Origin of the sequence: Acinetobacter sp. GSS19, from assembly GCF_028621895.1 — a bacterium.
GTDB lineage: Bacteria > Pseudomonadota > Gammaproteobacteria > Pseudomonadales > Moraxellaceae > Acinetobacter.
In genome coordinates, this window is sequence record NZ_CP117520.1 from 2,305,919 (window position 1) to 2,363,589 (window position 57,671).

General features: G+C 45.0%; 53 protein-coding genes (2 of these 53 running past the window's edge). 17 read left to right on the forward strand and 36 right to left on the reverse strand.

What is annotated here, in order from left to right; genetic code table 11:
- Positions 1–877: the 3' portion of an MATE family efflux transporter gene (locus PGW99_RS11020; RefSeq protein WP_273777732.1), read on the forward strand. 488 nt of this gene lie to the left of the window's left edge; the window shows 877 of its 1,365 coding nt (coding positions 489–1,365); its start codon lies off the left edge, out of view; its stop codon occupies positions 875–877.
- Between the two features lie 30 nt (positions 878–907).
- Here PGW99_RS11020 and PGW99_RS11025 read toward each other — a convergent pair whose 3' ends face one another.
- Positions 908–1,744 (reverse strand): SDR family NAD(P)-dependent oxidoreductase, encoded by an 837-nt coding sequence (locus tag PGW99_RS11025; protein ID WP_273777733.1) that lies wholly within the window; start codon positions 1,742–1,744, stop codon positions 908–910.
- 401 nt (positions 1,745–2,145) lie between these two features.
- On the opposite strand from PGW99_RS11025, the gene phoB reads away from it, so the two are divergent.
- Entirely contained in the window at positions 2,146–2,856 is a 711-nt protein-coding gene (gene phoB, locus PGW99_RS11030) for a phosphate regulon transcriptional regulator PhoB (protein ID WP_273777734.1), read from the forward strand.
- 9 nt (positions 2,857–2,865) lie between these two features.
- Entirely contained in the window at positions 2,866–4,230 is a 1,365-nt protein-coding gene (phoR, locus tag PGW99_RS11035; RefSeq protein WP_273777736.1) for a phosphate regulon sensor histidine kinase PhoR, read from the forward strand.
- Between the two features lie 52 nt (positions 4,231–4,282).
- On the opposite strand, the gene asd is transcribed toward phoR, so the two are convergent.
- From asd to pncB, 3 genes are all read right to left on the reverse strand, one after another.
- Entirely contained in the window at positions 4,283–5,131 is an 849-nt protein-coding gene (asd, locus tag PGW99_RS11040; RefSeq protein WP_273777738.1) for an archaetidylserine decarboxylase, read from the reverse strand.
- Entirely contained in the window at positions 5,128–5,982 is an 855-nt protein-coding gene (locus PGW99_RS11045; RefSeq protein WP_273777740.1) for a sulfurtransferase, read from the reverse strand. Before PGW99_RS11045 ends, asd begins: the two co-directional genes overlap by 4 nt.
- 116 nt (positions 5,983–6,098) lie before the next feature.
- Positions 6,099–7,304 carry a nicotinate phosphoribosyltransferase gene (pncB, locus tag PGW99_RS11050; protein ID WP_273777742.1) on the reverse strand — a complete coding sequence of 402 codons (1,206 nt, stop codon included), beginning with the start codon at positions 7,302–7,304 and terminating at the stop codon, positions 6,099–6,101.
- A 205-nt stretch (positions 7,305–7,509) separates the two neighbouring features.
- Between pncB and dtd the strand changes: the two genes are divergently transcribed.
- Complete coding sequence (gene dtd, locus PGW99_RS11055) at positions 7,510–7,950, forward strand: D-aminoacyl-tRNA deacylase (RefSeq protein WP_273777744.1); 441 nt, start codon at positions 7,510–7,512, stop codon at positions 7,948–7,950.
- A 71-nt stretch (positions 7,951–8,021) separates the two neighbouring features.
- On the opposite strand, the gene PGW99_RS11060 is transcribed toward dtd, so the two are convergent.
- The 3 genes from PGW99_RS11060 to serB all read right to left on the reverse strand — a co-directional run bounded on the left by PGW99_RS11060 (position 8,022) and on the right by serB (position 10,620).
- Positions 8,022–8,501 (reverse strand): SCP-2 sterol transfer family protein, encoded by a 480-nt coding sequence (locus tag PGW99_RS11060; protein WP_273777746.1) that lies wholly within the window; start codon positions 8,499–8,501, stop codon positions 8,022–8,024.
- Positions 8,502–8,651: 150 nt separating this feature from the next.
- Positions 8,652–8,987, reverse strand: coding sequence for an AciT family ciprofloxacin tolerance protein (gene aciT, locus PGW99_RS11065; protein WP_273777748.1), 336 nt, complete (start codon positions 8,985–8,987; stop codon positions 8,652–8,654).
- Positions 8,988–9,399: 412 nt separating this feature from the next.
- Positions 9,400–10,620, reverse strand: a complete 1,221-nt coding sequence (gene serB, locus PGW99_RS11070; RefSeq protein ID WP_273777750.1) for a phosphoserine phosphatase SerB — start codon at positions 10,618–10,620, stop codon at positions 9,400–9,402.
- 77 nt (positions 10,621–10,697) lie between these two features.
- On the opposite strand from serB, the gene PGW99_RS11075 reads away from it, so the two are divergent.
- From PGW99_RS11075 to PGW99_RS11115, 9 genes are all read left to right on the forward strand, one after another.
- Positions 10,698–11,981 carry a hypothetical protein gene (locus PGW99_RS11075; RefSeq protein ID WP_273777751.1) on the forward strand — a complete coding sequence of 428 codons (1,284 nt, stop codon included), beginning with the start codon at positions 10,698–10,700 and terminating at the stop codon, positions 11,979–11,981.
- 311 nt (positions 11,982–12,292) lie between these two features.
- Positions 12,293–13,408, forward strand: a complete 1,116-nt coding sequence (gene ribBA, locus PGW99_RS11080) for a bifunctional 3,4-dihydroxy-2-butanone-4-phosphate synthase/GTP cyclohydrolase II (protein ID WP_273777752.1) — start codon at positions 12,293–12,295, stop codon at positions 13,406–13,408.
- Between the two features lie 27 nt (positions 13,409–13,435).
- Positions 13,436–13,906 carry a 6,7-dimethyl-8-ribityllumazine synthase gene (gene ribH / locus PGW99_RS11085; protein WP_273777753.1) on the forward strand — a complete coding sequence of 157 codons (471 nt, stop codon included), beginning with the start codon at positions 13,436–13,438 and terminating at the stop codon, positions 13,904–13,906.
- Between the two features lie 3 nt (positions 13,907–13,909).
- Positions 13,910–14,362, forward strand: a complete 453-nt coding sequence (nusB, locus tag PGW99_RS11090; RefSeq protein ID WP_273777754.1) for a transcription antitermination factor NusB — start codon at positions 13,910–13,912, stop codon at positions 14,360–14,362.
- A 9-nt stretch (positions 14,363–14,371) separates the two neighbouring features.
- Positions 14,372–15,289 carry a thiamine-phosphate kinase gene (thiL, locus tag PGW99_RS11095; RefSeq protein ID WP_273777755.1) on the forward strand — a complete coding sequence of 306 codons (918 nt, stop codon included), beginning with the start codon at positions 14,372–14,374 and terminating at the stop codon, positions 15,287–15,289.
- A complete protein-coding gene (locus PGW99_RS11100; RefSeq protein WP_273777756.1) occupies positions 15,240–15,794 on the forward strand; it encodes a phosphatidylglycerophosphatase A family protein in 555 nt (184 codons plus the stop codon). The genes thiL and PGW99_RS11100 overlap by 50 nt, the downstream gene beginning before the upstream one ends.
- 21 nt (positions 15,795–15,815) lie before the next feature.
- Positions 15,816–17,180, forward strand: a complete 1,365-nt coding sequence (glmU, locus tag PGW99_RS11105) for a bifunctional UDP-N-acetylglucosamine diphosphorylase/glucosamine-1-phosphate N-acetyltransferase GlmU (RefSeq protein WP_273777758.1) — start codon at positions 15,816–15,818, stop codon at positions 17,178–17,180.
- A gap of 12 nt (positions 17,181–17,192) precedes the next feature.
- Positions 17,193–19,031 carry a glutamine--fructose-6-phosphate transaminase (isomerizing) gene (gene glmS, locus PGW99_RS11110; protein ID WP_273777759.1) on the forward strand — a complete coding sequence of 613 codons (1,839 nt, stop codon included), beginning with the start codon at positions 17,193–17,195 and terminating at the stop codon, positions 19,029–19,031.
- Positions 19,032–19,107: 76 nt separating this feature from the next.
- Positions 19,108–20,478, forward strand: coding sequence for a phosphomannomutase CpsG (locus PGW99_RS11115; protein WP_273777761.1), 1,371 nt, complete (start codon positions 19,108–19,110; stop codon positions 20,476–20,478).
- A 64-nt stretch (positions 20,479–20,542) separates the two neighbouring features.
- Here PGW99_RS11115 and galE read toward each other — a convergent pair whose 3' ends face one another.
- Genes galE through PGW99_RS11140 form a run of 5 tightly spaced genes read right to left on the reverse strand, consistent with a single transcriptional unit; the run spans position 20,543 to position 26,021 of the window.
- Positions 20,543–21,559, reverse strand: coding sequence for a UDP-glucose 4-epimerase GalE (gene galE / locus PGW99_RS11120; RefSeq protein ID WP_273777763.1), 1,017 nt, complete (start codon positions 21,557–21,559; stop codon positions 20,543–20,545).
- Entirely contained in the window at positions 21,552–23,225 is a 1,674-nt protein-coding gene (gene pgi / locus PGW99_RS11125) for a glucose-6-phosphate isomerase (RefSeq protein ID WP_273777765.1), read from the reverse strand. Before pgi ends, galE begins: the two co-directional genes overlap by 8 nt.
- Entirely contained in the window at positions 23,222–24,478 is a 1,257-nt protein-coding gene (locus PGW99_RS11130) for a UDP binding domain-containing protein (protein ID WP_273777767.1), read from the reverse strand. Before PGW99_RS11130 ends, pgi begins: the two co-directional genes overlap by 4 nt.
- Positions 24,475–25,368 (reverse strand): UTP--glucose-1-phosphate uridylyltransferase GalU, encoded by an 894-nt coding sequence (galU, locus tag PGW99_RS11135; RefSeq protein ID WP_273777769.1) that lies wholly within the window; start codon positions 25,366–25,368, stop codon positions 24,475–24,477. Before galU ends, PGW99_RS11130 begins: the two co-directional genes overlap by 4 nt.
- A 32-nt stretch (positions 25,369–25,400) precedes the next feature.
- Positions 25,401–26,021 (reverse strand): sugar transferase, encoded by a 621-nt coding sequence (locus PGW99_RS11140; RefSeq protein ID WP_273777770.1) that lies wholly within the window; start codon positions 26,019–26,021, stop codon positions 25,401–25,403.
- A 441-nt stretch (positions 26,022–26,462) separates the two neighbouring features.
- Between PGW99_RS11140 and PGW99_RS11145 the strand changes: the two genes are divergently transcribed.
- Complete coding sequence (locus PGW99_RS11145; protein ID WP_273777771.1) at positions 26,463–27,491, forward strand: acyltransferase family protein; 1,029 nt, start codon at positions 26,463–26,465, stop codon at positions 27,489–27,491.
- A 12-nt stretch (positions 27,492–27,503) separates the two neighbouring features.
- Here PGW99_RS11145 and PGW99_RS11150 read toward each other — a convergent pair whose 3' ends face one another.
- The 24 genes from PGW99_RS11150 to tviB all read right to left on the reverse strand — a co-directional run bounded on the left by PGW99_RS11150 (position 27,504) and on the right by tviB (position 55,168).
- Complete coding sequence (locus PGW99_RS11150) at positions 27,504–29,435, reverse strand: acyltransferase family protein (RefSeq protein ID WP_273777772.1); 1,932 nt, start codon at positions 29,433–29,435, stop codon at positions 27,504–27,506.
- Between the two features lies 1 nt (position 29,436).
- Entirely contained in the window at positions 29,437–30,555 is a 1,119-nt protein-coding gene (locus PGW99_RS11155) for a glycosyltransferase family 4 protein (RefSeq protein WP_443098192.1), read from the reverse strand.
- A gap of 22 nt (positions 30,556–30,577) precedes the next feature.
- Entirely contained in the window at positions 30,578–31,645 is a 1,068-nt protein-coding gene (locus PGW99_RS11160; protein WP_273777775.1) for a glycosyltransferase, read from the reverse strand.
- Positions 31,645–32,706 (reverse strand): EpsG family protein, encoded by a 1,062-nt coding sequence (locus tag PGW99_RS11165; RefSeq protein WP_273777777.1) that lies wholly within the window; start codon positions 32,704–32,706, stop codon positions 31,645–31,647. Before PGW99_RS11165 ends, PGW99_RS11160 begins: the two co-directional genes overlap by 1 nt.
- Before the next feature lie 3 nt (positions 32,707–32,709).
- Positions 32,710–33,789, reverse strand: coding sequence for a glycosyltransferase family 4 protein (locus tag PGW99_RS11170; RefSeq protein ID WP_273777778.1), 1,080 nt, complete (start codon positions 33,787–33,789; stop codon positions 32,710–32,712).
- Entirely contained in the window at positions 33,786–34,763 is a 978-nt protein-coding gene (locus PGW99_RS11175; protein ID WP_273777780.1) for a glycosyltransferase family 52, read from the reverse strand. Before PGW99_RS11175 ends, PGW99_RS11170 begins: the two co-directional genes overlap by 4 nt.
- Positions 34,730–35,935 (reverse strand): oligosaccharide flippase family protein, encoded by a 1,206-nt coding sequence (locus PGW99_RS11180; protein ID WP_273777781.1) that lies wholly within the window; start codon positions 35,933–35,935, stop codon positions 34,730–34,732. Before PGW99_RS11180 ends, PGW99_RS11175 begins: the two co-directional genes overlap by 34 nt.
- Entirely contained in the window at positions 35,932–36,639 is a 708-nt protein-coding gene (locus PGW99_RS11185) for an acylneuraminate cytidylyltransferase family protein (RefSeq protein WP_273777782.1), read from the reverse strand. Before PGW99_RS11185 ends, PGW99_RS11180 begins: the two co-directional genes overlap by 4 nt.
- The gene (locus PGW99_RS11190; RefSeq protein WP_273777783.1) at positions 36,639–37,700 is read right to left on the reverse strand and encodes a nucleotidyltransferase family protein; all 1,062 of its coding nucleotides are present in this window, start codon (positions 37,698–37,700) and stop codon (positions 36,639–36,641) included. Before PGW99_RS11190 ends, PGW99_RS11185 begins: the two co-directional genes overlap by 1 nt.
- Positions 37,684–38,343 carry a PglD-related sugar-binding protein gene (locus tag PGW99_RS11195; RefSeq protein ID WP_273777784.1) on the reverse strand — a complete coding sequence of 220 codons (660 nt, stop codon included), beginning with the start codon at positions 38,341–38,343 and terminating at the stop codon, positions 37,684–37,686. Before PGW99_RS11195 ends, PGW99_RS11190 begins: the two co-directional genes overlap by 17 nt.
- Positions 38,344–39,438 (reverse strand): N-acetylneuraminate synthase family protein, encoded by a 1,095-nt coding sequence (locus PGW99_RS11200; protein ID WP_273777785.1) that lies wholly within the window; start codon positions 39,436–39,438, stop codon positions 38,344–38,346.
- Positions 39,428–40,564, reverse strand: coding sequence for a UDP-N-acetylglucosamine 2-epimerase (gene neuC, locus PGW99_RS11205; RefSeq protein WP_273777786.1), 1,137 nt, complete (start codon positions 40,562–40,564; stop codon positions 39,428–39,430). Before neuC ends, PGW99_RS11200 begins: the two co-directional genes overlap by 11 nt.
- Positions 40,565–40,567: 3 nt before the next feature.
- A complete protein-coding gene (locus PGW99_RS11210; protein ID WP_273777787.1) occupies positions 40,568–41,722 on the reverse strand; it encodes a LegC family aminotransferase in 1,155 nt (384 codons plus the stop codon).
- Positions 41,722–42,918, reverse strand: a complete 1,197-nt coding sequence (locus PGW99_RS11215; RefSeq protein ID WP_273777788.1) for a UDP-N-acetylglucosamine 4,6-dehydratase — start codon at positions 42,916–42,918, stop codon at positions 41,722–41,724. The genes PGW99_RS11210 and PGW99_RS11215 overlap by 1 nt, the downstream gene beginning before the upstream one ends.
- Positions 42,919–43,497: 579 nt before the next feature.
- Positions 43,498–45,369 carry a polysaccharide biosynthesis protein gene (locus PGW99_RS11220; RefSeq protein ID WP_273777789.1) on the reverse strand — a complete coding sequence of 624 codons (1,872 nt, stop codon included), beginning with the start codon at positions 45,367–45,369 and terminating at the stop codon, positions 43,498–43,500.
- Positions 45,370–45,429: 60 nt separating this feature from the next.
- Positions 45,430–46,608 carry a DegT/DnrJ/EryC1/StrS family aminotransferase gene (locus PGW99_RS11225; RefSeq protein ID WP_273777790.1) on the reverse strand — a complete coding sequence of 393 codons (1,179 nt, stop codon included), beginning with the start codon at positions 46,606–46,608 and terminating at the stop codon, positions 45,430–45,432.
- Between the two features lie 26 nt (positions 46,609–46,634).
- Complete coding sequence (locus tag PGW99_RS11230; RefSeq protein WP_273777791.1) at positions 46,635–47,288, reverse strand: acetyltransferase; 654 nt, start codon at positions 47,286–47,288, stop codon at positions 46,635–46,637.
- On the reverse strand, positions 47,281–47,892 hold the full coding sequence (locus tag PGW99_RS11235; protein WP_273777792.1) for a sugar transferase: 612 nt from the start codon (positions 47,890–47,892) through the stop codon (positions 47,281–47,283). The genes PGW99_RS11230 and PGW99_RS11235 overlap by 8 nt, the downstream gene beginning before the upstream one ends.
- Before the next feature lie 4 nt (positions 47,893–47,896).
- The gene (locus PGW99_RS11240; RefSeq protein WP_273777793.1) at positions 47,897–49,036 is read right to left on the reverse strand and encodes a glycosyltransferase family 4 protein; all 1,140 of its coding nucleotides are present in this window, start codon (positions 49,034–49,036) and stop codon (positions 47,897–47,899) included.
- On the reverse strand, positions 49,037–50,122 hold the full coding sequence (locus tag PGW99_RS11245; RefSeq protein WP_273777794.1) for a glycosyltransferase: 1,086 nt from the start codon (positions 50,120–50,122) through the stop codon (positions 49,037–49,039). It lies immediately after the preceding gene.
- Between the two features lie 77 nt (positions 50,123–50,199).
- Complete coding sequence (locus tag PGW99_RS11250) at positions 50,200–51,297, reverse strand: glycosyltransferase (protein WP_273777795.1); 1,098 nt, start codon at positions 51,295–51,297, stop codon at positions 50,200–50,202.
- Positions 51,298–52,812, reverse strand: coding sequence for a lipopolysaccharide biosynthesis protein (locus PGW99_RS11255; protein ID WP_273777796.1), 1,515 nt, complete (start codon positions 52,810–52,812; stop codon positions 51,298–51,300).
- A 7-nt stretch (positions 52,813–52,819) separates the two neighbouring features.
- Positions 52,820–53,851, reverse strand: coding sequence for an NAD-dependent epimerase/dehydratase family protein (locus PGW99_RS11260; RefSeq protein WP_273777797.1), 1,032 nt, complete (start codon positions 53,849–53,851; stop codon positions 52,820–52,822).
- Positions 53,852–53,890: 39 nt separating this feature from the next.
- Positions 53,891–55,168 (reverse strand): Vi polysaccharide biosynthesis UDP-N-acetylglucosamine C-6 dehydrogenase TviB, encoded by a 1,278-nt coding sequence (gene tviB / locus PGW99_RS11265; RefSeq protein WP_273777798.1) that lies wholly within the window; start codon positions 55,166–55,168, stop codon positions 53,891–53,893.
- A gap of 651 nt (positions 55,169–55,819) precedes the next feature.
- On the opposite strand from tviB, the gene PGW99_RS11270 reads away from it, so the two are divergent.
- The 3 genes in view from PGW99_RS11270 to PGW99_RS11280 are tightly spaced (at most 18 nt apart) and all read left to right on the forward strand, a layout consistent with a single transcriptional unit that may run on beyond the window.
- Positions 55,820–56,902, forward strand: coding sequence for a polysaccharide biosynthesis/export family protein (locus PGW99_RS11270; RefSeq protein WP_273777799.1), 1,083 nt, complete (start codon positions 55,820–55,822; stop codon positions 56,900–56,902).
- Positions 56,903–56,906: 4 nt separating this feature from the next.
- Positions 56,907–57,335: a low molecular weight protein-tyrosine-phosphatase gene (locus PGW99_RS11275; protein ID WP_273777800.1), complete on the forward strand. Its 429-nt coding sequence runs from the start codon at positions 56,907–56,909 to the stop codon at positions 57,333–57,335.
- 18 nt (positions 57,336–57,353) lie between these two features.
- Positions 57,354–57,671, forward strand: the beginning of a protein-coding gene (locus tag PGW99_RS11280) for a polysaccharide biosynthesis tyrosine autokinase (protein WP_273777801.1). It continues 1,869 nt past the right edge of the window; the window shows 318 of its 2,187 coding nt (coding positions 1–318); its start codon is at positions 57,354–57,356; the stop codon falls past the right edge of the window.

A 57,671-nucleotide genomic window follows, 5' to 3' on the forward strand; every position in this document is an offset into this window, starting at 1 on the left:
CCTGACCCCACTCATCGCACTGGGCATGAGCAGCCTGATCGGTCTGGCAATTACACCCGTCCTTATCGACGGACATTTCGGTTTACCGGTGCTGGGCATCCTTGCACCTGCGATCGCCACGATTGTAGGCTATCTGTCGGTGCTGACCTTCCTGGCGATTTATCTGAACCGGAAACAGCATCCTCTTGCACCGAATCGGGCACTGCTAGCGCAGGTTCGCTACCATGCCCAAATGACTAAAGCTATTTTAAAGCTCGGTCTTCCCACCAGTCTTCAAATGGTTACCACCTCAGTGGCCGGATTGGTCATTGTCGGGCTAGTCAACCGTTTTGGTTCTGATGCAACCGCTGCCTATGGCGCCGTCAATCAAGTGTTGAACTATATCCAGTTTCCCGCTATCTCGATTTCGATTGCGGCCTCAATTTTTGCCGCACAGGCGATTGGCGCCAATCGTATTGATCTGCTGGGTCAGGTCACGCGTACGGCAATCCAAATGAACCTGCTGATTACTGGTAGCCTGATCACACTGGCCTACCTGTTTTCACGTTATCTGATGGCACTGTTTATTACCGATCCCGCGGTGGTCAAATTGGGTCAGCAGCTGTTGTTTATTGTGCTATGGAGTATCTTGTTTTTTGGTGCCAGTGCCATTTTTGCGTCCATCATGCGTGCGAGCGGGAGTGTTCTGATCCCGATGCTGCTCAATATCAGCGCAATTGTGCTGATTGAGATTCCCTGTGCCTACGTGTTTAGCCATTACTGGGGACTGCCCGGAATCTGGATTGGCTATGCCTGCGGTTTTGTTAGCCTGTGCCTGCTACAGTGGAGCTATTATCAGTGGGTCTGGAAGAAAAAAGTGATTCAGCATCTGGTTTAAGGCTATGTCACGTCATACTGCTGGATGGGTTTAGCGCTTCGAACGCTCACGCCAGCGAATGGCCCAGACCATCAGCTGCTGATAACCTGCAGGAAACAGACGCTGGATCAGATCCAGCAGTTTGGCATCGCGGCCAATCAGCACGCGGCGTTTGTTTTTCAGCACCGCCTGTAAAATTTCATCGGCTGCCTGTTGCGCAGGCATCCGTAAAAATTCGTTAAAATCACCCGTTGCATCTTCAGGATTTTGCACGGCCAGACTGGCATTAACCCGGGCGGCATTGGCAATGTTAGTTCGAATCCCGCCAGGATGCACACATAAGGCGCTCACACCACAGTTTTCCAGTTGCAGTTCCTGAGCCAGGGATTCGGTAAAGCCTCGCACCGCAAATTTAGTCGCATTATAAGCAGACTGGGTCGGCTGGGCGGTCAGGCCAAACAGGCTGGACAGGTTAATAATATGTCCATCTCCACTCTGTTTTAGATACGGTAAAAAGGCCTTACTGCCATACACCACACCCCAGAAATTAATCCCGACGATCCATTCCAGCTCTTCATAACTGGCCCCTTCTACTGTAGAAGCCAAAGCAACGCCTGCATTATTGAAAATCATATGCACCTGACCATGCTGCTGTACCACCTGTTCAGCCCAGGCATACATCGCTGTACGATCTGCCACATCAAAAATCTGGGTGGTAACGCGCACGTTGAGGTCTTTGATCAAATCCAGGGTGGCTGTCAGCCCCTGCTGATTAATATCACTCAATGCCAAATGGCAACCCTGCTCAGCCAGCCGTAGTGCCAATTGCTGACCAATGCCCGAACCGGCACCGGTAATCGCAGCGACTTTATTCTGAAATGTATTCACTAGACATCCTTGGATCTGACCCTGACAGCAGCCGCGCCACTATAATTTTGCCTGCAACGACTGTCAATCAAGCCCATCCACCTCACTTCCAGCAGGATTCAAGAATAGCTGACTGAAGCAACTCTACTACATCCACCCTCCTGATCTGATCGAATCCACGGTTTATGCAGGAATAAGCTCTTGTTTAATTTTAGTTAAATTTAAGCTAATGAATTTATAATATTTATTTACATATTCAGTTTTCTTTTAGGATCAAGCAACACGACATTGTTTTGTCACAAAAACTAAGGAAAATTTCTGTATGATCACCATCTGCAATGATATTGTCATAATTAATCTTTGTAATAAGCCTGTCATAAATAAAAAACGGTCCACCGTTATCATCTATAGGATATTGCGCTGTGAAAGATGACTATATTTTAATCGTCGATGATGAGCTTCCCATCCGCGAAATGATCCATACCTCTCTGGATATGGCAGGCTTTCAATGCTTGCAGGCTGAAGATGCGAAACAAGCCCATCAAATGATTGTCGATCAACGTCCGGCGCTCATCCTGCTTGACTGGATGCTGCCGGGTGGTGTCAGCGGTGTCGACTTATGCCGCCGTCTCAAACGTGATGAGAATCTGGCTGAAATTCCAGTCATCATGCTGACTGCACGTGGTGAAGAAGACCACAAAGTTCAAGGACTCGATGCGGGTGCCGATGACTACATGACCAAACCGTTCTCGACCCGTGAACTGGTTTCCCGTATTAAAGCGGTATTACGTCGTGCCAATGCCCTAAGTGGCGAAAAAACCATTGATGCCAATGGTCTGATCCTTGATCCGGTTAGCCAGCGTGTCAGCTTCGGCAACCATATTCTGGATATGGGCCCAACAGAATATCGCTTACTGGCGTTCTTTATGACGCATCCGGAACGTGCTTACACCCGTGCCCAATTACTTGACCAGGTCTGGGGTGGCAACGTATATATTGAAGACCGTACCATCGATGTGCATATCCGTCGCTTACGCAAAGTGCTGGAGCCTTATGGTGTGGACCGTTTTGTGCAAACCGTACGCGGCACCGGCTATCGTTTCTCGACCCGTGCAGATTTAGCAGCAGGTTAAAATCGCTTTATGTATGAACCTTATCCTGTCCCCGAACTGGCGCGTGATCATCAAAACTCACGCTATAGCAGTTTGTGGACCTTTGCCAAACAAGACTTACGTTTACTGGCCTTTTTCCTGGTGATTGCAAGCTTGATTGGCTTCGGGATTGGTTATCTCTGGATCTGCATTCTGCTCAGTTTTGGTCTGTTTTTTGTCCTGCAAATGCGGTCTCTTTATCTGGTCAATGACTGGATTTCACATCACCCTTATGATGCACCGCCCAACCTGAGCGGCATCTGGGGAGCCTTACTGTTTAATGTCTACCGTGCACAACGCCAGGAACGTATTGTCCAGGCCGAAATGGTCGGCTTAATTGACCGTGCCCAGTCTTCACTGGTCGCACTGGCCGAAGCAGTGGCGCTGATTGATGACCAGCATCAGCTGGAATGGTGGAACCCGGCTGCGGAAAAACTCCTGGGTATTCAGCCGCTGGATCGTGGCCGTAATATCCTGACCATTTTGCGTCAGCCTAACTTTATCGAATATTTTAACAATATCGACCAGTCACCTGATGGCCTGAAAATGCAGTCTTCCATGCTTGAAGACCGCTATGTACAGATCAAACTGACACGTTTTGGTGGCGAAAGCCGGCTATTGGTCGCTTATGATGTCACCCGGATGCATAATCTGGAGCAAATGCGTAAAGACTTCGTCGACAATATCTCGCATGAACTGCGCACCCCATTGACCGTACTCAGCGGTTATATCGAAACCTTTACCGATCAGGAAGATATCAGTCCGCGCTGGAAACGTGCCTTCGACCAAATGCAGGCTCAAACCAAACGGATGAATGCACTGGTTAATGACCTGTTGTTGCTATCACGCCTAGAAAATAACAAAAGCCAGACCAATCGCAACCAGATTATTGATATGCGCGAGCTGATGAATCAGGTATTTGATGATGCACAAGCCTACAATGTCGATTTTGGTCATACCCTGAACCTGGATATTGACAGCCATTGTGACTTGATTGGCTCTGATATTGAACTGGCCAGTGCCTTTAGCAACCTGATTACCAATGCCATCAAATACACGCCGAAAGGGGGCACGATCACCATCAGCTGGCGCGATGAAAATGATCAGGGCTGCTTTAGCGTACAGGATAACGGCATCGGGATTGACCCCAAACACATTCCACGTTTGACTGAACGTTTCTACCGTGTGGATAGTGGGCGCAGCCGTGAAACAGGCGGTACCGGTTTGGGCCTGGCGATTGTCAAGCACGTGCTCATGCAACACGGTGCTCATCTAGAAATTGAGTCAAAAGAAAATCAGGGCTCAATTTTTAAAGCCATCTTCCCGAAAAAGTGCCTGTACTGTTCAGCGGATTGATGATAGTTATAAAAAATGCGCCTAAGGGCGCATTTTTTATGGATAATTCTCGTTATAGAGTATGCCCCAAAGCCTCACCCATATTCACCACCGAATTGGCACGGAATTTTTCATCCCAACGCATTTTATCTTTTTCAAACAAAACGATCGCGGTTGATCCCAGATAGAAACGACCGAGTTCCGCGCCTTTTTCCAGTAGAACCTGATGATGGTTCAACTCTAAACGCCCCGTCGGTTTAACTTTGCCGGTCACTACGGTTTCAATGCCCGCCACAATCATGGCACCTACCAGCACCACCGCCATACGGCCCAACTCTGTATCGAACAGACACACCATCCGCTCATTGCGGGCAAACAGGCCTGGAATGGTTTCTGCTGTGGTCTGGTTCACCGAAAATAATTCACCTGGAATATATAAAGTTTCGGTTAAGGTTCCAGTCAATGGCATATGCACACGGTGATAATCGCGAGGTGAAAGATACACGGTTGCGAACTGGCCATTCTTGAAAGGTTGCGCCAATTGCGGATCACCAATCAGTTTTTCAACTGAAAAACTTTGTCCTTTGGCCTGAAAAATATCACCCTCATCAATACTGCCAATTTGCGAAATCGCACCATCGGCCGGAGAAACGATACTGCTCGGATCCGTATCAACCACACGGATGCCATCTTTCAAGGCACGAGTAAAGAATTCATTGAACGATTTATATTTCAGGCTATTGGTCTGTTCTGCAACCGACAAATCGATGCCGTATTTGGCCTTAAATGCCTGAATCACAGCAGTTTTTACCACCGGGTGTTCACTCTCGGCCAGTTTACCCACCACACGGCTAAGCTGATGTTGCGGTACGATACGCTGCGCCTGGATAAACAGGTGCTTTTTCAGTGAGTTAAAGCTCAAAATGGTGATTCTCCGGTAATAATAGGACTATCGAGGCGATTGCCCCATTCACTCCACGCACCATCATAAGCTCGAATCTGCCAACCGAGTAAACGGCCCAAGATGTAGGCCAAACCCGAGCGATGATGCGACTGACAGTACACCACGACCGGCTGATCCAGTTGAAACCCCAAGTCTTCCAAGCGTTGTTGTGTGCGTTCCAAAGCGTGTAATTTTAGATGATTTTGCCGGTTAAGGGCAGTACTCCATTCAAAATGTCGTGCTCCCGGAATATGTCCGCCACGTCGTGCAGCCAAACGAATACCGGTGTATTCATCCTCGGTACGACAATCCCACAACTGCACGTTACCCTGCTGAACCTGTTGCAATAATTCCGGATAACCAATCCGGTACTGCTCCTGCTGCGCCAGATTCACTGCCACCAGGTGCCCAACAGGCAGCGATTGTTCTTCATCAGCCGTGGTCGGCAAACCTGCTGCTAGCCAGGCATGAATCCCACCGTTCAATAAACTGGTTTGATAAAAACCCAGACAATGCAGATTCCAGATCAGACGGCCTGCCCACGCGCCACCTTCATCGTCATACACCACCACATGATGCTGAGGAGAAATATTCAGATGTGTAATCAAGGCTTCTAGCCCAGCCTGGTCTGGTAGCAGACCTGTTGCATTTTCCTCCTGCCGCAACAATTGTGCCGGTTTCAGATGGACCGCGTGAGGAATATGCAGCTGTTCATACACCGACTGCCGGCTTAAATCAACAATACGCAGCAGAGGATGATCGAGATGCGGCAACAGGTCTTCGGCTTCAATCAGCAGTGGAAAATCAGGGAGAGTTACAGATGTGGTCATGACGGTTTATTCGAGTTGTTTCATCCGGTTCAGGCATTGATCTTAGCATAGCCCTTGCCACTGCAATGCTGATTTTTGCACGCGCTTTGCAAAAAATCAGCATAGTCTTTCAATGATTAATCCGCTTCCTGAATCTGGAAAACCTGACGCAAGTAAGCCAGGAAGGTATTGTTATCACTCATGGTTTTCCCTGGGCTATCGGAAATTTTAGCCACCGACTGACCGTTACATTCCACCAGCTTCAGGACAATATTTAACGGGATTTGCCCCATATCATTCGTAAGGTTGGTACCGATGCCGAAACTGACTTGAAAACGCTCCTTAAAGTATTGATATAACTCCCAGGCACGGGGCAGATCCAATCCATCACTGAAAGTCAGCATTTTGGTTTTACTGTCAATTTTCAGTTGATGGTAATGAGCATAGGCCTTATCTCCCCAGACATACGGATCGCCACTGTCATGGCGCAGGCCATCAAACAGTTTGGCAAAGTACAGGTCAAAATCACGCAGGAATGCATCCATCCCGACTACATCGGTTAAGGCAATGCCCAAATCCCCCCGGTATTCTTGTACCCAGGTCTCCAGTGCGGCTTTCTGGAAATTGCGCAAACGGACATCCAGCGCCTGAAATGCCTGTAAAAATTCATGGGCCATGGTACCGATCGGCGTAATACCCAATTCTTTGGCCAATAAGACATTGCTGGTTCCGCGAAACACATTTGGACTGGCAGCGTGCATGGCTTGCACCACATGTTTTTGCCATTCAAAACTATAACGGCGACGTGTGCCAAAATCCGATACCAAAAACGGGGGATCTTCCGCGCGTTGCTGCTGTTCATAACCTTGCATCAGTTTGAGTTTATGCTGTAAACGGCGCTCCCCCTCTTCAAGCACCTCAGAGCTACGGATCCGACGGAAATACAGTTCATTGACGATCGCCAGCACATAAATCTCAAACATCATCGCTTGCAGCATCGGTCCCTCGACACGGATGTCCAGACGCCCCTGCTCATCGATACTCGCCTGAATAAAGCGACGTTTGAGCTGAAACAGCTCCAGGTAATCGACAAAATCACTCTTGATAAAGCGCAACTGACGCAGATATTCCAGTTCATCCGGCTTAAATGTGATCTGGCAAAGCAGATCCAACTGCTCATTTAGCTCATCCAGAATATCCGCCAGCGGATAAACTGTATCCTGCAAATTACGACAACGAAAATGATAAACACTGTGGGTTTGTGGAAATTTATGTAACACCACCTGTAACATCGTGAATTTATACAGGTCAGTATCGAGTAATGATCGAATAATGGCAGCCATATGCAGCACCGGATTTGCTCAACTTTCTGCATTAAAGCACATTTTTTCAGCTGTCATTGGCCACTTGAGCGGATTCATGCTGTTTTGACGAGCATCTCCATGAGATTCTGATACTCGCTACAGTGGCCATAAAACTCAGCCATACTCAATTCCGCCGCTGGAATCTGCTAGACTCAGCCCAGTTTGATAGCATGAATAAAGTGATATGCGAGCCTTATTACAACGCGTCCTCGAAGCCAAAGTGGTAGTGGACGATGAAATCACTGGAGAAATCGGCCCGGGTCTGCTGGTCTTTTTAGGTTTGGGGAAAGAGGATACCCTCGAGAAGGGCCAAAAACTGCTGGATAAAATCCTGAAGTACCGCTGCTTTGACGATGAACAGGGCAAAATGGGCTGGAATGTGGCTCAGGCGGGGGGTGGTCTGCTGCTGGTTTCCCAGTTCACCTTGATGGCACAAACGCAAAAAGGCTTGCGTCCAGATTTTGGCCCAGCTATGGCACCGGTACAGGCTCAAGCCCTCTATGATGCGCTCGTGGCCTATGCGCAATCACAGTTTTCCAATGTACAGACCGGCATTTTTGCAGCGGACATGAAAGTACATTTGATCAATGATGGACCGGTCACGTTTAATCTGGAAGTGGAATAATCCGTACTAATCACGACCAGCTTATCGCCATAAAAAAACCTCCAACGCTGGAGGCTTTTTTATTGTGTCATTTAATGTCCAGTTTTGGCCTTAATCAGACGGCGGACTTTGGTTACTTTTTCTTTTACTGGCGCAGGTAATTTCGGTGGAATCAGTTTAGCGACCTTGTTAAACCAAACCAGCAAACTGAAGTCACCTTCCATTTTAATACTGCCGTTCTGCATACCGGTCATGAAGGCACTTGGATCACCTTTTAACAACGTTTTCACACCCTGCTCACTGTCAGCAAACTGCAGCGTAAAATCAGCAGGCTCAGCGGCACCTGCGACTGTTTCAATATGTCCATGGTTGACCAGAATTTGACGTGCCATACCCTGTTCAGTCCCGATTTGGATACGGAACTGGCGGTCGTGGGTCAATTCCATAAATTTGGCACTGGTGCGTGACAGCTGTTTCATGCGCAATACCAAGCCCATCAAGACTAAATCAAGCGGATCAGTACTGACATCAACCAGTGGCAATTTCACGACAGGAATCGAAGAAAGTTTCATGACATTCAAGCCTATTGTAATTCTAAAAACATGGACGTCATCATCCTAACATAAGTTGTTATTTGTAAAGTATGGCTTTGTAAGGATATTCAACTATTGTAAAAAAAGCGCTCTGTACAGAACGCTTTTTATCAAAACTGTTGATCGCGATTAACGACTAGAGCATTGAGGCTGATCATCCTCATAAACCGGCGTATGTTCAATATACTGCCGATTGGCCTGCGCCTGACGTGCACGGCGGTCTTCACGTAACAGAACCAGAGTGACCGCAACCATCGCCAACATGAATGCGCTTAAATAACTGTAAGTCAACGGTAAATCGAACACGTTCTGCACCCCGAACCGTACCATTTCCAGACTTCCCCAAAACAGCATACCTGCCAGCATAAAGCCTAACCAGTGACGATACGGCGAAAAGAAAACAGCCGTGAATGCTGTCAGGATGAAAACCAGCCCGATCATGGTCGCAAAATTCGCTGTTACCATAAAAAACCTCCGTCTCGGATGAATGCTGGGTGTGTCACCGCACTTTCATCGTCGCTCAAATTTCAGTTTAAATCCGTCTATTTGCATCTATTCAACTACTTCTGCAGTGCATTATGGAGTGTTTTTTTGAGAAAAAAAGTCCTGTTTTTTTGTTAAGCGACATCTCTTGTCGCCACATTCTTTTGTCATTACATTTCTAGCGTTAACTCTTTTCCCTACAACTTAGGCAGCATCAAATGTGCCGCGTCATTACAAAAAAATCAGCATTTTTTTGTGCCTAGCCCATATTTTTTTCGTTGAATTTAATTGCTGATTTTATGCGCACTTCATTCCATAGAGGGATCACAATGAATTGAAATAGAAATAAAAACGCGGCCGATCCGACCGCGTAAATTTAATAAATTAACAAGGCTTAGGCACGATTCAGATCTTTATCATGCATGCCTAGCAAGTATAGGATCCCATCCAGACCTACGCTAGAGATGGCCTGGTTCGCATTCTGACGAACCAAAGGTTTGGCACGGTAAGCAACGCCCAAACCGGCAATAGAGAGCATCGGCAAATCATTGGCGCCGTCCCCCACAGCCATCGCCTGTTCCAGTGAAATCCCCATTTTATCGGCCAGTTCACGCAGCAACAGCGCCTTGCGTGCGCCATCCACAATGGCGCCTTTGACTTCACCAGTCACACGACCATCCTGTACATCCAGAATATTCGCGTGTACTTCATCAATACCCAGTTTCTCTTGCAAATATTCTGCAAAATACTGGAATCCTCCGGAAAGAATTGCCGTTTTATAGCCCAAAGCCTTCAGGGTCGAAATCAGGCGCTCAGCTCCTTCAGTCACGGTCAAACGCTCGGCAATTTTTGGCAAAACCGAAGCATCCAATCCTTTCAACAAGGCAACACGGGCACGGAAACTTTGCTGGAAGTCCAGCTCACCCTGCATGGCACGTTCAGTAATTTCGGCCACCTGTGCACCGACACCGGCTTCAAGTGCCAACTCATCAATCACTTCCTGTTCGATCAGGGTCGAGTCCATATCAAAGCAGACTAAACGGCGATTACGGCGATAAGCGTTATCTTCCTGAACCGCAACATCTATATTCAGTTCATTGGTAAGACTCAGGCAGGCTTCACGCATCGCTTGGGCATCAAACATCTGACCACTCAGGCCAAACTGCACACAGGCACGACGCGGTGCCGTCGAATCCTGATCACGTGCCAAACGGCCGGATAATCGGGTTACGGTTTCAATATTGAAGCCCTGGTTAGACACGATTTTGGTTACGGCTTGTAAATGTTCGGCAGTCAGTTCTGGCGCAAGTGCTGTCACGATATAGCGCGTACGTCCGCCTTCACTGACCCATTGATCGTATTCTGTGCTTGAGATCGGTTTAAAGCGCACTGTTAAGCCAATATCATGTGCTAAAATCAAAATTTCTTTCATTGCTAGCGCTGTAGCGGTCTGATCGTCCGAAGCCACCACGATGCCCAAGGTGAGCTGGTTATGGATCACCGCTTGGCCAACGTCTAGAATTTGTAAGGAATGGGCGGACAACACCTGCATTAATCGAGTAAACTGATTAGGTTGGTCGGGTCCTAAAAAAGATATAAGAATGATTTCTCGCATGAATTGACTCGGGTCTGAGCTACAACTATTGTAAGAATCATAATCCAAATTGAATATAATTGCCTTGGAAGTTTACGTTGAATGCGCCTAGACAAGGGCTATTTGCTAGCCTACTGATTGTAAGTTTTGCATTGCATACCTTTTTATTGGTGATTGCTAACACGCATCAGTCCAATGAAAACCGTGCGAGTCAGGGTCAGCTCATGACCACACAACTGGTTACGGACAGTCTGTCAGAACTCGAACCTGCCAATACGGTTTCACTGGCGCTGTTGGCCAATCGTTATGCGACCAACCCTTCAGTCGCTTCGATTCGCATTTTAAATGCACAAGGTCAGGTCTTGGCGACTTCGGGTATGGCTAAAACCCGTAATGGCGAAACTTTTGTACGTGAAGCCCTGCAAAATGAAAAGAAAGTAGGCCGTATTGAAATCACACTCATCCAGCCAAGTATTGGAGAAATCCTGCGTACTCAATGGATTGCGATTCTCGTTTCTTTCCTGATTCACGGTCTGTTATGGCTGGCCTATCGTCTGATTGCCCGCCCAAGCCGTAGCGAATATCTAGCACGCATCAACAATGAAGCCCGCCTTAAGCATGAAATCCAGCAACTGACCCAAGCCCTGGAACAAGAAAAATACCACGCCACTGTGCAAATCAGCCAAGTACAGGCTGTCTCCAAGAAACCGCTAGAATCTCAGCCTTCGGCCAAACCCGCAGCAGAACTGAGCAACGAGCATTTGGCACTGAATATCCAGTTCTATGATCCTAAGCAGTTACTCGAATCGGTGAGTCAATCAATTTCTGAACCGTATTTTAATCTGTGCCAGATTTTCCTAAACAAAAGTATTGAACTTTCGGCACAACATTATCATCTGAATTCTCAGGATTTTCAGATCGTCAACGCCTTTAGTTCAAACGGTGCGAATGTCACTGTAAATGCAACACAGCCACAGGCAACTGAATGTCTGGTCATGATCGGGGCCTTGTTCCAGCTTCTGGCTGAGGTACTGTATAAACGCTACCGTGAAGAAAAACGTTTTGTGTTACAAACCCGCTGTGCGATCGCAACCGCTGTAGAGTCCATGCAACTGGATGCAGTACAAGCGGCAGAGCGTTTAACGGGACATTTGGTTGCTAAAGAAAGTGCACTCTACCTGACTAATGCACAATTAAAAGAAATCAGTGAATGTTACCAGCTGGTGGCAATGCCAAATCCAACCAATGTACTCACACGTCATGCCTTCATGATCAATGGGATGAATAACGAGTGTGCCGAGCATGTACAGCACTTACGTACCGAAATTTTAAAAGGTAAGAAACAGGCACTGGAACAAAACAGTTTACTTTCAGCCAGCTAATCCCCTGTTTTTTTTTAAAAAATTACCCGTACATGCAATGACTGATCACGGGTAATTTTTTAGCTCTCCGCTACTCAAGGGATACCTTTCAGGCATAAATTTCGCAGAAATTCTGCTAAACAGTTGCGCAATTCCTCAACAAAAACAGTTCATTTCTAACGCCCTCCCCCTTTGCAAAGCACCGCACAGCTAGGTATAACATGCATAGGCTAAGGATGTGATAAGCATAGGCAAATATCGTGAAAACGCGGTAGACTATGCCACAGTAAATGCAATAGAGATTGCTTAGACAGCAAAGAAGGTGAAGCTTGATGTCGCTCAATACAGTTGAAGAGCTGGTCGCAGATATCCGCGCAGGCAAAATGGTCATCCTGATGGATGATGAAGACCGCGAAAATGAAGGGGATCTGGTCATCGCCGCAACCCACGTGCGCCCGGAAGACATCAATTTCATGATCACGCATGCCCGTGGTCTGGTCTGCCTAACCTTAAGCAAAGAGCGTTGCCAGCAACTTAACCTGCCACTGATGGTTGACCAGAATGGCGCGCAGCATGGCACCAACTTTACCCTGTCCATTGAAGCTGCCGATGGCATTACTACTGGTATTTCAGCTGCTGAACGTGCGCATACCATCCGCACTGCAGTGGCTGCACATGCCAAACCGGCCGATATTGTGCAGCCGGGACATATTTTCCCATTGATGGCGCAACCGGGTGGTGTATTACACCGTGCCGGTCATACCGAAGCCGGCTGTGATTTATCGCGTTTGGCGGGTCTGGAACCTGCATCCGTGATCTGTGAAATCATCAAGGAAGACGGCAGCATGGCGCGCCGTCCGGATCTGGAAATTTTTGCAGAAAAACATGGGCTGAAAATCGGGACAATTGCTGATCTCATCCATTACCGCATGACCAATGAACAAACGGTCGAACATCTAGACAGCCAAAGCATCGACACTGAGTACGGTACGTTCCAGTTACACCGTTACCGTGAACTGGGCAATCCGGATATTCATATCGCTCTGGTTAAAGGTGACCCAAGCCAAGGCACCACCACTGTACGCGTACATGGTTTTAACCCGACACGCGACTTGCTGAAACTGAACAAAGCAGATGGCCAACCGGCGTGGAATCTAGATCGTGCCTTGAGCACCATCGCGCAAAGTGAACGTGGTGTTCTGGTCTGGATTGGCCAAAACCAGTTACCAGATCTGGGGCCGGCACTAGAAGCCTTAACCAAACCAAAACATGTCAAATCCAATGCAGCCTTGTCCCAGCAATACCAGACCATTGGTGTCGGGGCACAAATCCTGCGTGATCTGGGCGTAGAAAAAATGCGTCTGCTCAGTTCACCACTGCGCTTTAATGCACTGTCTGGTTTTAATCTGGAAGTGGTGGAATATGTCACTCCAGAGCAAACTATCTAACTCACATTGAATCAATAGAGGTTACTTATGGCAATTCGCCGTATTGAAGGTTTATTACATCTCGCGAGCGAAGGCCGTTACGCGATCTTGGTGGGCCGTTTTAACAGTTTCGTGGTGGAACACCTGCTTGACGGTGCAATTGATACGTTAAAACGTCATGGTGTGGCTGAAGAAAACATTACCGTGATCCATGCACCGGGTGCATGGGAACTACCGGTTGTGGCGAAGAAACTTGCTGCATCAAATGGTTTTGATGCAATTATTGCCCTTGGTGCCGTGATTCGTGGCAGCACACCGCACTTTGACTTTGTAGCAGGTGAATGTGCCAAAGGCCTAGGTGTCGTAGGCTTAGACACTGGTCTGCCAGTGATCAATGGCGTATTGACCACTGATAGCATTGAACAGGCGATTGAACGTTCAGGCACAAAAGCGGGCAACAAAGGCAGTGAAGCTGCATTGACTGCAATCGAAATGGTTAACTTGTTAAAGGCGATTTAAAGCATGTCGCAAACACTCCAAGCAACTTATGCAGCGAAACGCAAAGCACGCCGTTTTGCTGTACAAGGGATTTACGAATGGCAAATGAGCCACAACCCGGTGCATGAAATTGAAGCACGTACCCGTGTCGAAAATGCCATGCATAAAGTGGACCTCGGCTATTACCATGAATTGCTGACTCAGGTCGTGGCTGATCATGCAGCATTAGATGCCCTGCTGATTCCGGTCCTGGATCGTGAACTTAGTGCACTTGATGGTGTCGAACTCGCGACCCTGCGTTTAGGTGCTTACGAATTACGTAATCACCTGGAAATTCCTTACCGCGTAGTACTCGATGAAGCCATTGAGCTGGCAAAACACTTCGGTGGCGCAGACAGCCATAAATACATCAATGGTGTATTAGACCGTTTAGCCAACAGCTTGCGTGCTGCTGAAAAACAGCAAACTGCTAAATAATGAGCAGCCATGGCTGAGTTTTCCGTTATTGATCAATACTTTCATCGGCCGGCGTCTACGTCGGTCGATTTAGGTGTGGGTGATGATTCAGCCGTACTAACCCCACCTGTGGGCCAGCAGCTGGTCATCTGTACTGATACGCTGGTGGCGGGACGCCATTTTCCGCTCGACACCGCAGCCCATGCCATTGGCTGGAAAAGTGTGGCGGTCAATCTCTCTGATCTTGCTGCGATGGGTGCAACTCCACATAGTATTCTGCTGGCTTTGAGCCTCCCGACTGTGAACCATGACTGGTTAGCTGGATTTAGTCAGGGACTATTTGATTGCTGCAATCAATTTGGCGTGAGTTTAATTGGTGGTGATACCACACAAAGCCCGCAGCTCACGATCAGTGTCACGGCACTGGGTTGGGTAGAACACGGTAAAGCAGTGACTCGCAGCGGTGCACAGGTGGGTGATTATGTCGTGGTGAGTGGTCAAATCGGTGATGCCGCTTTTGGCTTGCAGCATTTAGCGCATCCGTTACGTAACCGTCTGGATTATCCAACGCCACGTTGCCAGCTCGGGCAGCAACTGAAAGGTTTGGCTTCCAGTATGATTGATATCTCGGACGGCTTGGCCCAAGATTTGGGACATATTTTAACAGCGTCCGGTGTCGGGGCTCGGCTGGAACTCAGCCAACTGCCGAGAAATCCCGCATTCAGTGAGTTAGCACTCGAACAACAATATCAATACATATTGGCGGGTGGTGATGACTATGAGTTATGTTTTACAATCAGCGCGCAAAATTATCAAAAACTTGTGCAACAAGAACTCAATGTCATGACAACAATTATCGGCACCATTACACAAGAGTCCGGCCTTACATTTACGCAAGATGGCAAAGATCATCAGTTGCATTATCAAGGGTATCAACACTTTGCCTAAGTCCCCCATCGCCTTTCAACATATGTCTTGGCTCAACCGCTGTATCGTCTTTTGTGGCGTGGGTTTCGGTTCGGGACTGGTACCGAAAGCACCCGGCACCTTCGGTTCTGCCTTTGCGCTGCTGTTTATTCCGGGTTGGCTGGCAGTCGGCTTTATCCCAAGCTTGATCATCATGCTTCTGATGTCCGTAATTGGCATTTATATTTGTGGTCAAACCGCCAAAGTCATGGGTGTTCATGATGATGGTCGTATTGTCTGGGATGAGTTTGCCGGGCAATCTATCAGCTTTCTCCCGCTAATTTATCTGGGACAAATCAACTTTTGGTGGCTAATTGCAGGTTTCGCCTTGTTCCGCCTGTTTGACATCTGGAAACCTTGGCCAATCTGGATGATTGACCGCCAGGTTGCCGGTGGTTTGGGCATTATGCTGGATGATATTATTGCCGGCATTTGGGCAGCGCTGTGTATTGGCGTTTTATTGTATCTATATTTCTCGATGGCTTAGCCAGTTTCATTAGGGTCACACATGTCTACTACCGTCATTATTCTTGCTGCAGGTAAAGGAACACGGATGCGTTCCCATTTACCGAAAGTCTTACAGCCTTTGGCAGGACGTCCTTTACTCGGTCATGTCATTGCTACGGCAAAACAATTGCAAGCTGACAACATTATTACCATTTATGGTCATGGTGGTGAGCAGGTACAACAGGCCTTTGCTGGCGAACAGATCCTTTGGGTAGAACAGGCTGAACAGCTGGGTACCGGGCACGCGGTACAAATGACGCTCCCGGTCCTACCGCAAGACGGCATTTCTCTAATTTTGTACGGTGACGTGCCATTGGTACGTGAGCAAACCCTGCAACAGTTGATTGAAGCCTCACAGCAAACTGGCATTGGCATGATCACCCTCGATGTCGCCAACCCAACCGGTTATGGTCGCATTGTGCGCAAGCATGGCAAAATCCAGGCGATCGTTGAGCATAAAGATGCAACAACAGAACAGCGCCAGATTAAAGAAATCAATACCGGGATTTATTGTGTGAGCAATGCCCATTTACATCAATGGTTGCCGCAACTCTCCAACAACAATGCACAAGGTGAATACTATCTGACCGATATCGTGGCCATGGCCGTTGCTGATGGGCTCGAAATTGCATCGATTCAACCGGAACTCGCCTTTGAGGTGGAAGGGGTCAATGACCGAGTACAACTCGCAGCGCTTGAACGTGAATTCCAGCAGCAGCAAGCGCTTGATTTGATGCGTCAGGGTGTTCATCTCATGGATCCGGCACGTTTTGACTTACGTGGCACACTCCGTGTGGGTAAAGATGTGCGGATTGATATCAATGTCATCATCGAAGGCGACTGCGAACTCGGTGATTTTGTTGAGATTGGCCCGGGGTGCATCCTGAAAAATACTAAAATTGCGGCGCATAGCAAAGTTCAGGCCTATAGTGTCTTTGAAAATGCGGTTGTGGGCAGCGAAGCACAGATCGGGCCGTTTGCACGTCTGCGTCCAGGTGCACAACTGGCCGATGAAGTACATATTGGCAACTTTGTTGAAGTGAAAAATACCAAGATCGGTCACGGCTCCAAAGCCAATCACTTTACCTATCTCGGTGATGCCGAAGTCGGCTCAGGTTCCAATATCGGTGCCGGTACCATTACCTGTAATTATGATGGTGCCAACAAACACAAAACTATTATTGGCGATGCTGCGTTTATTGGCTCTAACAGCTCACTCGTAGCCCCGGTCAAAATTGGTCATGGTGCTACCGTCGGTGCCGGTTCAGTCATTACCCGAGATGTTGAAGATCATAGTCTGGCCTTTGAACGTTCAGCGCAACAAAGCAAAGCAAACTATCAACGTCCGCAAAAAACCAAAAAATAAGAGGATCTCTGTATGTGTGGTATTGTCGGTGGCATCGCTGAACGTAATATTAGCAATATCTTGATTGAAGGCCTAAAACGTCTGGAATACCGTGGTTACGATTCTGCCGGTATGGCCGTGATCAATCAGGGTCAGGTGTTGCGTGAACGCCGCGTTGGTAAAGTCGCCAATCTGGAACAGGCGGTTCAGCAGGCACAACTTACAGGCTCCTTGGGGATTGCCCATACTCGCTGGGCCACTCATGGTAAGCCAACAGAAAATAATGCCCATCCGCACATCTCAGGCCATGTGGCGGTGGTGCATAATGGGATTATTGAAAACTACCAGGAACTCAAAGACGATCTTGAGGCTCTCGGCTATGTGTTTAGCTCACAAACCGATACCGAAGTCGTTGCACATCTGGTCAATGATGCCTTAAAAAACAGTGCAAACCTGCTAGAAGCGGTACAGCGTGTTGTGCCTCAGCTTAAAGGGGCTTATGCACTCGGCATTATCCATACCGATTACCCAAATGAACTGATTACGGTTCGTGAAGGCTCTCCTCTGGTGATTGGTGTCGGCATTGGCGAGAACTTTATCAGTTCGGATCAGTTGGCCTTGTTGCCAATTACCAACCGTTTTGTCTACCTCGAAGAAGGTGATATTGCCCGTTTAACCCGTGACAGCATTGAAGTGTTCGTCAATGGTGAGCCTATCGAGCGCCCAGTAAAAGAACTTGATGCGACCGTCAGCAATGCTTCCAAGGGTGAATACAAGCACTATATGCTCAAAGAAATCTATGAGCAGCCAGAAGCCATCCAGCAAACCATTTCACAAGCCTTGAATGACAATGCATTGCGCACAGATTTCTTGCAGGATGCTGAAGCGGATTTCGCAAAAATCCAGCAGGTACAGATCATTGCCTGTGGTACCAGTTACCACGCCGGCATGATTGCAAAATACTGGTTTGAACAACTGATTAACTTACCTTGTCAGGTCGAGATTGCCAGCGAATTCCGTTACCGCTCGCCAGTGATTAGCAACCATACGCTGTATGTTTGTATCTCACAATCTGGGGAAACAGCGGATACCTTGGCCGCTTTGCGTGATACGCAAAAACGTGCTGCAGCCAAAGGCTTTGACATCAGCACCTTAACCATCTGTAACGTCGCGACGTCATCCATGGTTCGTGAAACAGACCACCATTTGCTGACTTTGGCTGGACCAGAAATTGGCGTCGCGTCAACCAAAGCCTTTACGACTCAATTAGCTGCGTTAATGCTGTTGATCCTGAAGGTCGGTCAAGTTAAACAAAGTATTGATGCCCAGCAACTGAACGAAATTACAGCTGCACTCTGGCATACACCAAAGGTGATTCTGGAAACACTACAGAATAACCCGGCGATCCTGCGTCTTTCCGAACTGTTTGTCGAAAAGCAGCACTGCTTGTTCCTCGGCCGCGGTACACACTTCCCGATTGCACTTGAAGGTGCCTTGAAGCTAAAAGAAATTTCTTATATTCACGCGGAAGGTTACGCTGCCGGTGAACTGAAACACGGCCCATTGGCGCTGGTTGATAATGACATGCCGGTCGTGATCCTGGCCCCTCAAGATGACATGCTGGACAAGCTAAAATCTAACATGGAAGAAGTACAGGCACGTGGCGGTGAACTATTCGTTTTCGCGGATGAACACAGCGGCATCAACAGTAAAGATCGACAGCATGTGGTTGCAATTCCAAGTATCAATGCCTGGTTAGCACCAATCGTTTACAGTATCCCAGTACAACTACTCTCTTATCACGTTGCCGTTTTACGTGGTACGGATGTGGATCAGCCGCGTAACCTGGCCAAATCGGTTACGGTGGAATAACAAAATACTGCCGAAAGCTAGCTCCGGCTAGCTTTTTTATTCTCATCATTGTCCAATAATTAGATCAGGATCTCTTATGACCACACTGACTTGCTTTAAAGCCTATGATATTCGCGGCAAACTCGGCACAGAACTGAATGAAGAAATTGCCTATAAAATTGGCCGTGCGTATGGACAGATCTACCAGCCCAAAACAGTGGTCATCGGCTGTGATATCCGACTCAGCAGTGAAGCGTTGAAACAGGCTACCATCAAAGGTCTGAATGATGCGGGTGTTGATGTGCTCGACCTTGGCATGACCGGTACAGAAGAAGTTTATTTCGGGGCGTTCCATCTGGATGTACAAGGGGGCATTGAAGTCACTGCCAGTCATAATCCAATGGACTACAACGGCATGAAACTGGTGCGTGAAAATGCCCGTCCGATCAGTGCTGATACCGGTTTAAAAGAAATCCAAGCCTTGGCTGAGTCAGGTGAATTCGTTGAAGTGCGACAAAAAGGCAGCTGTAAACCCTACAATATTCTGCCGGAATTCATCGATCATCTCATGACCTACATTGATCCAAAGCAAATCCGCCCGCTCAAACTGGTGGTGAATGCGGGTAATGGTGCAGCAGGTCATGTCATTGATGCGATTGAGCAACGATTCCAGACCCTGAATGTACCTGTGCAATTTATCAAAATCCATCATGAAGCAGATGGCACCTTCCCTAATGGCATTCCTAATCCGTTGCTGATCGAAAACCGTGACAGTACCCGTAATGCCGTTCTGGAGCACAAAGCCGATATGGGAATTGCCTGGGATGGTGATTTTGACCGCTGCTTCCTGTTTGATGAAAAAGGCCAGTTTATTGAAGGCTACTATATTGTCGGCTTACTGGCACAGGCCTTCCTGATTAAGCAGCCGGGCGAGAAAATCGTGCATGACCCGCGTTTAGTCTGGAATACACTGGATATCGTCGAGCAATACAAAGGCAAAACCGTGCAATCCAAATCCGGTCATGCTTTTATCAAGCAGGTCATGCGTGAACACAATGCGATCTATGGGGGTGAAATGAGTGCCCACCATTATTTCCGTGATTTTGCTTATTGTGACAGCGGTATGATTCCTTGGTTACTGACCATTGCCCTGCTCTCGGAAACCCAGCAGTCCTTGTCGACCTTAGTCGAGACTATGATTGACCGTTTCCCATGTTCGGGTGAAATCAACTTTAAAGTGGCTAATACGCAAAGCACCATTCAACGGATCTTTGATCACTATGCTGCACAGAATCCAGCCATCGACCGTACTGATGGAGTGAGCCTCGACTTTGGTGACTGGCGTGTGAATGTCCGTGCATCTAACACTGAACCGTTATTACGTCTCAATATCGAGAGTAAGGCAGCTAAAACAGCCCGTCCGATGAGCCATTATGTCGATGAATTGACTGCATTGATTCAAGGCTAAAGAGCCTTAAAATAAAAAGGGGATCTCAATGATCCCCTTTTTATTGCCAGATGCTAAAGATTTATTACGCATAACCCTGAGGGTTTTGTTGCTGCCAATTCCAACTGTCTTTTAACATCTCTTCAAGACCATATTGGGCCGTCCAGCCCAATTCAGCAACGGCTCGACGATTATCGGCAAAACAGGTTGCAACATCTCCCGGGCGACGTGGTGCGAACTCGAATGGCACGGCTACCCCGTTGACCTGTTCAAAGGCATTTCTCACCTCTAATACGGAACAGCCTTTGCCCGTCCCAATGTTCCAGGCACGACAACCATTATTCTGTAAGCGGTTATTTAGGGCGCACAAGTGTGCATTGGCCAAATCGACCACATGGATATAATCACGCACACCTGTACCATCTACCGTGTCATAGTCATTACCATAAATCGATAGTTTTTCACGACGACCAACCGCCACTTGGGTCACATATGGCATGAGGTTATTCGGGATCCCTTGTGGATCTTCACCAATACGGCCACTTGGGTGCGCACCGACCGGATTAAAATAGCGCAATAAGGCAACTGACCAGCGTTCATCTGCAGCAGACAGTTTTTGCAGGAGCTGTTCTACAATCAGCTTGGTATAGCCGTAATTGTTGGTGGGAATCCCCGTTGGCATCTCTTCATTCAGTGGTGAAGGATGATCTTCTCCGTAAACCGTAGCCGATGAACTGAAGACTAAATTGAACACACCAGCACGTTGCATGGCATTGAGCAGACTAATACTACCGGCAATATTATTATCAAAATAGGCCAATGGAATCTGCTGGCTTTCACCCACGGCTTTCAAACCGGCAAAATGAATCACGGCATCAATCTGATGCTGTGCAAAAATCCGATCCAGCACCTCGGCATCACGAATATCACCTTCCACAAAATCAAGTGATTTTCCGGTTAATTCTTCAACACGCTTTAATGCCTCGACTGAACTGTTGGACAAGTTGTCCAGTACAATCACTTTATATTCGGCATTAAGTAGTTCTACACAGGTGTGTGAACCAATATAGCCTGCACCACCAGTCACTAAAATTTTAGTCATGACCTTTCCCTAATAACATTTTGAGTAAGCCTCGTGTCGAATCATCAAACTGGCTCAGATCAGTTTGCTCGCCATTTAAAATCGGTAGCAATTGATTGGCAATTTCCTTACCTTTCTCCACGCCCCATTGATCAAACGGATTGATGTTCCAGATCACGGACTGCACAAAGACTTTATGTTCGTAAGCTGCGATCAACATGCCCAAACTATAAGGGTTAAGCTCTTTCAATAACAAGGTCGAACTCGGTTGATTGCCTGCATATTGCTTATAACCAGGTAGATTTTTTAATTCTTCTAGATCCAAAGCCTGGTTACCGAATGCAAGTAAACGGGATTGCGCTAGACAATTCGATAAAGCCAAATGATGCTGCTCAATCAAAGCGGCTGCATTTTCAACATAAGTAAAATGATTGGCATTATAACGCTCGACGGGTGCAATAAAATCACAACTCACTGCTTGCGTACCCTGATGCAATAACTGATAGAAGGCATGCTGCGCATTCGGCCCAACTTCTCCCCAAATCACCGGACAAGTGTTGACTTCAGTTTTGGTTCCATCACGCTGAACGGATTTACCATTCGATTCCATTTCCAGCTGTTGCAAATAGGCGGCAAAATATTTTAAGCGGCCATCATAGGGCAACACGGCATGGGTCTGCATATCCAGGAAATTGCTGTTCCAGATCCCAAGCAAGCCCATCAATATAGGAATATTCTTCTGGCAAGGTGCTTGTTGGAAATGCTGATCCATGGCGTAAGCACCCGCTAGCAACTGCTTAAAACCATCCACACCAATCGTTAGAGCAATGGGTAAACCAATACACGACCAAAGCGAATAACGACCACCGACCCAGTCCCAAAGTAACAGTTGATGTTCCGGTGCAATCCCCCAAGCCGTCATTTTATCCGGTCGCGTCGACACACCAATAAAGTGACTCTTCGCAACGTGAGGATGGGTACCTAATGCTTTTTCTAGCCAGAGGCGTACTGTTTGTGCATTGGACAAGGTATCGATCGTACCAAAGGACTTGGATGAAATCACAAACAGGGTGGTTTCTGGACGCAACTGATGTAATAAATCGGATAACTGACTACCATCCATAGTCGAAACGAAATGTATTTCTAAGCAATGTGCAGTTTTAACTTTAAAATCATTCAGTGCATAGCTTACCATGTGTGGGCCAAGATCAGATCCTCCTACCCCGATATTTACCACATCACGAATCACCTCTCCAGTCGCACCGCGGTATTGTCCAGCATGAATTTGTTCTACCAACTGATACATCCGGTCTAACTGCTCATGGACCTGACGGGCGAGTTCAGGATAACTCTCATCTTGCTTAGGGAGACGCAGTGCCCAGTGCATGGCAGCACGTTGTTCCGTGTAATTGATATTCAGTTCAGAAAATAAACGGTCAATCCATTGGCTCAAATGTTGTTGTTCCGCCAAATGACATAGTTGTTGCAGAAGTGTTTGATCAATTCTGTGTTTACTAAAATCAAAAAATAGTTGTTCTAGTTGTATTGAATACTTCGTAAAACGGTCCTTCTCAAGCATAAACAGATTGTTGAGATGTTGCTGTTTAAAATCCTGAGCTAATTGCTGCAACTGTGGATACACTGTGTCCAAGTGCTGAGAAGAAAAGAATTGTTCACTATGGTTCATGCGCGCCCAACTCCCTCATAAGCAAATCCTTGCGTTTTCACATAATCTGGATCATAGATATTACGTCCGTCGAGTAGGAGAGGATGCGCCATTAACTGTTTAAGACGCTGATAGTCTGGGCTCAGATAAGATCTCCACGCGGTGAGCAGACATAATGCATGAGCATCTCGCGTTGCGTCGTAAGGATCAGCACATAATACAAGATCAGGTCTATGGCCATATTGAGAAGCAATATTACTGAGTGCCTGTGGATCATGTAATTTTACGGTAACACCCTGTGCCCAGAACGCTTTCAACATGATATGAATAGGAGAATTGGTAATACTGCTACTATTGGCTTTAAATGCTGCTCCCCAAATCGCCACAGTTTTGCCTTTTAAATCACAACAATAATAATTCCACAGCTTGCGGAACAGGATTTCTTTTTGCTGTTCATTAATATCCCAAACTTGTTGTAGTAAACGTGTCCCTACTCCTGTCTTGGCTACTGTTTCGGATAAGGTCAAAATATCACGTGAAAAATTTTCTCCACCAAAACCTGTGCCTGGATGTAAATAGCTTGCTCCTATCCGATTATCTGCGCCCATACCCAGACGCACATTTTCAATATCAATATTGAGTTTTTCCGCCACCTTTGCTAAGTCATTCATATAGCTGATGCGGGTCGCAAGCATACCGGAAATACTGAGCTTAGTGAATTCAGCATCCAGAATCGGCATGAACAGATATTGATGTTGTAAGGGGAAAAAAGGACGTAGAAGTTCACGGAGCTGGGTCTCTGCGAAATTATTCTTATCAACCCCTACTACAATTTCTTTGGTATTCATAAAATTATCGAGTGGATTACCTTCCTGAGTCATATCAGGTAAATATACCCAAGCATCTTTAGGTAAAGTTTCGGCAAGTTTCGCAGTCCCGTGCAAGCCAAAGGTGGAACCATTGATCATTAGTTTGGGATGAAGCATTGGCTGCCGGCTCAATTGACTAACGATTTCAAAAGCTTTTGACTGTTTAGAGGGATTAAAGGCAAAGAAATAGACTTCCATTTCCGTGGGAAAATCATCAACATCTATTATCTTTAATCTTTCTTGTTGTTGTAACTGATCTAATAAATTGGAAAACTGCTGATCTAAGCGCAAGATACTTAAATCATGTGAATTTTCAATCCACCAGCATACTTGGTGACCTGTTTCTGCCCAAAGTACAGCCATCACTGCTGCATGTAATGTAGCCCCAAAAACCGCAATTTTCATGACATACTCCAGTTTTTGACTTCAACTGCATGGATAAGTTTCTGAAAATCTCGGCCTAATTTTGGATGCTCTATTCCATAATGTAAAACAGCCTTAAGGTAGCCGAGTTTACTGCCACAATCAAAAGTCTGCCCAGACATGCGATAAGCTTCTACCGGATCAGTCTGTTGCAGCATGGCAATTGCATCAGTCAATTGAATTTCATTACCTGCACCTTTGGGTGTCTGTTCCAATAACTGCATGATTTTGGCAGGAAGAATATAACGTCCGACTACAGATAAATTAGATGGTGCAGTACCTACAGCAGGCTTCTCAATAATTCCTTGCATCAGTTCACTTTCACCCTCATCAGGAATCTGAGCAACTTCAACGATGCCATATTGATCAACCAAATGGTCTGGCACTGCTTCCACCATAATTTGTGCAGCTTGAGATTGTTGATAACGCTGGATCATCTGAGCCAAATCATGCTGATTAGATGCTGCTTTGACCAAGACATCCGGTAAGAGCACTGCAAAATCATCCTGCCCAACGATACTTTTGGCACATAAAACGGCATGTCCCAAACCCAGCGGTTGCGGTTGGCGCACACTGACAATGCTGACATGTGCAGGAACAATATCTTTAATCTCAGAAAGCAAACCAAACTTCTTTTTTTGCTCTAATGTGGTTTCAAGTTCAAAGTTGCGATCAAAATAGTTTTCAATCGCAGCCTTAGAAGAATGCGTCACCAAAATAATCTGTTCAATACCCGCCTCTACTGCTTCACGAACCACATATTCAATCGCAGGACGATCCACGACCGTAACCATTTCTTTAGGAATAGATTTACTGGCAGGTAGAAAACGGGTGCCTAAACCTGCGACTGGAAGAATAGCTTTCTTAATCACTTAAAATACTCTTATATTTCAAAAAGTTAATGTTAATTGTTCACAATTTCGTTTGTTTTCGGAACCCGTGTAAAACGACAGGCACCCACAGCCTGATCTGGAGCATCCACGCCTTCTTTTTTTAGCATGACGATGATGGTCAAAAACATGATCTTCAAATCCAGAAAAATATTACGGTTATCCACATATTCCACATCTAAATCGAATTTTTCCTCCCAAGATAAATGGTTTCGACCATTCACCTGTGCCCAACCGGTCATGCCTGGCTTGACTTCATGCCGGCGCATTTGGTGAGGAGTGTAATGGGGTAAAAAATCTTTTAATTGTGGACGGGGACCCACAATACTCATCTCACCTTTCAATACATTGATGAGCTGTGGCATTTCATCAAGCGAGGTCGATCTGAGTTTTTGCCCAAAAGGCGTAATGCGTTGATCATCTGGTAAAGGCTGACCCTCGGCATCGACTGCATCTTTCATTGAACGAAATTTAATGATTTTAAAAAGCTTGCCATCTTTTCCCGCCCGATCCTGGTAGAAAAAAACCGGTGATCCCAAATTTCTCAGAACTTTATAATACACAATTAAAAAGCAAGGGCTTAAAATAATCAGAGCCAGTGATGCAATTATAATATCCAGCAATCTTTTTAACATTTTCCGCTCACCTTTATTTTTTATGATGCGGGTGAGTTTAAGGAAAGGAAAATCAGATTAAATTAAAAATAACAGAAAAATCAATTAAACCTAAGGAAGAAAAACAATTCAAAGAATAATTACAAGTTTTAAAATATCTTTTCTTTAATTACAAAATTAAATAAAAAAATACCCAATAAAACACAAGCACATTTAAAAAAACAAACAAAAATTCTAGAAAAGAAAAGCAACACAATAATAACAACATCGTTAATATATTTTTCTTTCAGTAACAATAATATCTAAAAATTAATAAATTAAAAAAAATTAAAATGGTATATTTAACCGGCTTTAAAATAAAAATCCCAAAATTCTTTCAATAGATTTTTACTTTATTAGAGCCCTTCTATCAATCTCATCCCAAACAATCAACTCAATACGTTAATAAGATCCAACATCCATATGTTATATTCAATTCAATATTTACGTGGTGTGGCGGCACTTTTAGTGGTATTACACCATATCTCGCATAAAGGCCGGCAATATGATGTTTCATCTCTCAATGGGTTGAACATTGGAAATTCCGGGGTTGATTTATTCTTTATTATCTCCGGCTTTATTATGTGTTACACCACGCATAATAAAAATATTTTATTTTCGGAATTCATCAAGTTACGTTTTCAGCGTATTCTGCCCTTGTACTGGCTCTTCACCACTTTGGCTCTCGTGGTGTACTGGGTTGCACCGCAGTACATCAATTCTTCCGGAGGAGAAACCGGCATCCTGGCCTCTTACTTACTCCTGCCGACGGGCGAGCGTTATCTCGTCAATAATGGCTGGACACTGAGTTATGAGTTTTATTTCTATTTTATTTTTTCTCTATTTATTTTATTTAATTCAAATTCTTATAATAGATATCTCAATATTATCCTAACAATTGTGAGCTTATTTTTAGTTGGTCTTTGGATCAATAGTTCGGTGTACTGGGTAAAATTTCTGTTCAGCGATTTACTGATTGAATTTGTACTCGGAATGGTCTCTTTTATGCTTTACCAGCAATACAAATTTAATTCTCTATTTTCTCTGGGCTTAGTCATCTCCGCAATTGTGCTCTTGGTTTATCAAAATTTCTATGGCTTTATCTTCCCTGGCACATTTTCTTTTGCCATTCCAATGTTCCTCCTTTTTAATGGTGTCTTGCATTTAGAACACTGGTTTAAAGGTCAAAAGAATATATTCAGCGCGGGATTAGAAAAATTAGGTGGAAGTTCCTACTCTTTATATCTCATCCATCCTTTTATACTCGCTCCAATGGCCATCATTTATAGCAAGCTCGGAATAGAAAATGCTGATTTATTCACCTGGATGTTATTAATTCCTTCAATACTTGCAGGATGGATGACTTATAGAAAGATTGAAACACCATTGACTAAGATGTTTAGCAAGAAAAAGCCAAAAAAAGAGGTGGTATTAGAAACCACCTACAATTAATCCCAAAAAATTCTATTGAGTTAAAAAATCCTTAAATTCTGTAAATCCTTTTTGTTGCATAAAATAGTGTGCCGAATTTAGGGAACCATCCACACTTAAATGTGAACCATCTGACGAATAAGGCAAATGATTTTCGGTTAACTGGGGTGCTGGAAATAAATCATCATGATGCAACAATAAAGTATGAGGGTATTGCGTCGCAATCTGCTCTAAATACTGTCGCGCCTGAATCTGTTTCTTATATTCCATACTCGGTAGATATAGCTGCAGATTAAATGGACGATCAAACCATAATGCCCTTTTAAACTGTAGAGCAATATCGGTATCGAAATTATAAGGTGCATCCATGATAATCACTTTTTTTCCCTGATCGTTTAACAACTTCACGAAGTTACTAAAACTCTGACGGTGCTTTTCATTCAGCATCACATTATTCCATTGTGCTGCCAGGATAATCGTTGGATATTCCTTTAAGTGCTGACGAACATAATGGCGGTTAATTTCACATTGCTGATAGGCACGCGAACGTCGTGGACCAGTAAAATTATCATCCAGCGCCGGATAGCACCAATTGGTGGTCAATGCATTGATATTCATATTCATTTTCTTACCCACAGCATCCCAGAATGGCGTATTGTGCCCGGCAAATGAGTCGCCAATAAATAGCGCTTTCTGTGCTTCAGGATGTTTCGAACCCATCCAGCAGCTTGAACCCTGCGGAGCGATCGCGACTGACGGATCATTGACATCATGGAAACACCACCCATTTTTAACCGAAGGCATTTCCATTTGAGCAGCTTTATCCAGATAACTGTTAGGTGCACGGCTGAGCATTCCATCTGTCTTGTAAATATAGTAATAACCCAGCAAGAGGATCAGCGTTGAGCCGATAAAGAAAGAATAGGAAGACAACAAATTCTGTTTGGAAAATTTCTGCCGGAAAGGTTCTTCAATCCACTGATAACTCAACCATCCTAAAAAGACCGAGAGGGCGATTCCAAACAGTATATTCAGCGCCGAATGAGAGAAAGCCAAGTAACTGGAAAAGAAAATGACCGGCCAATGCCAGAGGTAAATCGAATAAGAGGTATTGCCCAGAAATTGTAAGATTTTTGGACGAGTTAACCATGAATTCTGCTGGCTCGAAATCAGAATCATCATGGTTCCGAGCACGGGAATTAAAGTCAGGATTCCCGGCCAACGAGCTTGTTCATCAATAACCAGTAAACTGAGCAGGATCAGAGCAAAACCGCCTCCCTCCAGTAAAGTTTTACTCCGAGGTTGGAGACTGAGCTGATGAAACAGCAAATACACCAGGCCTCCAGCCAGCATTTCCCAAGCTCGGGTTGGAATCATAAAGAAAGCAAAAACTTTATATTTTTCTGGAATCAGACAGGCCAGCAAGAACGAAAGCACGGTTGCCAGTAGAACCATCCCTGCAATAAATTTCTTACTCTTGTTGATTTTACAAACAATCCACAAGGCCAGTGGCAGCAAGATATAAAACTGCCATTCCACCGACAAAGACCAGGTATGTAATAAAATTTTGTTATGGGTGTCTAAGGCAAAGTAATCCCCTGCCTCTAGGTAATAGATCAGATTAGAGAGAAAAGTAATACTGGCCGCAGCATGTTCGGCGTAATTTTCATATTCCTCAGGAATGAGTAACCACCAGCCCAATAGGGCGATCGCAACAGTCAATACCATCAGTGCAGGTAAGATACGGATGGCACGTGAAATGTAAAATTGCAGGAAAGAAAAGCGTTGTGCTAATAACTGGTCGACGATAATTTTTGTCATTAAGAAACCACTAATGACAAAAAAAATATCGACTCCAATAAAGCCGGCTGAAAATCCCATCACACCGAAGTGAAATAAGACGACTAAAGAAACTGCATATGCTCTTAACCCATTAATATCATAACGAAAATTATTTTTTTTCATTTTATGCAATTAAACCCATGATATTACTAATTTTTTTATTGACTTTATCGGCATCAAAATGGGCTGAAGCGATTTTAAAACTTTCCATACCCATTAAATTGACTTGATCTGGGTTGTGAATGAAATAGAGCATTTTATTGGCTAGGGCTTTGGCATTCCATTTCGGAATGAGAAAACCATTTACCCCAGGTACCACAGTATCGCGACAACCCGGAACATCGGTGGTAATGACCGGACGGCCAACCGCCATCGCTTCCTGCGTACTACGCGGTACACCTTCACGATAATAAGAAGGCAAAACAAAGACCGCACTGTCTTTAATTCGTTGTGCCACATCGGAAACATAACCATCATACTGAATCAAACCGGAAGCAATCAGCTCATCGAGTTCGGTCTGACTGAGCGCTGATGGATTGGCGGGATCAAGTCCACCAATAATTTTGAAGGTCACCTCTGGATGCTGTTGTTTAACGATTTTTGCCGCCTCGATAAAATCGAAAATGCCCTTCTCGGCAATTAGGCGGGCAATGAAAATAAAAGACACCGGCTGACTTTCATCCCAGCGTGAATAGGCATAATCAGCCAGATTCAGGCCAATCGGCCCAATCACCTCAACGGCATTCGGTTTACAAGGAATGTTATAGTTATCAATCAGATCACGCGGATCATCCTGGTTCAGAAACATGATTTTGTCTAAATAACGGAATACCCAGCGATACAAGGACACTTGCATAAAACGGGTCAGCTGACTTTTAAATTTCTGCTTATGTTTATGGATCGTGAAAGGTGAACCTAAGCCTTCAATCATGCCAAAAATCGAAGGTACACGTGCATGATAGGCGGCCAAGGTGCCATAAATGACCGGTTTGGTGGAATAGGGAAAGACGATATCCGGCTGAATGGATTTGATTTTATTTTTCAATTGCCAGGTAGAAGCGAGATCGGACAAGGGATTCAGTCCGCCTCGGCTTAGCTTATAGGTACTGACCACTGCTCCGAGTGACTCAATTTTTTTTAAACCTTGTTGGGAATATTCAGAAACCAGCACATGAACCTGATGGCCATTTTTAATACATTCTTTGATGAAGTCACCACGGAATCCATATAAGGTATTATCCATGGTGCCAATAATCATTATTTTTTTAAGATTGCGCATAAATATTTAACCATTGTTGGACGGAATGATCTAAAGAAAATTTTTGTTCTACGCGTTGTCGGGCTTCACGGTTATTGTTTTGGATGGTGGTTTGATCTAAGGCCAAAGCCTGCTGTAAGGCAGCTGCCAAGGCATGGCTGTTTTGTGGAGGGACAAGCAGGCCGGTTTCGCCCATAATTTCTGCCGAACCGCCACAGTCAGTCGCGATGACGAAACATTGGCAAGCCATGGCTTCAATAATCACGGTGGGTAAGCCTTCGTTTTTAGACGGTAAAATAAAAAAGTCGGCTTGATTCAGCAGTTCTGGAATGTCGGCCCGTTTACCGAGCAGGAACACCCGTTTTTCCAGTCCCAAACTTTCAATTTCTTTTTCCAGATCGTCTTTAAGCTCTCCGTCACCAGCAATATGAAATTCAATATGAGGCGGGAGTTTCGGCTCCAGAATGGAAATGGCCCGAAATAAATTCGAATAGTCTTTTTGTGGATTTAAACGTCCGACCGATAAACAGATGATCTTTTCTGAGACTGTGTTGGGTTTTTCCGCCTGAGCGAAACGCTTTAAATCAATCCCGTTATAAATCGTGACTGCATCCTGTGGTTTAAAAGCTCCTTTCTCGATAAAAGCCTCAGTCGCCTCCCGGCTGACGTTGGTATTGAGATCCGAGAGGAAATTACTGTAGCGATAGGCCAACATGCGTAATTTTCCACCCTCATTGGAATTATGCGCGGTACAGATTAAACGCTGCACACGGGTAAAAAGCCGGCCAATCCGAGAAAAAATATTGGCGTGTACCATATGCGCGTGCACGATATCTGGCTGATAATCCCGAATTAATTTTTTATATTTAAATAATGCCGAGATAAGCTGAACTGGAGAATTCAGACCTAAAGGAATCACTTCGATCTGCTGAGAATGTGGCTGAACAATTTGCTCTCCAGTCAGATAAGCAATCTTGATTTCATGCTCACGCTTACGCATTTCATCGGCCAGAGCACAGACAATCCGTTCGGCCCCACCTAGCGTTAGTCCGGTAATCACATATAAAATTTTCATTAGAAGAGACTATTTCCCAAGTAATTAATTATGTAATTTTGGTATTCGTATGATTTATGCGCGCCAAATCCGAAGATTTTCCACAGACTGAACGCCAGTACATTGAGCAGGATGGTGAGCAGAACCATGTTGTTTCGGCGGTTTTTGCTCAAATGGAAATACAGCGTGAGCAGAACAAACAGATCAAAAAAGATCATGTACAGGTTGAAACGATCCGCTAAAGTAGAAAAGCCGATACTCAACAGGAAACAGGTACAGATCAGGACAAAATAGAAATCCAGCACCTTATAAAAGTCCAGATAATTGACTTTAAAGAAGCTATCCCGGTATTTCAGGTAGTAATACAGGGGAACGACATGCAGGACTAGACGCAAATACGTGCCTGTTGAGGTCATTTCACCACTGGTATAAACACTGTTTTCACTTTGTACCGATAAAAATAAAATCCCGGTAATGACTAGAATGGAAGCAGCCTGGTAGAGATATGCCATGACTTTGCTGACATTCAGATATTGCAGCGGGAAAAAAAACAGCATAATGATGGCTGAACGGTGAAACAGAAAAGCCACGAATACCCAGAATAGGAATTGCAGGTTCTTCTTATCCAACAGCTTTAAAAATGCGTAAAGTAAAATCGCAATCGCAACAGATTGCCGAACATAACCCATTGAAACAACAAGAATATGGACAGGGAAATAAATCAGCAGCCCATACCAGTAGGCTCTGGAGCGCAATAGGAATTTGGTCAGAAAGAAAAAAACAATAATTGCGCAGACGATATAGGTAAACAGCGTATCGGTGAAACCCAGTCTGCCGCCCGCCCAGTTGATTAAACCAAATAGAGGTTCATCTCTGGCCATGACCTGATCAAAATCGAGATAAAGATGATTGGAAAAAATGACCAGATAATTCCACCAGTCCAGACTGATCTGATATCTAAATGCGACAAACAGAAACAGGAAAAACATGAACATGTAAAAAGTCAGCTTACTGACTGCTGTTTTGTACTGGCTCGTGAGTGAAGCCATCGACAAGAAAAACATGATTCCCCAATAAATCATGGCTTAGGCCCCTACAATCTCGACCCATCGGGAAACAATGGCTTCACTATGGTATTTCTCGGATTTCTGTTTCGCATTTACACACATCTGCTGGTATTCCTGCTCTTTCAAATCCATCAGACGCAGCATGGCCTCGGCCAGTTTGTGTGTATCAAAACACTCCACCAGATAACCTTCTTTACCCTGTTCAATGAGATCGCTCGGCCCTGTGTCACAGTCGAAAGAAACAATCGGTAAGCCAAATGCCTGTGCTTCCAGCAACACCATCGGTAAACCTTCAAAGCGGGAGCACATACAATAGAAACTGGCCGACTGGTAATACGGAGTAACTTCTTTGGTGGTCGGAATGAATTCAATGGTCGGATGAATATTCAACTGCTCCACTTTGCTTTTGAGTTCAGCTTCATCTTCACCGCTGCCAATAATCTGCAACTTCCAATCGCGGCGTACTTTGCAGACCTCAGCCCAGGCATCCAGCAACAGATCAAAGCCTTTTTGATAGGTCAGTCGACCTAAAGCGATGACCGTTTTATTTTTAAAATCAGGGAAATGTGTAATATTTTCATAGGGTGCCGGATTGGAAATCGGGATGATTTTCGCGGAAATTTTTTCTAAAGCTTCTTCCCATAATTCTTCATCGCGTTTGGTCAACGTCACCACATAATCACAATATTTGGCCGCCATTTTTCGGCCCAAGCGGCGAAATGGCACCCCCAAATCAACCTTGTAATTAAAATGTTCCCAACAAATGTGCTGGACCTTAAGCCCCCAAAGTGCCGGGATAGTAAACAGACAGGAAATGCTGTCTACGACAATCAAGCTTTGGATCTGATGCTGTTGCACAAACTGACGCACTTTCCAGACGCAGCCGAGAAAATTACTTTTGAAATTCACTTTGCTGGGATAAAGTCCAGAGGTCTGGATGGAGGGATGTAAAGGAAAAAATGGTTTATCCCCTTCAGATAAACTCAAAATAAAAATCTGGTAACCACGTTCAGCTAAACGGTTCGAAATCAGGCTGGTGACCCGTTCCGTTCCGCCTGAATGGTTCATATTACTGATAAGAAAACAGATATTTTTCATTTGGAACATTGCTCCAAGGTTAATAGCTCAATGCCAAAATCCTGCCCTACCGTGTCATAGAAATTACGGTAAAGTTGGTAAAGGGTCGGCTCATATATATATTTCACAGAAACACGACTGATATTGGCGATATTTAAAATCGCGGTGCTCATAAAACTATAAACTTCGACTTCTATTTCAGGATTCCGTTTTATAAACTGAATAATATAATCCTCAAAAATCAAGAAGGTCGTGATAATTTCTGCCCCAGCAGCCGGGTATTTTTTTTCTCTTGGATGGGGAAAATAATAGTCAGGTTTCAGTCTTCCTATATATTGTTCGATATATGCCAGGCTAAACTTTTCAGAAAGTTCATGCATGGGCTGACCGAGATAAATCTTTATTCTTTTTCGCTGCTGCTGATCTGGTTTTTTTTCATCAAGAAACAATTCCAGTTTCTTCGTATTGTTTATAATATTAGAGACATTCTGATAGAGCGTATAATGATGCAGGGATAATTTTTTAATATCCTCCATATAAAAACGAACGCCTAATATTCGCCAGATCAAACGTTTCCACAACACTGGTTTTGAATCTTGATAATAGATACTAGTTTTAATGACATTTGCAGTGCCATCATCAAAAGTATAAATATTCGGACGATAAATCTTGGAAATGACATACTGGAAATGTCGTGAGTCAATACTGGCCAGATAGTAGTTTCTATATTTTCTGTTTAAGGATTTCTCTTTGATTTTATTGATATAATTTAAAAAACCAGAGAACCCAGGTTCAGCAATGTAATATAGCGTATTAACGCATTTCTCTTTCAGTTTTTGGTAATAGTAATGGTATTTCTCATTGTGATTATGAACCAGAACAATCAGATCAAAGTGCTGTCCAGGATTTAAATCGATAATTTTTTCCGCAATTAACATCTGTAATGGTGTCACACACATAATCAGGTTATTTGGATTTTCCTTATAGTTATCCATAGTATTATTACCATTAATAGATTAGAAAAAATTAATGCGTAGGGTATATAGTAAATTGAAATTTCACTGGTAAAGATGAGTAAAATTACGTAAACCAGTGAGGTTGAAAAAGTAATTATTGAAATGATTTTATTTTTAGCAAAATAGAAAAAGTAATTTACCAAAATTAAATATGGAAAATTCAATCCATATGCGACCAAATACATTACAACATAGTATTTCACTCCTAAATATTCCTGCCCTAAAAACCATGTATAGAGTTTTTCTGGCATTATCCAGCTGATTACCGCTGGTAGTATACTGAGGGGAATCGCATATATTGTGTATGTTTTTATTTTTTTAAGTGACAGTTCGTTATTTTTTAAGCCTTTATAGTAATGAGGAATAATTGCTTTATTTAAGGCCATGAAAATAACGGGTAATACCAATGCAATTTGCACACCTGCCGAGTACAGCCCCAGATCAAATTTGGAATACTTTTCATAAATGAAAAGTCGATCAAGTTGCCCTTTTAAAAAAAAACTGGACTGATGCAACAACAGCGGTAAACCGAACGAAATAATGTAAAGCAACGAGGTTTTTAGCTGTCGGGTTTTAAGGCCACGTTTCGGCCTGAACAAGTCACCAAGAACCACACTGGCAATCACGAAGGTCAGCACATTCGCCAACACGATTGCAAGAATCCGATAGACCACCAGATCCTGACTAAAATATTCCAGTGCAGCGATGGTCGCTCCGACATTGAATAGAGACAGAATGAACTGGATGCTAATGTATTTGAGTGGTTGCTGTTGGCACTGCCGTAGGGCTAATTGCACATTCACCAGAGACTGGAACATAGCCGCCAGTACCACATACGCCATAATTTCAGCTTTTAGTAGCCAGCAAATCACGAGCAAGATGGCGGATACGATAAAGTTAAATAAATAGCCCGCTTTCACTACGGTGTTCAGGGCTTTTTTGCCATAAAAATAGTAATAGCGGGTAATTGCACCTTCCTGACTAAAGCCAATAAAGATGCTAAATAGCGCCAGCCAAGTCATGAAGTAAGACAGCTCACCAAAACCATCCGGACCAAGTTTTCGGGTTAAGTACGGCAGCATTAAAAAAGGCAAGATTTTGGCGAGCAGCTCACCGATCAGATAGATCAGCCCTTCCTTCAGAATTTTCATTCTACTGACCTATAACGCAATACCGTCTCAGCAATTAAAAAATCCAGTGCTGTATCGATATCGATGGCATTTTCCAAGTCAGTTTCAAAAGCATATACCTGTTCTGTAAAGAAAATCTTGTTTTCCGCTAACAGGCTTAAGGTGTCATAAATATAGATCGAGCCGTTCAGACGATAAAACTGAGCCAAGTCCTGACTGCGTTTGCCCTGCACTTCTGGCCGGATAAATTCCGCCATGTTTCGGTTTTCCGGCAATATATTCGACCAGAGTGGGCTATGCTCAGTTTTAGAAACTGAAACCACGCCTTTGGCCTGCTGGGCCATAAAAAATTCTAGTGCCTGATCCAGCTCTGCCGTAGAACGTAATGGCGAGGTCGGTTGCAGTAAAACCAGCAAATGGTTGGGCCGATCCAATTGCAGAAAATGGATGGCATGTATAATCACATCAAAACTGGAAGCATGGTCATGCGCCAGGTAATCGGGACGTAAAAAAGGCACTTCAGCACCGTACTGTCGGGCCACCTCTTGGATCTGTTCATCATCGGTGGAGACCACCACCCGGTCGATATATTGGGAAGCCAGTGCGGTTTCTATCGACCAGGCGATCAGAGGTTTCCCTCCGAGCAATTTGGTATTTTTTCCAGGCAGCCGCTTACTGCCACCGCGTGCTGGAATGAGCGCGGTGATCTGGTATTGGCCCAGCATTAGAATTTACCGAATTCGAGATTCAGGATGTCACGCTGTGCCCGGTTATAGTCTTCCATATGACCGATATCCAGCCAGTATTCATGCAGCGGATAACACAAGACTTTGTTTTTACGTTCGATTTCTTGTTCCAAAATGGAAGGCATACCAATAAATTGCGCTTCGACCTTATGCAATAAATCCGGTGAAATGACATAAATTCCGGTATTAATGTCAAAAAAGTAGCTTGGTTTTTCCGACATGCTATGGATGATGCTCTGGTCCGAATTCACCACGCCATATGGAATCTGGTATTGAAACTCTCGTACACACATGGTGGCCATCGCTTCGTTTTGTTCATGAAAATCCAGCAGCTTGGAAAAATTCATATTGGTGAGCACATCACCATTCATCACGATAAAAGGCCGCTTGAGCTCTTCTTTAGGTAACAGGCTTAAAGCTCCCCCCGTGCCCAAGGGGTTATCTTCATGCACGTACTGGATTTCTACCCCGTGTTTCTCACCATCAGCAAAGTATTCGGTAATCCGCTCCGGTAAATAGTGCGTCGAGATATAGAATTTATAAAAACCCTGATCTTTAAAATTCATGATGATGGTTTCTAACAGCGGTTTACCGCCTACCGGTAACATCGGTTTTGGGCACTGATCGGTGAGGGGACGTAAACGTGTACCAAAGCCGCCTGCCATGATAAACACCGCATTGTCCTTTTTCTTTTTACGGATCAGGTCTTCGAGGGTGATCACATTGACCAGCTGGTTATTCTTAATGATCGGCACAGCTAGATAGCTTTTTTCCCGCATGATTTCGAAAATCTCGCGATGGCTTAAGCTGCCCTCTTCAATACTGTACGGCTGAGTATGCATCACGGTTTCTACCGGGGCATTCAGGTCCTGCCCCTTGAGCAGGCCGCGACGGATATCACCATCAGTAATGCTACCAATCAGTTCACGCTGATCATTCACCACCAGTACAATTCTGAGCGCATTTAAATCTAATAGTTCTAAGGCGTTTAATACGGTATCGTTTTTATGTAATACGATTTTATTAATATCTCTCATCACACGTTTTTTCCTTTGCAGGTATACCGATATAGGTTTTATGAGGTTGAGTATCTTTGACGACGACAGCACCTGCAGCGATGACCGAATAGGGTCCCAGGCATTTGAGTTGTTGCGTATTTTTTCCCGGTAAAATGGCTGCATTGGTGCCGATATAGGTGCCTTGTTTGAGCTGGACACAGCCGGACACATTGGCACCCGGCATGATGGAAACATAGTCTTCCAGCACACAGTCATGGCCGACCGTGCTGTTGAAACTCACTAGAATAAAATCTCCAAACTGACAGGAATTGGTAATTCGGGCACCGGCCGCCACCACATTACCCTGTCTTTTTTCTAGCGCACTACGGATGCCATATCCCAGCGAAGCCTGTGAATGGATCAATGTGGGATAATGCAACTGCGGATAGCTTTGAAAAATTTTCTCGCGCAGGGCCGGATCAGCCACACCAATCGCAAAATGCCAATCCGTCAGCTGGGGAATGGCCTGTTCCGACAGCACTGGGAAACCCAACAGCGCCAATCTACTACCCTGTGCTGGAAGTTGTTTTTCCAGAAAACAGATTTCGTGATAACCCTGATCAATGGCCAAATCGAGAAGTTCTTTGGCAAAGCCTCCGCTGCCGAAAATTGCAAGCCTGTTCATTTAGAGCTCGATAAAGTCATTTTTCTGGAAACTGCGCTTTGCCCGGGTTCCGAGAACTTCCCAATATTTATTCGGTTCCAGACAGACACGCCCTGCTCTTTTGGTGGTGACATTCTCTGCAGTAAACAGCTCACCTTCGGCAATTTCGGTTTTCGCCACAATGCTGCGACGCACCAGATAGTAATTGTCACTTTCCTGTTCCAGCATGAACTTGATACCATCCCCCAACGCAGCATGAGTTTTATGCAGAATCTCGACATAGTGCTTGAACTCTTCCGGCTGCATCGATGCCGCATGGTCCGGCCCCGGTAGGCTTTTATCCAGCGTGATATGTTTCTCGAAAATCTGCGCACCCAGACTTAAACTGATCACTGCAGCATATTCATCGAGGGTGTGGTCGGAGAATCCCGTGCTCAGCCCGAAGGTGTTTTTTAACGTCGCGATGGCGCTCAGATTGCTTTCTTCAAACCGTGCCGGATATTGTGTGACACAGTGCAGAATAGAGACTTTATCCCTGAGCTGTTTGCGGACATTCAGCTTGGCATAGGCTGCACGGAACAGTTGCTGAGAAGGATGGACTTGTGTGCCTTGATCAATCACAAAAGCAAAGACCGACAGGGCTTGTTCAATATCTCCCAGGCTGGCAGTGCCCGTAGATAAAATCACGTGTTTGCCTGAGCAGGCGATCTCATACAAGAAAGGTAGATTGGAAATATCCGCTGAAGACACCTTCAGGAAAGGGACATCCATTTCACGGACCAGAAAACGCAAACTGTCTGAATCAAAGGGGGTCGAGATAAACGTAATTTCATTTGCATCACAGAACTGTTTGATTTCCCGGGTCTGTTCATAGGACAGCTCCAGGCTTTTTACCAGTTCCAGCTGACTTTGATTCGAACCGGTATTTTCTTTCTGGTAAGCCGCCATTTCGGTTTGATCCGACAGTAATTGCTCGGCCTTAAAGGTCTGGAACTTAACGGCATTGGCACCGCAGTCCTTAGCTTTCAGAATCAGCTCCTTGGCTAATTGCACCGAGCCATTATGATTTACTCCAATTTCTGCAATGATGTAAATTTCATCAGGATTAAAGATCATAAAATGCTGCCTTCTTTTGGAAATCCACACTCTTAAGGATCTGGATAATTTTTTCTGAGGTATTGCCGCATCCGAGCGGAGGAATGACATGTTTTAATTTATGCTTCGGATAGCTTTTCACTTTCTGCAGTGCAGTCAGGATTGCTTGTTCATCCAGTTCGACATCCAACACGGATTCACAGCGCAACCGGCCTTTTTGCCGATCACCAATATTGATCGTAGGAATTTGTAAGGCTGGGGCTTCAGAAAGTCCGCTGGATGAATTCCCCACCATCGCCAAGGCATTTTTCAGCACACTTAAGTAGTTCTGAATACCAAAACTTTTCACGAGCAGCACCCGATCTGGGTAAGTGTTTTTTAAATCCAGCATGGCTTGAATAATATTGCGGTTGCCATTGTCTGCATTCGGATAGCTCAGGACGAAATTCACTTCAGGCATCTGTTTTAGTGCGGCAAATAGCGGCGTGACATCTTCTTGCGTCAGATTGGTTTCCGGATGATAGGTAATCAGGAAATACGGCTGGGAAAAGTCAAAATCATATTGCTGACTAAGTTCTGTAAGACTTTTAAATGGAGTCCGCTGGATATGTTCCAGTCCAATCGCACCGACATTAAACACGCGATCGGGAGCTTCTCCGAGCTGAAGAATACGCTTGCGATATACATCTGCTGCAGCAAAATGCAGGTTCGACATTTTAGAAATGGCATGCCGGATGGAGTCATCATAAGCCCCTTCGGTGAGTTCACCGCCATGCAAATGGGCCACTGGTACATGCATAATCAGTGCCGCCTGGGTAATTGCCAGAGCCTCAAAACGGTCACCTAAAACAATCAGCACATCCGGTTGCATGCGTTTTAATGCATCCGCGAAGCCAATCAGGCCAACACCCATCGATTTCACCACAGCCGCAGCACTGTCCGAAGACAGCAGCATTTCGACCGATTCGGTAATTTCGAATCCATCCTGAACGATGGTTTTCCAGGTTTCACCATGTTCCGGAGAATAATGCATGGCACTGGCCAGAATCTGTAATTCCAGTTCGGGATCCTGCTGGATGTCACGCATCAGCCAGTACAACAGTCCATATTCAGCACGTGTCCCAGTAAAAACAGCAATTTTTTTCATGGCTTAGGACTCTAAAGGTACGGAACTTGGGATATTAACCACACGCTGTTCCAGCCAGTGCGAGTTGCTTAAGTCACCATGTAAGCCCTGTTGCTGGTACATCGGCAATTTGGTCATTAACGTCCAGATCGGACGGGTCATCACTTGCGCCTGATTGGTTTTTTCCAGAATTCGGTCACGATGAGCTTTGTCCTGACAGATAATGGCATTCAACCAATAGTTAGAACGACAGTGTTCAGGCTCAGAGACAAACGTCACTTCGGAATCGGCGAAAAAGTCTTGATACTGCGTGGCCAATTGACGTTTTTTCTGTAGGAAAATGCCCAGATTTTCCATCTGTGCACAACCCAAGGCCGCATTTAAATTCGGCATACGATAGTTAAAACCATTTTCGTCATGGAAAAATTCGTAGGGGTGCGGCTTTTTAGCTGTAGTAGTCAGATGTTTGGCACGCGTACCCAACTGTTCATCCTGGCACAGCACCATCCCGCCACCACCGGTGGTAATGACTTTGTTGCCATTAAAACTCAACGCGGAAACCAGACCGAAAGTACCGGTATGCTGATTTTTATAATAGGAACCCAAGCTTTCAGCACTGTCTTCCACCAAGACCAAATGCCACTTTTTCACCACCTGTTGTAATTCATCCAGCTCTACCGGATGGCCGAAGGTATGCATGGGCACCACAGCCGAAATGCGTTTGAGTGATACGCGATGCCGGCAAACACCCTGATCATCAATAAACGCTTGTTCCTGTAAATAGTGTTGCAAGGCTTTTGGGCACAACCCGAGCGTTTTACGAGAGACATCAATAAAGATCGGTTCAGCACCGATATAGGACAAGGCATTACAGGTCGCAACAAAGGTCAGTGCCTGGGTAATGACCAGATCATCCTGTTTCACTCCCGCCAGTAACAAAGCAATATGTAAGGCAGCAGTTCCATTGACGGTTGCAATGGCACGTTGACAGTTGGCAAATGATTGCATTTTCTCTTCAAAATCATTGACGAATGCCCCCACACTAGAAACGAAGGTACTGTCGATCGTATGATTTACATATTCTTTTTCATTGCCTAAAAAGCGTGGTTCGTGCAAAGGAATAAATGCATGACTACGATAAATATCGCGAACAAACTGATTAAATGAGGCCGTATCCATTACATTTTACCGTCCAAATATAATCCAGTTTCTTTATGGCCAAAATTTGGCAACATATAGTTAAATAATTCGACAATGGTTTCTTTATCCCACTGTTTTTGCATTAATAATTCATTGATTTTATTTTCAAAAACTTGCAGTTTTTCTTCTTCGATATTTAGTTTATTTTTAATCACTCCGAGATTAGTAAAACGCTGTATATCCAGCACTTCCTGATCGGTAAAAAACTCCTCAAAATCTTTTTCACCAGTCGTATTACTTGGTGCAAACAAACACGGCCATTGCCCCTGTTGGGGCAATGTTTGAACCAGACGTCGGGCTTCTTCCTCTGTTTGACACAGATACGGCTCATAACCCAAATGCTGTAAATATTTCACTGCAATTTCAGAGAAAGTAATCAGATGCAGATGTTCACTCAACTTAGGAAAGAAGATGTCACGATTTTCACCGAGCAAACAAGACATCAGGCACAGCTCACCGGACTCTTTAGGAGTGACAAAATAGCGGCGGATATCATTAGGTGCTGCAATCGGCTGTAACTTCTGAATGCGCTGGTTAAATCCATGCAGCAAAGAGCCATCAGAAAAAGCCACATTGGCAAAGCGGGCTGCTGAAATATCAATAAACTGACTTTGGCGCATCAGAAACATTTCCATAATACGCTTGGATCCACCCATCATATTGACCGGATTGGCTGCCTTATCGGTAGAGACACAGAAGTATTTTTTTACTCCAATTTCAATAGCTTGCTGAATAGTTTTTTCAGTATTTAAAATATTGACATGAATCATCCGCATCAGCGTAAAAGGGTCTTTTTCACTACGCACATGCTTTAAGGCAGACAGATTTAATACATAATCAAAATGACCTTCATGCTGGATATAGGCATCATATTCAACAGAGCCAATATCTAAAGCGAAGGTCTGAAAATCACCATCGATATAGCCAAAAGAGCTGCGCAAATCACGGACCAGTTCCGTCAGGTTATTTTCCGAGATATCCACTACATGGAGTTTTTTAGGATTTCTTTTAAAAATTTCTTTTACGACGGCCTGGCCAATGGAGCCCGCTCCACCTAAAACCAGAAATTTTGATGTCGAAACAATTTCAATTAATTCATGGTTCCAGTCATCAATATCTTGTACAAAGAGTTCTTGCGATCGACCAATCAACTCTAATTGAATATCTACAGACATTATCTAATCCCGTTTAAATATGCATTTTTATTTAATTTATAAAAGCCAAGTTATATAATTACCTGAAATAAATTAGGCCTATAATTAAATAAAAAAATTTATATCACGGATTAAAAAATTTTCTGCTGCACTTTCATGAGCTAATTTTATTCATACGTTAACAAATAAGTGTTTCTTGTAATTTTTAGGTTTTTTGTTGCATAAAACTACAATTTAAGACTTGTTTTCACAAAGGAAAATAATACAAGTACACGTTTATAAAATATTAAATTTTTATTAAGGAATCAGCGAAATTTCAAAATAATTAATAAGTTATTTTGTTGAAAATAATATTTTTAAGATTTATAAAAATAGAATAAATTTTTACAGAATATGTTAATTTAATGTTAATAGAAATCCATCCAAGCAGAACTATAGACTAGGTAAACTTGCTCTATTAAAGGAATAATTAAAATTAAATATAAAATACGATATAAATCAAATTGTAAGATCTAGGATAGAGAGCGATAAGACGGTTGGAAATCTGAGAGCCAAGTAGAGAGCAGAATATCACTAGATTCTCCTCTCAATGCCGTCTAATTAAATCAACGCAATTTTTCCACTCTTGCGATAACCATCAACATAGTGTTCTAGAATAGAGATCACTTCATTCACTTCACTCTCATCACCACAGTACTGCTCTAAGCGCTCAAAGATTGAAGAAATTTCTGCCATCGCATAACTTTTTTCATAAGATTTCAAAATCCGCTGGTGCGGTGTCGTTTCAATATTTTCCTGATCAATCAACAGCTCTTCATAAAGTTTTTCACCTGGACGTAGTCCTGTATATTCAATCGCGATATCACCCTGTCCAGTCTGACGGTCAAACTCCCGCAAACCACTTAAACGGATCATTTGTCGAGCCAAATCGGCAATTTTCACAGGTTCACCCATATCGAGCAAAAATACATCACCTCCAGTCCCCATCGCGCCGGCTTGAATCACCAGCTGAGCCGCTTCCGGAATGGTCATAAAGTAACGTGTCACATCTGGATGAGTAACAGTAATTGGACCACCTTGCGCAATTTGCTTTTTAAATAACGGAACAACAGAACCTGATGAACCGAGCACATTGCCAAAGCGAACCAGACTGATCTGGGTTTTAGGATGGGTAGAAGCCAATCCTTGACAATACAACTCAGCCATCCGTTTGGATGCACCCATCACATTGGTTGGGCGCACTGCTTTATCGGTTGAAATCAGAACAAAAGTTTCTACACCCTGATTGACCGCTGCCTGTACACTTTTCGCTGTGCCCACCGCAGTATTATGAATGCCCTCGAATGGATTACTCTCTACTAGTGGCACATGCTTATAAGCTGCTGCATGATAGACCGTTTCGACCTGATATTGACTAAAGAGTCGTTCCAATTTGTTCTGATTCAGTACAGACCCCAAGACCGGTAAAATTTTCACCCCTGAACTTTGTAATTCTTTATCAATGCTGTACAAAGCAAACTCTGATAGCTCATAAAGAATCAAAAGCTTGGGCTGATTTTTAACAATTTGCCGGCAAAGTTCCGAGCCAATCGAGCCGCCAGCGCCTGTCACTAGTACCACTTTATTTTTAATATTTTTTTCCAGCAACTCCTGTTTTGGCGGCACCGGATCACGACCTAGCAAATCAATAATATCCACTTCGCGAATGTCAGAGACATGAACCTGACCATCGACCAGCTGGGTTACTCCAGGCAGCTCCATGATTTTGACTTTGGCCGAATCAAAGAACTGGATCATCTCACTTTTTCGGCCACGGGTCGCCGAAGGCATCGCCAGTAGAATTTCCTCAGCCTGATATTTTTGTAGCATCGCCAGCGCTTTAACCGGTGAAAAAACCCGCAATCCGCTGAGCAAGCGTCCTTGCAAGGACTTTTTATCATCGATAAATAAGACAGGAATATATTCATGCGAGCGATTTAATGCCGCCGCAATCTGCTGCCCCGCCATACCTGCCCCATAAATTGCCACCCGTTTCCGATGCTGTTTTTGTTGCAAAGTACGTGTGGTGACAAAACGGATCGTGGCACGACTCCACCAGACCCAGGAAAAGACCAGGAAGCCAAACATGAGTGGAATACTCATCGGAATAAAGGCTAAACCGAGTTTTTTCACGGCATACAGAGCCACAATCTGTATAAATGTGGCGATGGACAACCGTAGCAGAAAATCTTCATTAAAGGCACGGACGATGGCACTGTAGACACCGACCAGATAAAAAATCGCAATACCGACGACCGTGACATACATATACCAGTAAGAAAGTCCCGCCATCACATCGACCATAGGTGTTGCAAGGCGAATGGCGTACACCAACCACATCAGAACTGGTAGGACACAACCATCCAACAGCATAAAAAACAGCTGTTTTCGATGTCGTGGCCACGCTGCAAGGGATTGGATCAGGTCTTTCACGATATTTTATTTCACTTTAACCAGTGGTAGTGATGGGGTTCAGCAAGATAAATCGCCAGTTTAAGACGTAGCAATTTTCTCGATTACGTTCTGAATCGCGGATCGGGTTTTTGCCATACTGGCAGCACTGAGGGTTGGATGAACCAGAAACATCAGGCTGGTTTCTCCAAGCTGCTGGGCATTTGGCAGGCGCTGAGCTGGACGCCATGGTGTCTCGTCAAAAGCATGCTCTAAATATACTTCCGAACAGGAACCGCTAAAACACGGCACGCCTAGTGCATTGATTTCCTGCATAATCCGATCGCGTGACCAGCCTAGTGGTAAGGCATTAGTATTGACCTGCACATAGCATTTATATTGCGCGTGAACATACTCTTTTGAGGGTCGATGCACACTGAAATAAGGACTGTGTGCAAAAGCTGCTAAAATCTGTTCAGCATTTTCAGTACGTTTTGCGGTCCATTCTGCCATGCGTTTGAGCTGAATGCGCCCGATCACCGCCTGCATTTCCATCATACGCCAGTTGGTACCAAACGAATCATGCAACCAGCGAAATCCCGGTGCATGCTGTTTATGATAAACACTGTCGTAATTCTTGCCGTGATCTTTATAGGACCACATTTTTTTCCAAAGAGTTTCATCATTGGTGGTGACCATGCCACCTTCACCACCGGTGCTCATGATCTTGTCCTGACAAAATGACCATGCACAGATATGACCGATTGAACCGGCTGATTGACCTTTATACTTTGCCCCATGTGCCTGGGCACAGTCTTCGATCACATACAGACCTTTTTCTTTGGCCAGTTGCATGATCGGATCCATATCGCACATCCATCCCGCCAGATGTACACAAATAATCGCCTTAGTATTCGGGGTCAGCACCGCTTCAATGCTACGTCGGGAAATGTTTTGTGAGTCCAATTCAACATCAGCAAAGACCGGATTCGCACCTGCCGTCACAATCGAGCTGGCTGAAGCCAAAAAGGTGCGCGAGGTGACAATCACGTCATCCCCAGCGCCGATGTCCAAAGCTTTGAGTGCGACATCGAGTGCCACCGTACCATTGGCCAAAGCCACCGCATATTGTGTACCGGCAAACTGGGCAAATTCTTTTTCAAATTCACGGCATTCTTGCCCGGTCCAATAGTTGACCCGATTCGACAGTAAAACTTTGGCAACAGCATCCGCTTCTTCCTGGGTAAAGCTTGGCCACGACTCAAATGCAGTGTTTAACATGATCTTTCCTGAATAAAGATAAAGAATTATTTCTTTAATGTACGGGCAGGATTCCCCACCACCGTCACACCCGGCGGTACACTTTTGGTCACCACCGCCCCCATACCGACAATAGCACCTTGACCAATGACCAAAGGCTCATCAGGCGTCCCCTGTTTAATCACCGCACCCGCACCAATATAGGCATGATCTTCAATATGGATATTGCCGTTACATTTTACCCCCGGTGCAAAGGTCACGTAATCACCAATCACACAGTCATGTTCCACATAGCTGTATAAATTGGCGTGAAAACACTGACCGATTTTAATATTTGAACCGAGAGTAACGAATGGACTCAGTGCGGCACCCGGTGCCATGTCTACTTCATCCATGATGATGGTATTGTTGGCTTGTACTGACCAGAGCTGTATATTGTCAGATTGTAAACGTTGCGCAATTTTTTCACGGATTTGGCTGTTGGCAATCGCGATTAGTACAAATTTATTGGCACCTTGCAGTGCTTTAAACGTCTGATAGTTCACAGCGGGATGACCATTGATTTCAGTAGCTTGCGTCAAACTGTCATCAATAAAATAAAGCTCAGCCTGAATACCCGAACGGGCCAGTTGCTCTCTGGCAACCGGCATTAAACTACGTCCACAACCCGCTGCACCATACACCGCATAGAAATCAGTCATCTACTTTATCCGTTTTAGTGCCGGTAAATTTGCTCATCGTGGCCTCGCCTTCGGCATTGATATCATCCTTGGCAATAACTTTTTGCACGGTTTTCAACATGATTTTAAAATCCAGCCAAAGCGACTGATGTTCCACATACCAGGTGTCTAGCCTGAATTTTTCTTCCCAGCTAATGGCATTACGCCCATTGACCTGAGCATAGCCAGTGATTCCCGGACGGACATTATGACGCTTGGCCTGCTCCGCATTGTATAGCGGCAGATATTCCATCAGTAAAGGACGTGGCCCGACAATACTCATGTCGCCTTTGAGCACATTCCAGAGTTCAGGTAATTCATCCAGACTGCTGGAGCGCAACATTTTACCAAATGACGTTAAACGCTCACTATCGGGCAACGGATTACCCTGAGCATCGACCGCATCTTTCATCGTGCGGAACTTGATCATCTCGAAGGGCTTACCATCTAAACCCGGGCGCACTTGACGGAACAAGACTGGAGAGCCCAAATTCTTTTTAACTTTATGCGCCACCAGCAACAAAACGGGTGACAGAAGGATCAGTGCAATCGAGGCGATCAGGATATCGAAAAGACGTTTCAGCATCGGGTTACATTCCCATTTCACGCATCATGTGTGCATTGACACGATGCACATCATATTTATTCATCGCGACTGCCCGTGACTGTTGTCCCATGTCCTGTATTAAATCGGGTTGTTGAATAAAATTTTCCATGGCCTGAACCAAAGCCTCAACTGATTTCACCGGCACCAGAAAACCATTTTCCCCATTCACTACGGTTTCCCGGCATCCCGGAGCATCGGTGGTAATAATCGCACGGCCCATCGCCATCGCTTCCAGAACGGTTCGTGGCGTGCCTTCACGGTATGACGGCAATACATACACGGAACTCGCCGCAATTGCAGGTTTTACATCACTGAGCTTACCCCAGAACTGAAGACGACCATCGGCAATCCAGCGATCCAGTTCAGTCTGAAGAATGGCTGTTGGATTATCATCAATCCAGCCCACCAAATGGAACTCCGCTTCCGGATACTGCTGTTTGATCTGCCGAGCGGCTTCCGCATACTCACGTACGCCTTTATCTGCCAACAAACGCGCAATCAATAAGAAAGATGATTTGGGCTGACCATTTAAGCCTTTAGGTAAAGGCATCAGTTCAAATTCTGCGACATTGACCCCTGAACCATTCACCACGACTGTAGGTACGGCGGGATTAAGCAACTGCATTTTTTGGAACAGGGCTAAATCATCCGGATTCTGGAAGAACACCTTGTGCGTATGTTTTAAAGCCTGCGCATAGAGGCCATGCACCAGACGCTGAAAAATGCTGCGCTGAGCACCTGCCTCCACATTTTGAAAGGCATAACCTAATCCGGTAATCAGGGCAAAACGATTCGGCACTTTCGCCAGCGAAGCAGCCAACATGCCGTAGATCACCGGTTTAATGGTATAGGCCAGCACGGTATCCGGTTTGATCTGACGTATGAGCTGCAACAAGGCCCACAAGGTCCCCAAATCACGCACAGGGTTGGTGCCCGTGCGTTGCATCGGAATATCATGCAACACATAACCAAGCTGCAGTAGCTTGGCTTTTTCTTCGGTATAACTATCCATATCCGGGCAAGCGACATGCACCTGAATGTTTTTGGCTGCAATCGCTTCAAGCAGCTTGCCACGAAAATTCAGTACCGATGGCAAATAACTGGCGATAATCAAAAAGCTCATTTAGGCAATGTTCCACACATGCAGATAGTTCTGGCGAATGGCCTGTATTGTAAAATTTTCTTCTATCCGGCTTCTAGCGTTATTTTGCTTTTGTTGTTTTTCTTGCACTGACAGTTCTAGATATTGAAGAATCGAGGCGGCCATCTGTGTAGCGTCGCGTGGCGGCACGACATAGCCTGTATCTGCAACAATCAATCCGGCATCCCCAACATCTGTTGTGATGCAAGGCACACCTGAGGCCATGGCTTCGACCAGCACATTCGGAAAACCTTCAGTGATGGAAGTCATCAGGAACAGGTCGAGAGAGGCGTAAAAATTTGGCATATCCTCGACCTGATCCAGCAGCTCAATCTGGTTGAAATCCACCTGATGCTGCTCCAGAAGTGCATGCAGCTCAGGATTGTCCAGATTTGCCCCCCGTCCGGCAATTTTAAACCGCACCGGATAGCCACGTAATCGCACAATGGTTTCCAGCAGATAAGCATAACCTTTGGCTGGATGAAAACGCCCGGCAAAGCCCACCACTAAGGGTGAATGTTCGCTAAAAGAGCGAAACTGAAAACGCTCAAGTTCAATCCCGTTTGGAATGACCAGCTGCCGAGGATTGCGAAAACCAAAGGCCTGATGCTGCTGCAAAGCCGACTGCGCACAATAAATAATACCGCTGGCAAAACTCGATAAATAACGACTGAGTTGCAGTGCTATTTTGGTACTGCGCGATTCTTCTTTGGGTGAAGCCAAGGAATGATGGATGCCCCAAAAGACAGGCGGTTTAGTTTTCAAACCCATCGTGCTCAACGTGGTGAGTACATTGGCATGGTACATCCAGCCCTGGATCACATCGGGTTGAATATCCTGGATGATTTTGCGTAACTTGAAAATGCTTTGCAGGGTATTCAGACCATTCCAGTGCAGGGCATAATGTGCTGCACACTGCTGTAAAGCTGCATGATAGGTCTGATTAATTTGCATCAATGCCACCACATAATGCTGGCAATCTGGCTGTGCCTGAATCAGCCGTGACAGCATCATTTCTGCACCACCCACCGCCGCAAAATTGGTAATCACATGCAAGACTTTTTTCACGGCGCAATCTCGTTATGGCACAGCAGGAACGCAACATTATAAAGCAAAATTCCCTGCCCTATCAGACGATAGGATAATTAATCCAGCAGTTGCTCATAGGCCTGAAAAGCACGTTGCTGCTGGAATTGCTCAAACAAAGGTTGGGCATTCACTCGATATTGCTCAGGATATTGCAGCACTGCTGTAATGGCCTGAGCTAAAGCTTGTACATGATTGACGGGCACCAGAGTTCCATAACGACCATCCTGTAAAATTTCCCGCGGCCCATGCGGACAGTCGGTGCTCACCACCGGCACACCACAGGCCAGCGCTTCAATCAGCACCGTCGGCAAACCTTCACTATGCGAACTCAGCACAAAGACATCGGCCTGAGCCATCCACTGGTAAGGGTTGTCACTAAAACCCAGCAGGGCAATATCTTCGGCATAATCACTGGCCTGTATGAGCTGTTCCAGTTCGGCACGTTTTTTACCCTCGCCCAGAATCACCAAACGGCAAGGCCGAGTTTTCCTGACTTCCAGAAAAGCCTGGATCAGTAAAGGAAAATTCTTCACATCCACTAAACGTCCAGCACCGAGCACAATCGGAATATCCTGCCCCAACCAGGGATGCTGTAAGGGCTGGATTTTTAACTGCTCGATTCGTTCGAAATTGATCGGATTGTAAATGGTGGTGATCTTGTGCCGGGGCAGCGCTATTTGCTGCGCCAGATCATCCGCCACGCCATTGGATACTGCTACCACATGCCGGGCAAAAGGGTACAGCCATTGCATCAGTTTCGGCACCAAACGTGCGCGACCTTGCAGATCCTGACTGGTCGCCCCAAGTGTGCCATGCTCGGTAATAATCAGTTTCGGCTTATTTGATCCCATCAACAGGCTGGCCAAAAGGGCAAAAATATTGATGTAGTTCAGTGCAGAAATCACGGTTGCAGGTTGATGATGGCGTAAGTAGCGATAGAAATGCCAGAAAGCAAAGGCAGCTCGCTTGGCCTTTAAATCCACAATCTGAATACGCGGATCCAAGTCCTGAATAAACTTGCCTTGGGCATTTACAAAGACAAAATCCACGGCATAGCCGGCTTGCGCAAACTGATTGGCCAGTGCAATCATCACCCGTTCTGCGCCCCCGCCCTGCGCCCAGCGCATAAAAAATGCCAGTTTCTGTCCTTTCATTTATTGCCTCAATTTCAGCAAGGTTTTCATTTTTGTGCGGAATGCTGCAATAAAGCAGAGTGCACACAGCAGCACCAGCCCACCAAAAACCATCAACTGCAGCACTTGCAGGAAGGCATTGCCCAGCCAAGGCTGCAACCAGACTATCCCTTCATGCAGCATATAAGAAAAGGCAAAACTGCCCAGCAGAATTTGCAGCACTGACCAGGTCCAACTCAAAGGATGTTCCAGGAATTTACGGTTGATCCACAGGGTCCAACTAAAAAACCACAGCACATGCAAGCTCATCCAGACATACCCGGCACCGATGCCACCATAATGCTGCGCGGCATAGTACATCAACGGCAGCATCAGACTGACAAACAACAGATTGCCCCAAAAATGGTATTTAACCTGACCAAAAGCGTACTGGATGTAATAGGTAAAGGCATTCAGCGCCAGAAAGGTATTTCCAATCATATACAGGCGCAGAATATCCGCCACATGGCTGCTGAGCTGTGGATTACCTGACCATAAGCGAATAATGGTTTCCGCATTCCAAAACACGGTAATCGCGATGGTTCCCACCAGCACGGTGACAAACTGCGCGACCTGTCGGTAAGTTTGATTTAATCGTTCGATCTGCTGTTCAGCATGTAAGGCGGTCAAACGCGGTAGAATCACATTGCTCACCGGTGTCGACACCATATAAATCACGCTAGCCAGCAAAATCGCGATCGAAAAATAGCCATATTCGCTTAACGGCAGAATTCCGGAGAGCAACATTTTGTCCGACTGCGAGACAAACACCCAAAGCATGCTGCTCGCGCCGGAAAACAACGCAAACTTAATGATTCTGGGCAAATAACCCGGTTCATCTACAGGTTGCTGGGTTGTTGTCTCTTGCATCAATTTCAGAATACGCTGATGGGCAAGCAACAACACGCTAAACTCCAGCAGAGCCACTATCAACTGGTATTTAAAAAATACCTGAATGCTGTATTCAGTGAAATACATCACCGGCAATACCACAATAAAACGCAAGGTGTTGAGGATGATATTAAAACTGCTGATCCAGACGATCTTCTCAAAACCCTGCAGCACGCCGCGATAAATGCCACCCAGACAACGCAGTCCGATACTGACAAACATGATCTGCAAACAAGTCATCACTTCATCGAGAGGTAAACTGGCAATTTTTAGCCAGGAATGCGCGATCTGTTGCGACATCAACAGCAGCACGCTCACACCCGTAATCGACAGGGCTAAAAAAATCAGATGGATACTGCGATAAAGCTTTTGATAGGTCGCTGCCTGCAACTGGCCACTTTTATAACGCACGGTTTCGCGGATCAAGGTTTGGCTCAGGCCAATATCCAACAAATAAAACCAGGACTGCAACAGAGTAAAAAAGGCGATCAGGCCATAAGCCTCACCGCCCAGATAGGCCAGATACAATGGCATCACCACGATGCCGATCAGGCCATTATACAGCTGACTAAGATAATTGACCGCGAGATTGAGCTTGAGCGCCACAAAGCATTTATCCTAAGTGCTTATGTGCGACATACCACGGCATGGCTTGAGCAATTCCCTCAGCAATCCGGAATTGTGCTGCATAACCCAACAAGTGACTAATCTTGCTCACATCCGCCTGAGAATGACGCACATCCCCCGCACGAAAATCTCGGTAAGTCGGTGACTTGTCGTAGTTGACACCATTGTCATTTAATGCCGCTTTAATGGCATTAAACAGATCATTCAGTGTGGTGCGATCCCCGACCGCCACATTATAAACCTGGTTTTTGGCTTCATTATTTTGCGTGGTGGCTGCCAGAATATTGGCCTGTACCGTATTTTCAATAAAGCAGAAGTCACGGCTGGTTTCACCATCACCGTTAATAAATACCTCTTCACCCTGAATCATCGCAGCGGTCCATTTTGGAATCACCGCAGCATAAGCACCGTTCGGATCCTGGCGTTTACCAAACACGTTGAAATAGCGCAGGCCAATCGTTTTAAAACCATAGGTTTTAGCAAACACATCGGCATACAGCTCGTTGACGTATTTGGTCACGGCATACGGCGAAAGCGGCTTACCGATACGGTCTTCCACTTTCGGCAAGCCGGGATGGTCACCATAGGTCGAACTGCTTGCGGCATAGGTAAAACTTTTGACTTCGGCATCACGTGCGGCCACCAGCATGTTTAAAAAACCGGTGATGTTGGCACTGTTGGTGGTAATTGGGTCGGCAATCGAACGCGGTACAGAACCGAGAGCCGCTTCATGCAGCACATAGTCCACGCCAGCACAAACCTGCTGACAGGTAGCAAAATCACGAATATCGCCTTCAATAAACTTGAAATTCTGCCATTGTTCTGCAGTGACTAGGCTCTGCACTTCATCCAGATTGTACTGATGACCTGTAGCAAAGTTATCCAGCCCCACCACCTTCTGGTTCAGCTTGAGTAGGGTTTCCAGCAAATTAGAGCCAATAAAACCCGCCACACCCGTGATCAGCCAGGTTTTTGGGCTTTGTTGCAATTGTTCGCAGATCGTTTGATATTGACTCATGACATTCTGACTCTAAATATGGATGGAAGGGTTTGGCAATTATAACCGCAGGTCGGATTCAGACTGCGCCAACACATATTTCAAGTCATACAGCACATGATTATGTTTGCCCAAGGCACGAATCTGTTCGGCACCCATCTGCTTGAACTGTTCATGTGCCACGGCCAATACTACTGCATCATACACGCCTGCATTCAGGCTCTGTACCGGGGTAATGCCATATTCATGCTGTGCCTCAGCCACATCCACCCATGGATCATAGACATCCACATCAATATGGTACTCTTGCAGTTCTTTCACAATATCAATGATTTTGGTATTACGAATATCTGGGCAGTTTTCTTTAAAGCTCAAGCCTAAAACCAGCACTTTCGCGCCTTCTACCTGAATGCGTTTCTTGATCATGCCCTTGACCAGTTGGGTCACCACATAGGCACCCATCGCATCATTGAGACGGCGACCCGCCAGAATGATTTCCGGGTGGTAGCCAATCGCCTGCGCCTTATGGGTCAGGTAGTATGGATCGACCCCGATACAATGACCACCGACCAGGCCTGGACGGAACGGCAGGAAGTTCCATTTGGTGCCAGCAGCCTTGAGGACATCTTCAGTATCAATGCCCATTTTATTGAAGATCAACGCCAGTTCATTGATCAAGGCGATATTGACATCACGCTGGGTGTTTTCAATGACTTTTGCTGCTTCAGCGACTTTAATGCTTGGAGCTTTATGTGTACCCGCTTCAATAATCAGCTTGTAGACCTGATCGACAAATTCCGCAACTTCAGGCGTAGAACCTGAGGTAATTTTCAAAATATTGGTGACACGGTGCAGCTTATCGCCTGGGTTGATGCGTTCCGGACTATAACCAGCAAAGAAGTCTTGATTGAATTTTAAACCGGAGATTTTCTCCAGCACCGGAATACACGCTTCTTCGGTTGCACCAGGATACACGGTGGATTCATACACCACGATATCGCCTTGTTTCAGCACCTGGCCAATACTGGTGGAAGCTTTGATCAATGGCGTCAGGTCGGGCTGTTTGTAGTCATCAATTGGCGTAGGAACCGTAACAATAAAGAAGTTGCAGTCTTTCAGGTCTTCGAGTTGAGCGGTGTAACTTAAATTAGTGGATTGTTGTAATTCTTCTGGACTGACTTCCAGCGTATGGTCTTGACCATTTTTTAGTTCATCAATCCGCTTCTGGTAAATATCAAAACCCACGACCGGGACTTTTTTCCCAAACTCAACCGCTAAAGGCAGCCCTACATATCCCAAACCGATAATCGCTATTTTTAATTCGCTAAGTTGCAACATTGAAGGAACCTTATCTTGAGATCATTTAAGCAGATGACTATCGATCGATTTATTTTTAAACCAGAAACGGGTCAATTTTACCGTGGTCAAATATAGCAGAAAAACGGTAAATTTTGTCATCTAAGGATTACAGGATTGATCAAACATCACATCCTCATCTCGGCTCCACACTAAAAAGAGCTGTATAAAATCTCAGTTTTAATCTCTTTAAAATTGAGTACTGAATTTACAGATCTCATCATTTGTGAATCACTTTTAAGATTATGGGAAAAACACGCTTTAGAAGACTGAACTCTCAAATTGGTTAAATCTGTTTAAGAATCTCTATTTTTTTCTCTAGGGCAACATCAGACATTATTTCTCCGACTTTTTAATTACTATTGAATGAAGTGCCTTATTCAGGTAACAAAAGAACGAACTCCTGTAAATTTGGGTAATTTTTCATAAAAAAATATATATCTATAATTTTCCTTATATATAAAAATATATTTATATTTAAATTAAAATCAATAAGTAAGGCCATTAAAGTAGTTCAAATCCACATATATACAAGTTATACAATTCTCTATCATTAATGTGCATGAACAGACGTAAATAGTATCTAGAATCTGAAACCACTAATTTTTAATTATAACTACATAAGGGTTTCAGGTGAATTATCAGCACTTTCTCTGCGCTTTCATCGTCAGCACGACATTAAGTGGTTGTGCGTTGACTTCAGGCTTTCAAGCCTATGACCTCCCTGAAGAAGGTACCTATAAAACCGAATTGGGCACCTCGGTAAATGTGGTTAAACTGACGCAGGACACCCTACCTACAGTACAGTCGGCTCAAACGAACGATCAACAAGACTATGCACCCCTGTTCCAAAATCAGGTTCGCAGTTATCACCTGAGTCCAGGCGATGTCTTATCCATTCAGCTCTGGGCTTACCCTGAAATTAGCGCTGCAAGCAGTGATGCCAAAAGTGGTTACCAAATTGATCAAAATGGTTATATTCAGTTTCCTTTGATTGGACGCTACAAAGCCAGCGGTAAGACACTCTCCACCGTCAACAAAGAACTGCGCGGCTTGCTTGCACAATACCTAAGAACCCCTGATGTGATTGCTCAGGTAGTAACCTATCAAGGTCAACGTTACTCGGTGCAAGGTAATGTCAAACAGGCAGGTGAATTTTATTTAAATGATCGACCGGTAAGTGTCTATACCGCACTTGGCTTGGCTGGTGGGGTGACCGAGCGGGGTGACAATACTTCGATTCAACTGGTACGCAATGGCGTCAGCTATAACCTCAACACTCTCGCGCTGGAAAAAGCCGGTCTTTCACTACATAAATTACTCATTCAGCCCAACGATACCCTTTATATCAATGCCCGGGAAAACCAGAAAATTTATGTCATGGGCGAGGCACAAAAAAATCTGTCTCTTCCTCTACGTGATCAGGGCATGACCCTCGGTGATGTTTTGGGTGAAAGCCAAGGCATCAACCCCTACTCGGCCAGCGCCCATCGGATCTATGTTTTACGGCGCAATCCGACAGATCGCTCTACCCAGCTGTATCACCTGAACCTCGCCAATTTGGGAGATTTTGGCTTGGCGAATGACTTCCAGATGCGCAGTAACGATATTGTCTATGTCGATGCGACCGGCTTAACCCGCTGGCAACGTGTGATTACCCAGCTCATTCCGTTTACCAACCTTACAAACAACGCTGAAAATATTGGTATCAGGTAAGCTCATGCAACTTCAAAATATTTTGGTGGTCTGCGTCGGCAATATCTGTCGCAGCCCGATGGCAGAATACTGGTTCAAACAGAATTATCCGCATTTACAGGTTGAATCAGCGGGAATTTCCAGTCTGCAGGGTCACCCCGCAGATGAGAAAGCACAGTTCTGCATGCAACGTTACGGGATTGATCTTAAACCTCATATCGCCAAACAACTGAGCAGTGAGCAGGTTAAAAAAGCTGATCTGGTACTGGTCATGAGTCAACATCAGCAAAAACATCTTGAACAGCATTGGCCGTTTGCTAAAGGCAAAGTGTTCCGACTGGGGCATTGGCGTAATCAGAATATTCCCGATCCTTACCAGAAAGATCAGCAGGTCTTTGAGGCCACTTGTGACCTGATTAAACACTGTATCGCTGATTGGAAAAAATATATCTAAACTTTTGATGCCAAAATTATGAATAAAAATACCCATACCGACGATAGCATTGACGTAAAAGAGCTGTTCTTTTCCCTGATCAGCCAGTGGAAACTAATCGCACTGTGTACCCTGCTCAGCCTTGTTGCAGCTCTGCTATATCTGCGGACAACGCCTGAAGTTTATGCCGTAGATGCTCTGGTTCAGGTCGAAGACAAGAAAGGCGCATCGGCCGCATTACTGGGCAATCTGTCTGAAATGGTGGAACAGCTTTCCCCCGCGCAAGCGGAAATCGAAATTTTGAAATCCCGGCTGATTTTAGGCTCGGTAATTGAACGGTTAAATCTGGATTTGCGT

What these genes read in the sequence shown, in the direction of transcription:
- phoR (WP_273777736.1), top strand. Translation starts at nt 2,866, where the DNA reads ATGTATGAACCTTATCCTGTCCCCGAACTGGCGCGTGATCATCAAAAC.
- PGW99_RS11045 (WP_273777740.1), bottom strand. Translation starts at nt 5,982, where the DNA reads ATGACCACATCTGTAACTCTCCCTGATTTTCCACTGCTGATTGAAGCC.
- pncB (WP_273777742.1), bottom strand. Translation starts at nt 7,304, where the DNA reads ATGGCTGCCATTATTCGATCATTACTCGATACTGACCTGTATAAATTC.
- dtd (WP_273777744.1), top strand. Translation starts at nt 7,510, where the DNA reads ATGCGAGCCTTATTACAACGCGTCCTCGAAGCCAAAGTGGTAGTGGAC.
- PGW99_RS11060 (WP_273777746.1), bottom strand. Translation starts at nt 8,501, where the DNA reads ATGAAACTTTCTTCGATTCCTGTCGTGAAATTGCCACTGGTTGATGTC.
- aciT (WP_273777748.1), bottom strand. Translation starts at nt 8,987, where the DNA reads ATGGTAACAGCGAATTTTGCGACCATGATCGGGCTGGTTTTCATCCTG.
- serB (WP_273777750.1), bottom strand. Translation starts at nt 10,620, where the DNA reads ATGCGAGAAATCATTCTTATATCTTTTTTAGGACCCGACCAACCTAAT.
- ribBA (WP_273777752.1), top strand. Translation starts at nt 12,293, where the DNA reads ATGTCGCTCAATACAGTTGAAGAGCTGGTCGCAGATATCCGCGCAGGC.
- ribH (WP_273777753.1), top strand. Translation starts at nt 13,436, where the DNA reads ATGGCAATTCGCCGTATTGAAGGTTTATTACATCTCGCGAGCGAAGGC.
- nusB (WP_273777754.1), top strand. Translation starts at nt 13,910, where the DNA reads ATGTCGCAAACACTCCAAGCAACTTATGCAGCGAAACGCAAAGCACGC.
- thiL (WP_273777755.1), top strand. Translation starts at nt 14,372, where the DNA reads ATGGCTGAGTTTTCCGTTATTGATCAATACTTTCATCGGCCGGCGTCT.
- PGW99_RS11100 (WP_273777756.1), top strand. Translation starts at nt 15,240, where the DNA reads ATGGCAAAGATCATCAGTTGCATTATCAAGGGTATCAACACTTTGCCT.
- glmU (WP_273777758.1), top strand. Translation starts at nt 15,816, where the DNA reads ATGTCTACTACCGTCATTATTCTTGCTGCAGGTAAAGGAACACGGATG.
- glmS (WP_273777759.1), top strand. Translation starts at nt 17,193, where the DNA reads ATGTGTGGTATTGTCGGTGGCATCGCTGAACGTAATATTAGCAATATC.
- PGW99_RS11115 (WP_273777761.1), top strand. Translation starts at nt 19,108, where the DNA reads ATGACCACACTGACTTGCTTTAAAGCCTATGATATTCGCGGCAAACTC.
- galE (WP_273777763.1), bottom strand. Translation starts at nt 21,559, where the DNA reads ATGACTAAAATTTTAGTGACTGGTGGTGCAGGCTATATTGGTTCACAC.
- pgi (WP_273777765.1), bottom strand. Translation starts at nt 23,225, where the DNA reads ATGAACCATAGTGAACAATTCTTTTCTTCTCAGCACTTGGACACAGTG.
- PGW99_RS11130 (WP_273777767.1), bottom strand. Translation starts at nt 24,478, where the DNA reads ATGAAAATTGCGGTTTTTGGGGCTACATTACATGCAGCAGTGATGGCT.
- PGW99_RS11140 (WP_273777770.1), bottom strand. Translation starts at nt 26,021, where the DNA reads ATGTTAAAAAGATTGCTGGATATTATAATTGCATCACTGGCTCTGATT.
- PGW99_RS11145 (WP_273777771.1), top strand. Translation starts at nt 26,463, where the DNA reads ATGTTATATTCAATTCAATATTTACGTGGTGTGGCGGCACTTTTAGTG.
- PGW99_RS11150 (WP_273777772.1), bottom strand. Translation starts at nt 29,435, where the DNA reads ATGAAAAAAAATAATTTTCGTTATGATATTAATGGGTTAAGAGCATAT.
- PGW99_RS11155 (WP_443098192.1), bottom strand. Translation starts at nt 30,555, where the DNA reads ATGGATAATACCTTATATGGATTCCGTGGTGACTTCATCAAAGAATGT.
- PGW99_RS11160 (WP_273777775.1), bottom strand. Translation starts at nt 31,645, where the DNA reads ATGAAAATTTTATATGTGATTACCGGACTAACGCTAGGTGGGGCCGAA.
- PGW99_RS11165 (WP_273777777.1), bottom strand. Translation starts at nt 32,706, where the DNA reads ATGATTTATTGGGGAATCATGTTTTTCTTGTCGATGGCTTCACTCACG.
- PGW99_RS11170 (WP_273777778.1), bottom strand. Translation starts at nt 33,789, where the DNA reads ATGAAAAATATCTGTTTTCTTATCAGTAATATGAACCATTCAGGCGGA.
- PGW99_RS11175 (WP_273777780.1), bottom strand. Translation starts at nt 34,763, where the DNA reads ATGGATAACTATAAGGAAAATCCAAATAACCTGATTATGTGTGTGACA.
- PGW99_RS11180 (WP_273777781.1), bottom strand. Translation starts at nt 35,935, where the DNA reads ATGAAAATTCTGAAGGAAGGGCTGATCTATCTGATCGGTGAGCTGCTC.
- PGW99_RS11185 (WP_273777782.1), bottom strand. Translation starts at nt 36,639, where the DNA reads ATGCTGGGCCAATACCAGATCACCGCGCTCATTCCAGCACGCGGTGGC.
- PGW99_RS11195 (WP_273777784.1), bottom strand. Translation starts at nt 38,343, where the DNA reads ATGAACAGGCTTGCAATTTTCGGCAGCGGAGGCTTTGCCAAAGAACTT.
- PGW99_RS11200 (WP_273777785.1), bottom strand. Translation starts at nt 39,438, where the DNA reads ATGATCTTTAATCCTGATGAAATTTACATCATTGCAGAAATTGGAGTA.
- neuC (WP_273777786.1), bottom strand. Translation starts at nt 40,564, where the DNA reads ATGAAAAAAATTGCTGTTTTTACTGGGACACGTGCTGAATATGGACTG.
- PGW99_RS11210 (WP_273777787.1), bottom strand. Translation starts at nt 41,722, where the DNA reads ATGGATACGGCCTCATTTAATCAGTTTGTTCGCGATATTTATCGTAGT.
- PGW99_RS11215 (WP_273777788.1), bottom strand. Translation starts at nt 42,918, where the DNA reads ATGTCTGTAGATATTCAATTAGAGTTGATTGGTCGATCGCAAGAACTC.
- PGW99_RS11225 (WP_273777790.1), bottom strand. Translation starts at nt 46,608, where the DNA reads ATGTTAAACACTGCATTTGAGTCGTGGCCAAGCTTTACCCAGGAAGAA.
- PGW99_RS11230 (WP_273777791.1), bottom strand. Translation starts at nt 47,288, where the DNA reads ATGACTGATTTCTATGCGGTGTATGGTGCAGCGGGTTGTGGACGTAGT.
- PGW99_RS11235 (WP_273777792.1), bottom strand. Translation starts at nt 47,892, where the DNA reads ATGCTGAAACGTCTTTTCGATATCCTGATCGCCTCGATTGCACTGATC.
- PGW99_RS11240 (WP_273777793.1), bottom strand. Translation starts at nt 49,036, where the DNA reads ATGAGCTTTTTGATTATCGCCAGTTATTTGCCATCGGTACTGAATTTT.
- PGW99_RS11250 (WP_273777795.1), bottom strand. Translation starts at nt 51,297, where the DNA reads ATGAAAGGACAGAAACTGGCATTTTTTATGCGCTGGGCGCAGGGCGGG.
- PGW99_RS11260 (WP_273777797.1), bottom strand. Translation starts at nt 53,851, where the DNA reads ATGAGTCAATATCAAACGATCTGCGAACAATTGCAACAAAGCCCAAAA.
- tviB (WP_273777798.1), bottom strand. Translation starts at nt 55,168, where the DNA reads ATGTTGCAACTTAGCGAATTAAAAATAGCGATTATCGGTTTGGGATAT.
- PGW99_RS11275 (WP_273777800.1), top strand. Translation starts at nt 56,907, where the DNA reads ATGCAACTTCAAAATATTTTGGTGGTCTGCGTCGGCAATATCTGTCGC.